Annotated in this window: 53 protein-coding genes and 3 pseudogenes (1 of these 56 cut by a window edge); 35 read left to right on the top strand and 21 right to left on the bottom strand. The window is 59.9% G+C overall.

Translation table 11 applies throughout. The features are described 5' to 3' along the window. On the top strand, window positions 1-315 hold the end of the coding sequence (locus LB532_RS27415; protein WP_224557477.1) for an alpha/beta hydrolase. It extends 1,296 nt beyond the left edge of the window; only the last 315 of its 1,611 coding nucleotides appear in the window; its start codon lies off the left edge, out of view; its stop codon occupies window positions 313-315. Window positions 316-323: 8 nt separating this feature from the next. On the opposite strand, the gene LB532_RS27410 is transcribed toward LB532_RS27415, so the two are convergent. Beyond that, window positions 324-449 carry a hypothetical protein gene (locus LB532_RS27410; RefSeq protein WP_411908903.1) on the bottom strand — a complete coding sequence of 42 codons (126 nt, stop codon included), beginning with the start codon at window positions 447-449 and terminating at the stop codon, window positions 324-326. A 255-nt stretch (window positions 450-704) separates the two neighbouring features. Beyond that, window positions 705-992, bottom strand: a pseudogene (locus tag LB532_RS27405) (PDZ domain-containing protein); the annotation flags it as partial. A 230-nt stretch (window positions 993-1,222) separates the two neighbouring features. Between LB532_RS27405 and LB532_RS30280 the strand changes: the two are divergent. The 5 genes from LB532_RS30280 to LB532_RS27380 all read left to right on the top strand — a co-directional run bounded on the left by LB532_RS30280 (window position 1,223) and on the right by LB532_RS27380 (window position 4,800). Continuing rightward, complete coding sequence (locus LB532_RS30280; RefSeq protein ID WP_140641846.1) at window positions 1,223-1,645, top strand: BA14K family protein; 423 nt, start codon at window positions 1,223-1,225, stop codon at window positions 1,643-1,645. 127 nt (window positions 1,646-1,772) lie between these two features. After that, window positions 1,773-2,195 carry a hypothetical protein gene (locus LB532_RS27395; RefSeq protein WP_224557475.1) on the top strand — a complete coding sequence of 141 codons (423 nt, stop codon included), beginning with the start codon at window positions 1,773-1,775 and terminating at the stop codon, window positions 2,193-2,195. 702 nt (window positions 2,196-2,897) lie between these two features. Further along, entirely contained in the window at window positions 2,898-3,443 is a 546-nt protein-coding gene (locus tag LB532_RS27390; RefSeq protein WP_181169442.1) for an HdeD family acid-resistance protein, read from the top strand. A gap of 416 nt (window positions 3,444-3,859) precedes the next feature. Then, window positions 3,860-4,381 (top strand): DUF1269 domain-containing protein, encoded by a 522-nt coding sequence (locus LB532_RS27385; RefSeq protein ID WP_140641841.1) that lies wholly within the window; start codon window positions 3,860-3,862, stop codon window positions 4,379-4,381. A gap of 44 nt (window positions 4,382-4,425) precedes the next feature. Next, window positions 4,426-4,800, top strand: a complete 375-nt coding sequence (locus LB532_RS27380; RefSeq protein ID WP_140641839.1) for a hypothetical protein — start codon at window positions 4,426-4,428, stop codon at window positions 4,798-4,800. 31 nt (window positions 4,801-4,831) lie between these two features. On the opposite strand, the gene LB532_RS27375 is transcribed toward LB532_RS27380, so the two are convergent. From LB532_RS27375 to LB532_RS27365, 4 genes are all read right to left on the bottom strand, one after another. Beyond that, window positions 4,832-5,860 (bottom strand): AI-2E family transporter, encoded by a 1,029-nt coding sequence (locus LB532_RS27375; protein WP_140642098.1) that lies wholly within the window; start codon window positions 5,858-5,860, stop codon window positions 4,832-4,834. 141 nt (window positions 5,861-6,001) lie between these two features. Continuing rightward, on the bottom strand, window positions 6,002-6,259 hold the full coding sequence (locus tag LB532_RS30440) for a YMGG-like glycine zipper-containing protein (RefSeq protein ID WP_348640292.1): 258 nt from the start codon (window positions 6,257-6,259) through the stop codon (window positions 6,002-6,004). Window positions 6,260-6,515: 256 nt separating this feature from the next. Beyond that, window positions 6,516-7,760 carry an arginine deiminase gene (gene arcA / locus LB532_RS27370; RefSeq protein ID WP_140641837.1) on the bottom strand — a complete coding sequence of 415 codons (1,245 nt, stop codon included), beginning with the start codon at window positions 7,758-7,760 and terminating at the stop codon, window positions 6,516-6,518. Window positions 7,761-7,778: 18 nt separating this feature from the next. Then, window positions 7,779-9,212, bottom strand: a complete 1,434-nt coding sequence (locus LB532_RS27365) for a basic amino acid/polyamine antiporter (protein WP_140641835.1) — start codon at window positions 9,210-9,212, stop codon at window positions 7,779-7,781. A 266-nt stretch (window positions 9,213-9,478) separates the two neighbouring features. Between LB532_RS27365 and LB532_RS27360 the strand changes: the two genes are divergently transcribed. Further along, window positions 9,479-10,909 carry a basic amino acid/polyamine antiporter gene (locus LB532_RS27360; protein ID WP_140642096.1) on the top strand — a complete coding sequence of 477 codons (1,431 nt, stop codon included), beginning with the start codon at window positions 9,479-9,481 and terminating at the stop codon, window positions 10,907-10,909. On the opposite strand, the gene LB532_RS27355 is transcribed toward LB532_RS27360, so the two are convergent. Beyond that, a complete protein-coding gene (locus LB532_RS27355) occupies window positions 10,906-11,961 on the bottom strand; it encodes a helix-turn-helix domain-containing protein (RefSeq protein ID WP_140641833.1) in 1,056 nt (351 codons plus the stop codon). The two genes, LB532_RS27360 and LB532_RS27355, sit on opposite strands and share 4 nt — an antisense overlap. Before the next feature lie 467 nt (window positions 11,962-12,428). Here LB532_RS27355 and LB532_RS27350 point away from each other — a divergent pair, with 467 nt between their 5' ends. From LB532_RS27350 to LB532_RS27295, 12 genes are all read left to right on the top strand, one after another. Next, window positions 12,429-13,622, top strand: a complete 1,194-nt coding sequence (locus LB532_RS27350; RefSeq protein WP_140641831.1) for a succinylglutamate desuccinylase/aspartoacylase family protein — start codon at window positions 12,429-12,431, stop codon at window positions 13,620-13,622. Between the two features lie 79 nt (window positions 13,623-13,701). Next, on the top strand, window positions 13,702-15,144 hold the full coding sequence (locus LB532_RS27345; RefSeq protein WP_140641829.1) for a metal-dependent hydrolase family protein: 1,443 nt from the start codon (window positions 13,702-13,704) through the stop codon (window positions 15,142-15,144). A 263-nt stretch (window positions 15,145-15,407) separates the two neighbouring features. Next, window positions 15,408-16,028, top strand: coding sequence for an HdeD family acid-resistance protein (locus LB532_RS27340; RefSeq protein ID WP_140641827.1), 621 nt, complete (start codon window positions 15,408-15,410; stop codon window positions 16,026-16,028). Beyond that, window positions 16,012-17,148 carry an efflux RND transporter periplasmic adaptor subunit gene (locus tag LB532_RS27335; protein ID WP_224557474.1) on the top strand — a complete coding sequence of 379 codons (1,137 nt, stop codon included), beginning with the start codon at window positions 16,012-16,014 and terminating at the stop codon, window positions 17,146-17,148. Before LB532_RS27340 ends, LB532_RS27335 begins: the two co-directional genes overlap by 17 nt. Beyond that, window positions 17,145-20,306 carry an efflux RND transporter permease subunit gene (locus LB532_RS27330; RefSeq protein WP_140641823.1) on the top strand — a complete coding sequence of 1,054 codons (3,162 nt, stop codon included), beginning with the start codon at window positions 17,145-17,147 and terminating at the stop codon, window positions 20,304-20,306. The genes LB532_RS27335 and LB532_RS27330 overlap by 4 nt, the downstream gene beginning before the upstream one ends. Window positions 20,307-20,547: 241 nt before the next feature. Further along, window positions 20,548-21,255 carry an META domain-containing protein gene (locus LB532_RS30275; RefSeq protein ID WP_140641821.1) on the top strand — a complete coding sequence of 236 codons (708 nt, stop codon included), beginning with the start codon at window positions 20,548-20,550 and terminating at the stop codon, window positions 21,253-21,255. Between the two features lie 18 nt (window positions 21,256-21,273). Then, window positions 21,274-21,720: a hypothetical protein gene (locus tag LB532_RS27320; protein ID WP_140641819.1), complete on the top strand. Its 447-nt coding sequence runs from the start codon at window positions 21,274-21,276 to the stop codon at window positions 21,718-21,720. 62 nt (window positions 21,721-21,782) lie between these two features. Then, window positions 21,783-21,983: a hypothetical protein gene (locus LB532_RS27315; RefSeq protein WP_140499417.1), complete on the top strand. Its 201-nt coding sequence runs from the start codon at window positions 21,783-21,785 to the stop codon at window positions 21,981-21,983. A gap of 68 nt (window positions 21,984-22,051) precedes the next feature. Then, window positions 22,052-23,089, top strand: a complete 1,038-nt coding sequence (locus LB532_RS27310; protein WP_140641817.1) for a helix-turn-helix domain-containing protein — start codon at window positions 22,052-22,054, stop codon at window positions 23,087-23,089. A gap of 594 nt (window positions 23,090-23,683) precedes the next feature. Next, window positions 23,684-24,754, top strand: a complete 1,071-nt coding sequence (locus LB532_RS27305; protein ID WP_140641815.1) for an AraC family transcriptional regulator — start codon at window positions 23,684-23,686, stop codon at window positions 24,752-24,754. Between the two features lie 533 nt (window positions 24,755-25,287). Then, on the top strand, window positions 25,288-26,355 hold the full coding sequence (locus tag LB532_RS27300) for a helix-turn-helix domain-containing protein (protein ID WP_140641813.1): 1,068 nt from the start codon (window positions 25,288-25,290) through the stop codon (window positions 26,353-26,355). A gap of 252 nt (window positions 26,356-26,607) precedes the next feature. Then, complete coding sequence (locus tag LB532_RS27295; RefSeq protein WP_140641811.1) at window positions 26,608-27,213, top strand: L,D-transpeptidase; 606 nt, start codon at window positions 26,608-26,610, stop codon at window positions 27,211-27,213. Window positions 27,214-27,348: 135 nt separating this feature from the next. On the opposite strand, the gene LB532_RS27290 is transcribed toward LB532_RS27295, so the two are convergent. The 4 genes from LB532_RS27290 to LB532_RS27275 form a co-directional block, all read right to left on the bottom strand. Further along, window positions 27,349-27,801: a universal stress protein gene (locus LB532_RS27290; RefSeq protein WP_140641809.1), complete on the bottom strand. Its 453-nt coding sequence runs from the start codon at window positions 27,799-27,801 to the stop codon at window positions 27,349-27,351. Between the two features lie 1,004 nt (window positions 27,802-28,805). Next, on the bottom strand, window positions 28,806-29,801 hold the full coding sequence (locus tag LB532_RS27285) for a YihY/virulence factor BrkB family protein (protein WP_140641807.1): 996 nt from the start codon (window positions 29,799-29,801) through the stop codon (window positions 28,806-28,808). A 5-nt stretch (window positions 29,802-29,806) separates the two neighbouring features. Continuing rightward, window positions 29,807-30,046, bottom strand: a complete 240-nt coding sequence (locus tag LB532_RS27280) for a hypothetical protein (protein WP_140641805.1) — start codon at window positions 30,044-30,046, stop codon at window positions 29,807-29,809. Window positions 30,047-30,147: 101 nt separating this feature from the next. Further along, a complete protein-coding gene (locus LB532_RS27275) occupies window positions 30,148-30,453 on the bottom strand; it encodes a preprotein translocase subunit YajC (RefSeq protein WP_140641803.1) in 306 nt (101 codons plus the stop codon). 594 nt (window positions 30,454-31,047) lie between these two features. Here LB532_RS27275 and cyoA point away from each other — a divergent pair. From cyoA to LB532_RS30165, 14 genes and pseudogenes are all read left to right on the top strand, one after another. Beyond that, the gene (cyoA, locus tag LB532_RS27270; RefSeq protein ID WP_140641801.1) at window positions 31,048-31,995 is read left to right on the top strand and encodes a ubiquinol oxidase subunit II; all 948 of its coding nucleotides are present in this window, start codon (window positions 31,048-31,050) and stop codon (window positions 31,993-31,995) included. Window positions 31,996-32,098: 103 nt separating this feature from the next. After that, a pseudogene (gene cyoC / locus LB532_RS27265) lies at window positions 32,099-32,774 on the top strand (cytochrome o ubiquinol oxidase subunit III). Window positions 32,775-32,779: 5 nt separating this feature from the next. After that, window positions 32,780-33,180: pseudogene (cyoD, locus tag LB532_RS27260) on the top strand (cytochrome o ubiquinol oxidase subunit IV). Between the two features lie 263 nt (window positions 33,181-33,443). Continuing rightward, window positions 33,444-34,322: a GlcG/HbpS family heme-binding protein gene (locus LB532_RS27255; protein WP_224557473.1), complete on the top strand. Its 879-nt coding sequence runs from the start codon at window positions 33,444-33,446 to the stop codon at window positions 34,320-34,322. Window positions 34,323-34,444: 122 nt separating this feature from the next. Beyond that, complete coding sequence (locus tag LB532_RS27250; RefSeq protein ID WP_224557472.1) at window positions 34,445-36,205, top strand: methanol/ethanol family PQQ-dependent dehydrogenase; 1,761 nt, start codon at window positions 34,445-34,447, stop codon at window positions 36,203-36,205. Between the two features lie 58 nt (window positions 36,206-36,263). After that, a complete protein-coding gene (locus LB532_RS27245; protein WP_224557471.1) occupies window positions 36,264-37,055 on the top strand; it encodes a substrate-binding domain-containing protein in 792 nt (263 codons plus the stop codon). Next, on the top strand, window positions 37,052-37,585 hold the full coding sequence (locus tag LB532_RS27240; RefSeq protein WP_140641797.1) for a c-type cytochrome: 534 nt from the start codon (window positions 37,052-37,054) through the stop codon (window positions 37,583-37,585). Before LB532_RS27245 ends, LB532_RS27240 begins: the two co-directional genes overlap by 4 nt. Then, the gene (gene coxB, locus LB532_RS27235; RefSeq protein ID WP_140641795.1) at window positions 37,582-38,595 is read left to right on the top strand and encodes a cytochrome c oxidase subunit II; all 1,014 of its coding nucleotides are present in this window, start codon (window positions 37,582-37,584) and stop codon (window positions 38,593-38,595) included. Before LB532_RS27240 ends, coxB begins: the two co-directional genes overlap by 4 nt. Next, a complete protein-coding gene (ctaD, locus tag LB532_RS27230; RefSeq protein WP_140641793.1) occupies window positions 38,592-40,562 on the top strand; it encodes a cytochrome c oxidase subunit I in 1,971 nt (656 codons plus the stop codon). The genes coxB and ctaD overlap by 4 nt, the downstream gene beginning before the upstream one ends. Beyond that, a complete protein-coding gene (locus tag LB532_RS27225; protein WP_140641791.1) occupies window positions 40,559-41,164 on the top strand; it encodes a heme-copper oxidase subunit III in 606 nt (201 codons plus the stop codon). The genes ctaD and LB532_RS27225 overlap by 4 nt, the downstream gene beginning before the upstream one ends. Before the next feature lies 1 nt (window position 41,165). Then, complete coding sequence (locus LB532_RS27220; protein WP_140641789.1) at window positions 41,166-41,507, top strand: hypothetical protein; 342 nt, start codon at window positions 41,166-41,168, stop codon at window positions 41,505-41,507. Next, window positions 41,504-42,382: a cytochrome c oxidase assembly protein gene (locus LB532_RS27215; protein ID WP_140641787.1), complete on the top strand. Its 879-nt coding sequence runs from the start codon at window positions 41,504-41,506 to the stop codon at window positions 42,380-42,382. Before LB532_RS27220 ends, LB532_RS27215 begins: the two co-directional genes overlap by 4 nt. Beyond that, a complete protein-coding gene (locus LB532_RS27210) occupies window positions 42,363-42,770 on the top strand; it encodes a c-type cytochrome (protein WP_140641785.1) in 408 nt (135 codons plus the stop codon). Before LB532_RS27215 ends, LB532_RS27210 begins: the two co-directional genes overlap by 20 nt. Before the next feature lie 228 nt (window positions 42,771-42,998). After that, complete coding sequence (locus LB532_RS30165) at window positions 42,999-43,124, top strand: hypothetical protein (RefSeq protein ID WP_263487607.1); 126 nt, start codon at window positions 42,999-43,001, stop codon at window positions 43,122-43,124. A 246-nt stretch (window positions 43,125-43,370) separates the two neighbouring features. Here the strand turns inward: LB532_RS30165 and LB532_RS27205 are convergent, their stop codons facing one another. Beyond that, window positions 43,371-44,360: an NAD-dependent epimerase/dehydratase family protein gene (locus LB532_RS27205; protein WP_140641783.1), complete on the bottom strand. Its 990-nt coding sequence runs from the start codon at window positions 44,358-44,360 to the stop codon at window positions 43,371-43,373. 552 nt (window positions 44,361-44,912) lie between these two features. Here LB532_RS27205 and LB532_RS27200 point away from each other — a divergent pair. Together LB532_RS27200 and LB532_RS27195 are read left to right on the top strand one after the other, a co-directional pair. After that, window positions 44,913-45,788, top strand: a complete 876-nt coding sequence (locus tag LB532_RS27200; protein ID WP_140517471.1) for an ABC transporter permease — start codon at window positions 44,913-44,915, stop codon at window positions 45,786-45,788. Window positions 45,789-45,791: 3 nt separating this feature from the next. Further along, the gene (locus LB532_RS27195) at window positions 45,792-47,021 is read left to right on the top strand and encodes an ABC transporter ATP-binding protein (protein ID WP_140641781.1); all 1,230 of its coding nucleotides are present in this window, start codon (window positions 45,792-45,794) and stop codon (window positions 47,019-47,021) included. 4 nt (window positions 47,022-47,025) lie between these two features. On the opposite strand, the gene LB532_RS27190 is transcribed toward LB532_RS27195, so the two are convergent. Genes LB532_RS27190 through LB532_RS27150 form a run of 9 tightly spaced genes read right to left on the bottom strand, consistent with a single transcriptional unit; the run spans window position 47,026 to window position 56,711 of the window. Continuing rightward, window positions 47,026-47,964 carry a glycosyltransferase family 2 protein gene (locus tag LB532_RS27190; RefSeq protein ID WP_181169440.1) on the bottom strand — a complete coding sequence of 313 codons (939 nt, stop codon included), beginning with the start codon at window positions 47,962-47,964 and terminating at the stop codon, window positions 47,026-47,028. Beyond that, complete coding sequence (locus tag LB532_RS27185; protein ID WP_140641777.1) at window positions 47,961-48,839, bottom strand: glycosyltransferase family 2 protein; 879 nt, start codon at window positions 48,837-48,839, stop codon at window positions 47,961-47,963. Before LB532_RS27185 ends, LB532_RS27190 begins: the two co-directional genes overlap by 4 nt. After that, the gene (locus tag LB532_RS27180) at window positions 48,832-49,830 is read right to left on the bottom strand and encodes a polysaccharide deacetylase family protein (protein WP_140641775.1); all 999 of its coding nucleotides are present in this window, start codon (window positions 49,828-49,830) and stop codon (window positions 48,832-48,834) included. Before LB532_RS27180 ends, LB532_RS27185 begins: the two co-directional genes overlap by 8 nt. After that, window positions 49,827-51,389, bottom strand: a complete 1,563-nt coding sequence (locus LB532_RS27175) for a glycosyltransferase (RefSeq protein ID WP_140641773.1) — start codon at window positions 51,387-51,389, stop codon at window positions 49,827-49,829. Before LB532_RS27175 ends, LB532_RS27180 begins: the two co-directional genes overlap by 4 nt. Then, window positions 51,386-52,480, bottom strand: coding sequence for an NAD-dependent epimerase/dehydratase family protein (locus tag LB532_RS27170; RefSeq protein ID WP_181169439.1), 1,095 nt, complete (start codon window positions 52,478-52,480; stop codon window positions 51,386-51,388). The genes LB532_RS27175 and LB532_RS27170 overlap by 4 nt, the downstream gene beginning before the upstream one ends. Further along, window positions 52,477-53,580 carry a Gfo/Idh/MocA family protein gene (locus tag LB532_RS27165; RefSeq protein ID WP_181169438.1) on the bottom strand — a complete coding sequence of 368 codons (1,104 nt, stop codon included), beginning with the start codon at window positions 53,578-53,580 and terminating at the stop codon, window positions 52,477-52,479. Before LB532_RS27165 ends, LB532_RS27170 begins: the two co-directional genes overlap by 4 nt. Further along, entirely contained in the window at window positions 53,564-54,556 is a 993-nt protein-coding gene (locus LB532_RS27160) for a glycosyltransferase family 2 protein (protein ID WP_140641768.1), read from the bottom strand. Before LB532_RS27160 ends, LB532_RS27165 begins: the two co-directional genes overlap by 17 nt. Then, window positions 54,553-55,569, bottom strand: coding sequence for a glycosyltransferase family 2 protein (locus LB532_RS27155; protein WP_140641766.1), 1,017 nt, complete (start codon window positions 55,567-55,569; stop codon window positions 54,553-54,555). Before LB532_RS27155 ends, LB532_RS27160 begins: the two co-directional genes overlap by 4 nt. Beyond that, complete coding sequence (locus tag LB532_RS27150) at window positions 55,566-56,711, bottom strand: glycosyltransferase family 2 protein (RefSeq protein WP_181169437.1); 1,146 nt, start codon at window positions 56,709-56,711, stop codon at window positions 55,566-55,568. The genes LB532_RS27155 and LB532_RS27150 overlap by 4 nt, the downstream gene beginning before the upstream one ends. Between the last annotated feature and the right edge of the window lie 842 nt (window positions 56,712-57,553).

Here is a 57,553-nt window from a genome sequence, read left to right as displayed (position 1 = left end):
TATGCCAGCGACCCGATCGTGTTCTTCGACTATCGCGACGCCTACCGGCAGCCGGATTGGATGAAGGCGCCGCGCGGGCCGGACGTCTCGCCGCAATTGAGCTGGTACCCGGTGGTGACCATGCTGCAGCTCGGTCTCGATATGGCCGTGGCGACAACCACGCCGATCGGCTACGGCCATGTCTACGCGCCGCAGGACTATGTGGAAGCCTGGAGCGCGGTGTTGGGCGTGAAGGACTGGTCGCGACAGGACCTCGCCGCCCTCAAAACCCATCTTGCCACCAAAGTTGCAGCACAGGCCGACAGAGGCGGCTAGCTGAGGCTTCAGGGCACGGCCGAAATCAGCAGGAACATAGCGAATATGCCAAGATGGACCACTCCCTGAAGTCTCGTCGTGCGGCCCGTGCCGAGCGTGAGCGTGCTGACGAACACGGTGAGCAGAAGAATCACCGCGAGCCCCGACATCCGTTTAGGCTCACGATGCAGTCGATTTGCCACTGACGTAAATGGCGGAAACGGCAGCGGGCGTAGGGAGCCCGCTGCCGCCAGGAGCGAGGCACGACGACTGATTGACGTGCGAGGCTCCTTGTTCCCGCAGCGGCTTGGCGACAGACATCGCCGCGGGAAATTGCTGGATGTTCCACGGCTATCGCGGCGGCAGCATTTGGGGCGGGCGCCTCGAAACAGGCTCCAGACCGCCTTCTGTCAGGCCTTGCCCACGGGCAGCGCGACGAACCGGCTCGAGTCGTCGCGGGTGATCTGCATCAGTACGGCCTTGCGGCCGGCCTTGGCTGCATCGGCAATGGCCTTGGAGACGTCATCAGTGGTGTTCACCTTGGCAGAACTGACGGCGGTGATGACATCGCCCGGCTGGATGCCACGATCGGCCGCATCGCTGTTGGGATCCACATCGGTGACGACCAGGCCGTTGCCATCGTCTGACTTGGCGATGGTCAGGCCAAGATCGGCCAATGCGTCGGCCTTGGCAGGCGCCGGCATTCAAGGAACATTGGTGGCGCCCGTCGCGACAGGCGTCCTCGGCGGAAAGACATACTGTTCGACTGGTCTCATTCCTTCCGGAAGCAAGAAATAAACGCTCGATCCACGTTTGGGATTTACAGCATATTCCAAGAAAACGAGGTGCTGGCCTAGAGTTACCTGGATTTGATCTTATCCGCAGCGGCGGGGCGTACGGCGGGAGATGAAGTTTACGGGAGAAGCATATGAAGCGCATCATCGTCGCCGCGATCATCGCAAGCTTGGCAGCCCCCACCTGGGCAATGCCCGTCGGAGCGCTAAGGCCGTCGGTTGCCGATACGGTCACGAACATTGACCTAAGGAGGCCTTCCCGCCATCGACCGGGACATGGAGTACGGCCACCGCACCACAGGCGACCCCATTATCGGCCCTCCCGTCCGCCACGCCATCACCGGCATTCGAGGAACAATAATGGCGCCGTCGCCGCGGGCCTCATTGGCGGAATGCTGCTCGGCGGAATGGCGGTTTCGGCTGCCCGCCAGCACAATCACAGCGCTTGGAATAACCATGTGAACTGGTGCTCACAGCGCTACCGCTCTTTTCGGGTCTCGGACAACAGCTGGCAGCCGTATAATGGTCCACGCCGACAGTGCATATCGCCCTTCTAAGCGTCCTCTGGACTCCTTGGTCTGACGAGCCCACGGGATTTGCTGCAACGGCTGAATTCAAGCTTGCACGAGAGTGCAGGCCGCCCTGGCAGAGGCCGGCAAAGCCACTGGCGTGAGCTAGCCGGAAATGTCCCGCCCCTTCGAAGCGCATTTCCCGAAGGCGCTTGCCGATCAGTTGATACAGCTTCTCTGTTTGATCCACGCCGATGCACCAGTTGGGAGGACTATTGTGCAAAAAAATCTATCGGTCGCGGCAATTGGCGCGGTGATGATTGTGAGCTTCACTTATTCCGCGTTCGCCACGTCGATCGGGGTAGGCAATCCCTATCCCGTCAGCAACTACAAGTGCGAGGACGGCACGCGTCTGGCAGTGCGTCTTCTGGGGGATCGCGCTTCTGTATCCGTCAACGACGCGGCCGAGGTCGACCTGCCCTCCAAAGGACCGGAAGGAACGACGTACTCGAACGGTCAGTGGACGCTGACCATCGTACAGGGACGCCTGTCGTGGGGCGTTGGTCGAGCTGTGCCGTCTTTATGCGTCGGCGGATGAGCGTCTCACCTCCGGAAAACTGACGAAGATTATTCAGTTCGGTCGCGCACTTCATCAGCTTTCGAGATCTCCCACACCCGTCGGCTCCTCGTGCATTTCAGTGTTTCTGAACGCCTGCTGCCTCGGCGCGGCCGGTCACAAGAACAATGCCACCCGCGGCGATCTCTGTCCGTCAAACCAACGGTTAATCGCAAGACATACACCTTCGCAATAAAACCGAAAACAGAGGCGCTCAGCCAAAAGTGCTAAATGCAAAGAATCCAAAAAATAGGCATTGTGTCTCCAAATATCCAAGCCACCATGCAGAATTATTGACAACGTGTTCGCATGCGCGTGATGTCGGCTTAATTCACCAAAGAGGACGAAAGATATGCGGAGATATGCACTAGCTGCCCTGTTAAGTGCCGCACTCGGCTTTGGTATTCCTCTTGCCGCTGTGTCCCCAGCGGGAGCTGTGACCGTAAATATAAATATCGGATCAAACCTTAATAACGGCCGCGCGATTACTTGCGTCCAAGGCCAGCGATTGATTCAGAGCAGAGGCTTCAGGGACGTGCGTCGCGTGGACTGCCGGGGACGCAATTTTGTTTATCACGCGCGTCGTATTGGCGGCAGCACTTTCGAGATAGTCCTGAATGCCCGTACTGGCCGCGTGGTGGATTTCCATCGCATTCGTAGATGACTCCGGGAGGAGGTACGGGAATGGCACAGTTGTCGGAGGCTCAGCAACCGAGACGGTCTGCATGGGCGAACTCGGCGATCGGAATCGTCTTTATTCTCGCCGGCGTCTTCGTGTTGGGCGATCTGGCGCTGGCCACGACCATCAGCGCGCTTGTCCTGGGCATTGCGATCGTATTCGCCGGTTTTGTCGAGATCGTCCTCGCCATCTGGACCGGTGGGTGGCGTGGTTTTCTCTGGCAGACGATGCTCGGCATCCTCTACGTCGTTTTTGGCTGCCTGCTCATCAGCTTGCCGGTGCTGGGATCTATCATCCTCACCTGGGTGCTCGGTGTCGTGCTCGTGATATCCGGGTTCGGAAGAATGTCTTTGAGCCTGCGCTATCTGTCCACCGACCGATGGATGATGCTTGTTTCCGGCCTGTTCGGTCTCGCGGCTGGCTTCTTGATACTCATCGGATGGCCATCGACCGGGGTTTGGGTGATTGGGGCGTTCGTGGGTATCGACCTGGTCCTCCACGGCCTGGGCTGGCTCGTTACAGGCTTGCGGCCAACGGATACGACCCGATGATCCAACCATTTCACCGTGACCGTTACCCACTTGCGGCATTGGCTCCTGTCCTGCCGCGACGGTTCTCAAGAGCGGCAAGCTTTTTGCGTGGGGTTTCATTTTGTCCTGGACCCGTCGCGAACGGCCTATCGATCCGCACGATGCCGCATGACCGGGATCAGCCACCCCTCGAGACCAGCAGCGCGGCCTCTCTGACCACATAGGAGAAGTTCGGGCGGCCCGGACGAGAATTCGTCGCGACGAAGCCGAGCGCAACGGACGAAGCGGCCGACGACCAATGTCGAGACCGCAGGTTTGCCAGTCGGACAGGCAAGCAAAATGAGACGTGCTGCACACTATTCGGATTTCCGGCTCAATCTTTCACCTTCTAGGATGTGTATTACAGCCCTTGAAAAGTCTTAGCCTAGGAGGGCCCCATGTCCGATCTGATCGTCATCGTCTATCCAAACGAGGCCAAGGCTGAAGAGGTACGTCAACGGCTCATAGGACTTCAAAAGGAATACGTTATTAAACTTGGCGACGCGGTTATTGCTACCAAGACCGAGGCGGGCGCGATAAAGCTCAATCAACTTGTGAATATGACGGCGGCAGGCGCCGTATCCGGTAGCTTCTGGGGCTTGCTTATCGGTGTTCTCTTCCTGAATCCGCTGATCGGACTTGCGGTCGGCGCCACCTCCGGAGCCCTTGGCGGCGCTTTGACGGACGTGGGTATCAACGATGCGTTCATGCGCGATCTGTCAGCCAGCATCCAGCCTGGGGACGCTGCCCTATTCGTGCTCGCGCACGAGATGACAGCGGACAAGGTGCTTAAGGAGATCCAGGCCTTTGGCGGTGTGGTGCTTAAGACGTCGCTGGATGAGACGAAGGAGCAGGTTCTGCGCGATGCGCTTCAACGCGCTTCTGCGACGGCCGGCCAAGGCGCGGCCGCGACCGCCTGACCACGGTCGCGGAGCCGGAACTCTGCTGGTCGGCAAGGCGATGGATGGCCGGACAGCAAGTGGGCGATGCAAGCATGTCCGGCCTTGAGACAGCGGCCCTGCTTTTGATTGAAGCTATCTGCGGCGCGGGCGGAGCTTTCGCTACGGCCTGGTTTTGGCGCATGGCTGCACTGGGTCGGAAATCTGTCGCGGCGGCTGGCGTCGTGGGAGGACTGGCCCTGACAGGGCTGGCCGGTCGGATTCCCGCCTTGGCAAACTTCGTCGGCAACGTCGAAAATGCTGTCGATGCCACCGCTCGCGGTGTCGGCACCCTCACGCCCGGCGTGCTGATTGGGGTCGGCATTGCCGGCCTTCTTGGCGGCATCCTGTCGGTCTGTATCATCGGCCTCGTCCGGGGCGCGGGATCCGGTTGTCGCTAGGGGCGCGGCCAATCGAATTTCCCGGCGGCTATCACGCGTTCCGCCGATCGGCGGACCCAAGCAATTGAGCGATCCAAAGGGTCGCCGACGATTGCGAGCAAAAAGTAACCAGCGCGATGGTGATGGGCACACCTATGAACGCGCCGAACACCCCCCAAAGAAACGACCAGAAGAAGACCGAAAACAGCACCACAAAAGGCGACATCGCCAACACGTAGCCGGCAACCCGCGGTTCTATGTAGCTGCCGATGACGAACTGAATGATGTTGAGGCCGGCAAAAATCGAGACGGCGGCCTGTGGCGATCCGAACTGCGCGAGCGCGTAGAGCGTCGGCAAGAATGTCGCGACGAACGGCCCGATAAACGGAATATAGTTCAAGGTGAAGGCGATAACGCCCCACTCGGCGGCAAACCGCAGTCCGAAAGCCGCCGAAAGCGCCCAGACCATCGAACCGGTCGCAAGGCTCATCAATGTCCGAACCAGCATGTAACGTCGCCATTTCGATGCTGTCTGACTGCTGCCATCGATCAGGGCGGCCGCCGCCTGGGCGCTCAGCGCTACACGAGCATTGCGAGCCGCCGCTTCAGCGTCGAGAAGACCCAGAAGCACGTAAACGACGACAACGATCCAGAACGAGATCACGGTATTCAGCCTTGCGGTCACGCCCTGAGCTATCCGCACGAACCAGCCGACATTGAAATGCTCAGCCCAGGCGCCGGCCATCACGACACCGTGCCCTTCCAACCACTCGGCGAGTTGACTGTAGAGTCCTTGAAAGCGGGCGCTGTCGGCGAGGACCGATCGGCCAATGCGGCCAAAACCCCAACTGGCGATCGATGCAAAGGCGAAGAATGCCAGGACGACGACACAGACGACTATCGCCAGTGCGATCAGCTTTGGAAGACGCCGCTGCAGGTTGCGCTGCAATGGCCACACCAGCGCGATGAGGAAAAGAGCGCACACGACTGGCGCAAAAATTGAGGCAGCGGCCTGCAGCGCCCATATGACGGCGATAACCGCCAGAATATACGTAGGCGCAAAGAGCGTGCGCTTTGCCATGGTATAGTCTGTTCCCGGCCGGCTGGATGGCGTTACCCCGAAAATTGGTCCGGAAGCTTGCTCAGCGCCCAGACCAATGTTCATCGATATCGCTCAACCAGCTCGATTCATGCTGAATAAAGCTGATCTTACGCATCGCGCCTAGCAACGTTTTGTGATGGGTCGACCCTGACGATCGCGAACCGTGTGGCCCCAGCGATCACGAACCCAGCATTCGCGATGATGCGCGCGCGGTGCCGTCGCAGCGCCGACCACAGCCCCTGTGCCGCCACCGACCGCCGCGCCTACAAGGGCACCTCGACTGCCGTTTGCAAGGCCGCCGATGACCGCACCCGTTCCGGCTCCTGCCAACGCCGTGCCTGCTGTTCGCTGTTCCGTGGCAGTACAACCCGCAGCCATCAGAGCCAAAGCAGAAACAAATATGATACTTCTCATGGTTTCATCTCCTGGGTACATTTACATCCGCTCGCCAACAACGAATATTCCGTCCAAACAATGCGCCGATTGTTCCTAAAGGATTGGGAGCGACTCCAACACTCTATGAGCAATTCTGGGGCAAATGGTCTTTATGTGCTGGAGGCCGTCCGGCAGCGTATGGCCTTCAGACTATTTGTGGGCCGACCGGCCGTCTGTACCGAGCCTGGCCGGATTGCTATCAATAGTCGACCGCATCACGCATGATGGGGCAGGTCATGCAATGGCCCCCGCCTCGGCCGCGGCCGAGCTCCGCGCCTGAGATAGTGATGACTTCTATGCCTTCCTTGCGCAGCAGCGTATTTGTGTACGTGTTGCGATCGTAGGCAAAAACGACACCAGGCGAGGCGCAAACCAGGTTGGCGCCGCTGTCCCACTGGGTGCGCTCGCGCATGTAGTCGTTGCCGCCGGTTTCAACGACGCGCATCTTCTTGAGACCAAGCGAGTCACGCACCGTCTCAATGAAACTGCCTTTGTCCTTGTGGAGTTCGACGCCGCCCTTGCCGTCAGGGCGATAGGAGAATGCGTCAATGCCGTTGACGATGTCCGGATACATCAGCACGCAGTCACGATCGGCAAACGTGAATACCGTGTCGAGATGCATCGCCGCGCGCAGCTTAGGCATTGCGGCGACGATCACACGTTCGGCAGCTCCTTTCTCAAACAGGGCCGCCGCCACTTGGCTGATAGCCTGGCGCGAAGTGCGCTCGCTCATGCCGATAAGCACATTGCCCTTGCCGATAGGCATGACGTCCCCACCCTCGAATGTGGCAAGCCCCCAATCCCTGGTCGGGTCACCCCACCAGACATTGACCTTGCCGGCGAAGTCCGGGTGGAACTTGTATATCGACGTGGTGAGGATGGTCTCCTCGTGGCGCGCGGGCCAATAAAGGGCGTTCAGCGTCACGCCGCCATAGATCCAGCAGGTGGTGTCCCGGGTGTAGAGCGTGTTGGGCAAAGGCGGCAGCAGATATTCGTTGACGCCGGCCGCGTCACGGATCAGCGCCAGTTGTTCGCCGCCAATGCTTTCCGGGAATTCGAAGGTCGACAGCCCGCCGATCAGTGTCTCAGCGAGGTCGCGATTAGAGAGGCCGTCGAGATAGGAGCGGACCTCGTCGATGAGGCCGAGGCCGACCTGGTTCGGCACGATCTGCTGGTCGAGGATCCACTTCTTGGCTTCCGGAATGGCGACCGTCTCGGCGAGCAGATTGTGCATCTCAACCACCTCGACGCCCCTGTCGCGCATCTTGGTCATGAAGTCGAAATGATCGCGCTTGGCATTGTCTACCCAGAGCACGTCGTCGAAGAGGAGTGCGTCACAATTGCTGGGTGTCAGCCGCTGGTGGGCGCGGCCGGGAGCGCACACCATGACCTTGCGCAACTGACCAACTTCTGAATGAACGCCGAATGAAGTATTGTTTGTCATGACCTTCCTTCTTTCTGTTCAAGGTGCGATGGCGCCCGTCAGCAGCCCGTAGGCTCCGATCAGGCCAGCGATGAGCGTGACGGCGAACACGAAGAGTTCGGCGAGCGTGAACAGCTGCAATTTCTGCTCGCGCCGCGCCCAGACGTAGAGGATAGTTCCGGGCGCGAAGAGGACGGCAACAAGCAGCACGTATTTGAGCCCGGCGGCGACGAACATGAAGATCGTGTAAATCGCCGCGATCCAGGCGAAGATTTGGTCGCGGCCGCGCTGATCCGGCGTTTTTTCATAGCCAACGCCGCTACGGGCGAGCAGGACGCCGTAGCCAGCCACGAGCAGGTAGGGCAGCAACGCGGTGACGCTCGTCATGTCGAGCATGAAGTTGAACGCGTCCCGCGACCAGTAGGTGGAGATCACGAAGAGCGACACCACGATGTTGGTGAGCCAGAGTGCGTTGGCGGGAACCTTGTTGCCATTCTGCGCTGCGAAGAGCCTTGGCATGTCCTCCGACTTCGCCGCCGCGAACAGCACCTCGGCGCAGATCAGGGACCAGGCGAGATAGGCGCCGAGCACCGAGATCAGAACGCCGATCGAGATGAAGACCGCACCCCAGTGACCGACGACCGCTTCGAGAACGCCGGCCATCGACGGCTGCTGGACACCGGCGACAGCCGATTGCGGCAGAGCCGCGTAGGGCAGCAGCGTGACCGCTACCATCAGGCCTGTGACGCCGACGAAACCGAGAATCGTCGCCGTACCGACGTCGGAACGCACCTTGGCAAAGCGGGAATAAACGCTGGCGCCCTCAATGCCGAGGAAGACGAAGACCGTGATCAGCATTGTGTCGCGCACCTGGGCGATCAGGGACTTTGGCGGCATGTCCAAGCCGCCGAAGAAATTCTCGCGGAACTGCCCGAAATGGAAGAAGAAGATCAGGAGCAGTATGAAGACCAGGATCGGCACGATCTTGGCGATCGTCACGACAGTATTGATGAAGGTCGCCTGCTCGACGCCGCGCAGGATCATGAAGTGGAAAGCCCAGATGCCGATCAACGAGACGATGATGGCGATGGCGCTGCTGCCGTCCCCAAAGATCCCCGGAAAGAACCGCCCCAGCGTCGAGCCGATGAGCACCCAATAGAAGACGTTGCCCAGGCAACTACCCAGCCAGTAGCCGAAGGCGGACAGGAAGCCCATGTAGTTGCCGAAGCCGGCCTTGGCATAGGCGAAGACGCCCGAGTCGATGTCTGGCCTCTTCTCGGCCAACGCCTGGAACACCCGCGCCAGCATGTACATGCCGGTTCCCGCAATTGCCCAGGCGATGATCGCGCCGAACGGACCTGTCGCAGTCGCGAACCGGCCAGGCAGATTGAAGATGCCCGCGCCGACCATCGATCCCACAACCATGCTGGTTAGCGCAAACAGCGAAAGCTTCTGATTTTCGTTTGAAGTCATAAACCGCTCTCCTGGCTGCGCGAACCAGAGTTCGCGATCAGACGCCTCGCCGACACGTCTCGGTCCAGCAAGGTTAGGTCTGATCAGAAGCAGTAAATGCGAATGTCGGCAACCGGTTAAACGAGCCAAGGCAAAGGTTTTGGACGTCAGGTATACTAGTGGGATTTTATGCCAATCACGTGCGCGCCAGATTCGAGCTAGGTTGCAGGCGTAACAAAGAGGCCGCTGGACCGTCGTCCGCCAAAGGAATTGTTGATCCAAATCCAATGAACTCGACCGTTCAGCAAAAATTCTCGATATGGACCCTGACGGCTATGGTCGTCGGTTCGATGGTCGGCGCGGGCATCTTCTCGTTGCCGCAGGCCTTTGGTCGCGAAACCGGTCCGTTCGGGGCCATGATCGCTTGGGCCATCGCCGGCGTCGGAATGCTGATGTTGGCCTTCGTCTTCCAGACTTTGTCAGTTCGCAAGCCGGAGCTCGATGCGGGCGTGTATGCCTATGCCAAGGCCGGCTTTGGCAACTATCTCGGCTTCCTCTCGGCCCTCGGTTACTGGTCTGCCGCCGTTCTCGGCAACGTTTCCTATTTCGTGCTGATAAAGTCGACGCTGGGGCTTTTCTTTCCTGTGTTTGGCGATGGCAATACCATCACGGCGATCGTCATTTCCTCGATGCTTCTGTGGATCGTACATTCGCTGATCCTGCGGGGCGTCAAGGAAGCGGCGGCGATCAACACCATTGTCACTTACGCCAAGATCATTCCGATCTTTCTCTTTATCGTTTTCGTTATCTACGGCTTCAGCGCCGATATCTTCACGGCCAATTTCTGGGGCGGGGAAGAAGTCAGCGTTGGCAGCATCGCGAGCCAGGTTCGCGGGACCATGTTGGTGACCGTATTCGTCTTTGTCGGAATCGAAGGTGCGAGCGTCTATTCGCGTTACGCACGCAACCGCGGGGATGTCGGGGTCGCGACGCTCCTTGGTTTTCTCGGCGTGCTCTGTCTGCTTGTGCTGGTCACCATTCCCTCCTACGGGATCATGCTTCGTCCTGAACTGACAGCGCTGCGCAATCCCTCCATGGCCGGCGTATTGGAAGCGGTGGTCGGGCCATGGGGCGCCAAGTTCGTCAGCTTCGGCCTGCTGATCTCCGTTGCCGGTGCCTATCTGTCCTGGGTGCTGCTGGCAGCTGAAATCCTGTTCACCGCATCACATCACCAGACAATGCCCCGTTTTCTTGCGTATAAAAACAAGCATGGCGTCCCGTCGCGGGCGCTCTGGCTGACCAATACGGTCGTGCAGGTTTTTCTAGTCCTGACGCTCTTTGCTCAACAGGCCTTCAGGCTCGCTCTCGAGCTGACCAGTTCCATGATCCTCATCCCATATCTTCTTGTCGCCGCTTACGGGTTCAAGCTCGCATGGAGCGGTGAGAGCTACGAGAACGATCCCGCAGCTCGGCGTGTCGATTTCGCAAGGGCAGCGACAGCATTGATCTATACGGCCGGTCTCATCTACGCCGCCAGCGCCAAGCACCTGCTGCTCTCGGCCGTCATCTACGGACCGGGCACGATCCTCTTCGTCATGGCTCGGAAGGAGCGGGGGCAGAGGGTGTTTACTCCCGCGGAGATGGGGATGTTCGTCGTCGCCGCACTTGGCGCGGTCGCGGCAATCTACGGCATCCTTGCCGGCGCCATCGCAGTCTAGGGCCCAAAGCTGTTTCGCAGCAGAAGGCCACTCAGCGTGTTCGCCCTGCTGTCAGGCTGACTGATCTGCTGCGAGCTCGTGGCCTGGGCGCCTTGCCAGCCTTCCACGCGTGCCTCCTTTGGCGAAATGCCGAATTCCTTCCTGAACATCCGGCTATACGCCGATGGATCCGTGAAGCCCCAATCCCCGGCAATGGCGGAGATCGGGCGCCCATCCAAGCTGTCGGAAAGTATATCACGTGTCTTGAGCAGGCGTTTGTGGCGAATATAATTCGAAACACCTCCAGCCGGTTCGAATATCCGGTAGAGGCGAGAGCGGGACACACCGAGTTCGCGGCAAAGCCTTTCGGATGCCAAGGACTGGTCATTCAAACTTTGTGCGATGATTTTAGCAGCGCGCTCCGCGATCACGGCGTCGATCACACGCTTCGCCTCGGTGATGCGGTCATGCGATGGTGACACGCAAGCAGCCAGCAGATTGGTGGTGGCAGTGGCAATGTGCGATACATCCACGGCCCTCAGATCGGAAAAAGAACGGTGCAGCAGAAGCATATAGTCTGCCAGGAGTCTTTTCGACTCCTCACGTATTTCAATCCTGGACGATTGGATGAAAGGCAGGTCGCGTGGCAGGAAAACGGCAAGGAGGGCGTCGTTCTCCATCACGCATTCGTAGGGCTCTGCAAAAGATTGCAGGGTCGTTCTCACGACCTGCCAACTTCCAGGAAGCCTGCCCTTGGACAAGGGCAGGCTCAAATACCAATTATCCACCGAAGGGTTTTTCAAATGCCGCCAGCGACAGCGGTAGCCACTGCCAGGCAATTCGAGGAACATGACAGCCAACGTTCCCAGATCCCACACTGTTTCATGCGCTGGAAACGAATGGCTCTGTTCTTGCATAAGTTCAGTGTCGGCAACGCCTTGATACCAGGTTCGAAACAGGTCGAATTGCTTAGCAGGTGGTGCCGTGGAGGTATCGATGTCGACGGCGCATTGCAGGGACTTCTCGGCACCTGCTCCTCCAGATAGCCCGGCGGCATGAACTATAGCATCCATAGCAACTATCCGTCTTTGTTGGTGCAACACGGGTTATTGCAAGCACATTAGTTCATTCTAATATATACAATTCCGGCAAGCAATGTTGAAGGTGGATATAATACCCTGTCTACTACCAGCATAGAAGCATGTTAATCAATCGTTAACATGTCATCTGGCCCATTTGAGGTATCGCTAGGAATTCGCGAACGGGGCTTAATTGTACCCGACGAAGTTGTGGAGGTGACTGCGTCATATCCGAGGCTTCTCACACCGGTTGTGGTGGCTCTCAACCCAGTATGCAAAGCATCCCAATCTTAGACCACCAGTCCATTTTTCTTGTTGGAGGCTGTACTCCCTGAAATGTCTTGTGGGACTAATGCCCGGATACCACGCGCACAACGGGAATCGGTAAGGACGATCTAGCCGCCGTCACAGGCGTCACCGCGAGATCTGCAGCATGATCCTCATCGGCAGGGACCACAGCCATGGCGCATGAAACCAGCGAGGGCCTCGGACGTCGCGACTTCATGATCGCGTCAGTCGCCACGATCGGCGCTGCCGCTGCGCTCATCGCCGGGCCGGCGCAGGCACAAACTGGCTCGGCAGCTGCAAGCGCGTCTCCCGCAGGGACGTCGGGGACCGTCTATACCGGCGATGTCATCGACGAAAAGAAGGTCATCAGTTCGCTTGACATCTCGGATCTGGAACCAGGCAAGCACAGCTTTTATTTCCAGGGCGTACAGATGCCGACGGGCCAGCACTGGTACGTCTCGGTGATGGTCGCCAAGGGGGCAGCCCCGGGCAAACGGCTGGGGCTGACGAGCGGGGTGCATGGCGACGAAATGAGCCCCATTCACACGGTGCAATCCGTAATGCGTGAGCTCGATCCGGCCGCGATGTCCGGATCCGTGATGGCGGTATTCGACATTTCACGCCCCGCAATGGAGGGCATGGAACGGCGATGGCCGAATTCTGGGCGCGGGATCGACCTGATCGACATCAATCGGTTGTTCCCTGGCAATGAGGGCGCTCCCGACGCGCCGACGCGCCACGCCGGCCTGATATTCAACCGGCTTCTGCGGTCAAACCTCGACTATGCAATCGATTTTCATACAGCCGCCACAGGTATGGACGCGACTGCGTTTCACCTTGCGCGCATGGATATCCCCGAAGTGCGCGCGATGGCGGAACTCTATCCGGTCGATCAGATTTTCGACAACTTTGGCGAGCCGGGCCTTCTTGCCAATGCCCTCATCGATGCCGGCATTCCAGCCTTCACGCCCGAGATCGGCAAGCCGCGGATCTTCGATCACGACATGATCGCCCTGTTCGTCGAAGGAACGATGAACGTCATCAAGCACCACGGAATAATTTCAGGCCCTATCGGCAGAACCAGCAAGGATTCGAGCGTTTTCGTCGCGGACGGCATGTTTCCCGTCACCGCGACGCATGGCGGTTTCGTCGAATTGTTGGTCGAACTCAATGAGACCGTTCGGCCCGGACAGAAAGTTGCAGTCCAGAGGAACACCTTCGGCGAAATCGTCGCGGAATATTCCGTGCCTCTCGGCGGCGAAGTCGGCGCCAGGCGGACCGATGCAACAGCCGAGTCGGGGACTCCGATCGTATTCCTCATCTTTGACAGCGCCAATCCTGTCGGCGGCGATGTGCTGGTCGAATAACGGGACCTGAAACGACAAGAACCGCGACACGAAGCGCCGTCCGACAGGTGTCAGTGTCGCTCAACCGAAAGCAAAAGACATGCTGCGGCTAGGCTCGAAGTACGGTCACCTCGTTCACAGTTCCGGTTGCGGTTGTCTCAATCCCGATCTTCAACGAGTCTCTCGTCGTCTGGAGGCCTTTTCCAGGCGCAGTTTTCTCTCCGGTTTCGGGGCTGCCGCCATCGCCGGGGTGCTGGCAAAGCCGTCCTTCGCGCAGACGGCCGCGCCCCCTTCCAAGATCCTGTTTCGCGAGGTCCGGCTATTCGACGGCAAGTCGGGTGCGGTGAAGGACGGAGCGCAAATCCTGGTGGAGGGCGGCAGGATTTCCGGAATCGATATGACGAACGCCCCTCCCCCGGAGAACGCCACCGTCATCAAATGCCGCAATGGCGTCCTCATGCCAGGGCTCATCGACGCGCATTGGCATGCTATCTTCGCGGCGGTTCCGGTCAACATCCTGCTTAACGGCGACCCGGGGATTATCTTCGCCGCGTCCACCGCCGAGGCGGATCGCACACTCAGTCGCGGCTTCACCACCATACGCGATCTGGGAGGTCCCTCCTTCTCCTTCAAGCAGGCCATCGACACCGGGCTGATCCCTGGCCCGCGCATCTATCCCTCCGGCGCGATGATCACGACCTCCGGGGGCCACGCCGATCTTCGCCTGCCAAGCGAGATTCCACGCGACGGCGGCAAGCTCAGCGAAGGTGAACTCCTGGGGGGAGCGGCCATCGTCGACAATATCGGCGACCTGAAGATGCGGATCCGGGAGCAGCTCCTCCAAGGCGCGTCACAGATAAAGCTGGTGGGCGGCGGTGGCGTATCGTCGCCCCGCAGTCCGCTGGACATAGTCACCTTCAGCGAAGAAGAGTTGCGGGCAGGCGTCGAGGTCGCACAGGATTGGAACACCTACGTTACCGTGCACGCCTATACGTCTCGCGCGATACGGCGCGCGCTGGCAGCCGGGGTGCAGTCGATCGAGCACGCGCACCTGATGGACGAGGACACGGCGGCCATGATCGCCGAGAAGGGCGCATGGCTCAGCACCCAGCCTTTCCTGACAGCGGAGGACACCGGCCCGCTGACCGGACCTAGCGCCGACCGCGCCCAGCAGCTTTTCTCAGGCACGCCGAGGATATATGCCTTCGCTCGCAAGCACGGCATCAAGACGGCCTGGGGCTCCGACGTGCTGTTCTCGCCCGCGTTGGGTCCGCGCCAGAGCATGATGCTCACGCATTTAGCCAACTGGTACAAGAACGCCGAAGTCCTGCAGATGGCTACCTCCGGCAATGCCGAACTGCTCGCGCTCTCCAATCTGCGCAACCCTTATCCTGGCAAGCTCGGCGTCATCGAGGAAGGAGCTTTCGCGGACCTCTTGGTCGTGGACGGCAATCCGCTCGACGACATCCGGCTGATCGAGGATCCGCATAAGAACTTCGTCGTCATCATGAAGGACGGCCGGCTTCACAAGAGCACCCTTTGAGAGTCAGCGGAAAGCCGTATGCCGCCTTCACTTCCCAGCGATCAGTTAATCCGACACGGCCTCATGGTCCTGACGAAGCAAGGCCGCGAGAAAATCTCGACTAGGCAGCCGTCGTCATCTGGAAATCTCGCCGCGAGGCAACCAAACAGGCTCCTGACGCTCCGTCCGGCAGACTTCCTGATACTTTCCGTTGAGCGCTCTCGGTTCTCTTCCCTGCCCGCAGGGTGCGAGATCGATATTTAGAACCTGCATGGAACGGGGACATGCCAGAAACATCGGATCACCCACCTGCAACGCCATATGAACGGGCCGAAATCGAGCAGGGCAAGTGGCGCAGGTTTCTGCTCTTTGGGCTCCTCCTGCTTGCGGGCGGCGTGTTTTCAGTCGCAGTTCCCAGCGTTTCCAATTTCGCATCCAACGTCGTGTTCGCCGTGGCCCTGACGGCAGTCGGCGTCATCAAGGTCATCCAATCTCTCTGGATCAAAAGTTGGGCGGGCTTCGTGTGGCAGGAACTGACCGGCTTCTTCGAGCTCATCGGCGGCATCATGATTTACTTCAACCCTATAAAAGCATCGGCCGCAATATCACTGTTCATAGCGTTTGTACTATTCGTCCACGGTATTCTTCAACTAATCATTGCCACGGAAGTCAGGAAAGTCGGCGGCTGGTATTGGTTCGCCGTTTCCGGAATCGTCGCCATATTTGCTGCCTTCTCCATACTGTTGAAGTGGCCGATAGTCAGAGAGATGCCGACTGGCTTGGTGGCCGGATTTTCCATGATGATTGCCGGACTGGCGTATCTCGTCATTGCGCTAAGCGTGCGCAGGACGAAGGTTTTGGCCTTAGAGCGGGATGCGAGGGCCCATGATGAAAAGCAATTTTGATTTTCGAGCCAAGATCGTGGCGGCTGCAATGCTGGTCGGCGTGGCCGGCTTCGCGGGCGCGGCACGTACGCAGACCGCGCAGCCGGCGCCGGTGCCGGTGGTCGTGCAGAAAGTCCAGTCCGGTCCAGCAAACGCGCCGCTGACATACAACGCGCAGGTCGAGGCCATCGACGCGGTCGACATTCAGGCGCGCGTGTCCGGCCTGTTGAAGGAGATCCGGTTTTCGGAAGGCCAGCGCGTGAAGGAGGGCGATCTGCTTTTCGAAATCGAGCCGGATCAACTGTCGGCGGCGGTGATGTCGGCCCAAGCACAAGTGGCGCGATCCGAAGCCACCCGCAATGCCGCGCAACAAAGCCTGTCGCGCGCCAGGGACCTGCTCAATCGCAGGACCATTGCTCAGGCCACGCTGGACGATGCGCAGGCTGCATTCGATGTCGCCGCGGCGGATGTCCAAAGCGCCAACGCAGCGCTCCATACGGCCGAACTCAATCTTTCCTATGCTCAGATCAGGTCTCCCATCGATGGCACCATCGGCCGCTCCCTGGCGACGCGCGGCAATCTCGTGGGCCCCGGCTCCGCGCCATTGGCGCGCATCGTGCAACTCGACCCTATTCGCGTCGCATTTTCGATCGCCGACAGCACCTTGGTCGACATCAGGCAGAAACTGGCCGGCGGCCAGAAAATCGATCCGAACGGGTTCCGCCTGAGCCTGTTGCTCGCCAACGGCACCGAATTCGCTTCACCGGGGCGGGTGCAGTTCATCGACAATGAGGTCAACCAGCAGACCGGCACCGTCGCCGTACGCGCGCTGTTCCCCAACCCCGACCATATATTGGCGCCAGGCCAATTCGTCCGGCTGACAGTCGTCGATGAAGACGCCAGAAAATTGCCGATGGTGCCGATGGCGTCCGTTCTTCAGGACCGCCAGGGCAAGTTCGTCTTCGTGCTCAACGACAACAATACCGTGACCAGGCAGGCGATCACGACCGGTGCGCGCATCGACACTCGCTGGGCAGCGACGAGCGGATTGAAAGGCGGCGAGACGATCGTCGTCGAAGGACTGCAGCGCGTTTCCGATGGTCAGCAGGTCACCCCGCGCGAAAGCGAGGGCACGCAATGATCTCGGACCTGTTCATCACCCGCACCCGGCTCGCGATCGTTATCTCGATCATCATTTCGATCGCCGGTGCGATCGCGGTGTTTTCTCTTCCCATACAGCAATACCCGCAGATCAGCCCTCCAACGGTGACAGTGTCGGCCTCCTATCCGGGAGCAAGCGCGGAAGTCATCGCCGACGTCGTCGGTGGCCCGCTGGAGACGGCCATAAATGGCGTGGATCACATGATGTACATGTCGTCCACCAGCTCCAACGCCGGCCAATACACGCTGTCGGTGACCTTCGAAGTCGGAACCGACCCCGAGACGGCGCAGATCAACGTACAGAACCGTGCCCAACTGGCGATCTCGCGGCTGCCGGCGGCGGTTGCGCAGCAAGGCGTGTCCGTGCGCGCTCGCTCGCCGGATTTCATTCTTGGCATCGCTTTCTATTCACCGGACGACAGCCTCGATGCGCTGGCGATCACGAATTTCATCACCACGACCATCGCCGACACGATATCGCGTGTGCGGGGCGTCGGTGAGGCTTCGGTCGCGGGGGCCTCGGAATACTCGATGAGGGTATGGCTCAACCCACAGCGCATGGGTGCGCTTGGGCTGACGCCCGACGATGTCTCAGCCGCCATCCAACGCCAGAACATCCAGGCGACACTCGGGCAGGCGGGCGCGCCGCCGCAGGCGCAAGGCTCGGAGCTGCAGTACACGCTGGTCGCGCAGGGGCGGCTGAGGAGCGTCGAGGAGTTCGGCGACATCGTCGTGCGCACGGGCTCGTCGGGGGCCAAGGTCTACCTGCGCGACATCGCGCGACTCGAGCTCGGCGCGCGAAGCTATGCTTCGAGCGCCAGCTTTGCCGGACACGCATCGGCGATGATGCAGATCAACCAGTCGCCCGGCGCCAACGCCATCCAGACCGCGGCCTCGGTACGCGCCGAACTGGAGCGCCTTTCGTCACGCTTTCCCAAAGGCATGCAGTATCACATCGTCTACGACGCGACCCGCTTCGTGAATGCCAGCATCTCGCTGACGACTCGAACCTTGCTTGAAGCGTTCCTGATCGTTCTCGCGGTCACCTATGTCTTCCTGCAGGATTGGCGCGCCACGTTCATATCCGCGCTTGCCATCCCGGTTTCCATGCTCGGCGCCTTGGCGGTGCTGTTTGCCGCCGGCTATTCGCTGAACATGGTTTCTCTTCTGGCGCTGGTGCTGGCAATCGGCCTGGTGGTGGACGATGCCATCCTTGTCGTTGAGAACGTCAAGCATGTGCTGGAGGATACGCCGGACATCGGGGTCGCCGACGCCACGCGCAAGGCGATGCACCAGATCACCGGGCCGATCATATCCACGACCCTGGTGCTGCTGGCCGTGGTGACGCCGACAGCGTTTCTCGGCGGCATAGGTGGCCAGCTCTACCGGCAGTTCGCCGTGACGCTGTCTTCGGCGCTGGTGATTTCCTCGTTTGTTGGATTGACCCTGAGCCCGGCGCTGGCCGCACTGCTTCTGCGGCGCCATGCGGGTCATTTCAAGCGCGGCCCCTTGGCCTGGTTCACGGCATTCATGAACAGGACGCGCGACGGCTATGGACGCCTCGTCGGGTTTCTGGTGCGGCATTGGTACGTGCCTTTGGCGGGATTGCTTGCCTGTTTTGCCGCCGCCTATCTGATCTTCACCGGGCTGCCGTCGACCTTCCTGCCCGACGAGGACCAGGGCGCGCTGTTCGTCGACATCCAGTTGCCCAATGCCGCTTCACTCGATCGCACGAAAGCCATCGTGGAGGACGTGCGCAAGATTCTGGCCGACACCGGCGGCGTGCAAGACGTCATCACGGTTGCGGGATTCAGCATCCTTCAGTCGACGAGTTCGCCCAGCGGCGCAATGGCGGTCGCGGCGCTGAAGCCCTGGGACGAGCGCACGTCCAGGGAACTGCAGCTCGCCGGCATCCTGCAGGCGCTGCGGATGAAATTTTCCCAGATCCCTGGCGCGAATGTCGCCGTGTTCGCTCCGCCGGCGATCGCCGGCATCGGCTCGGTCGGTGGCCTGGACTTCCGCCTGCAGGCGCTAGAAGGGCAACCGCCGCAGGAGATCGCGCAGGTCGTCAGCGCCCTGCTTGGCGCCTTCAATCACCTGCCCGAACTCGGCGGGGCCGCCACCACCTTCAGCGCCAATGTCCCGCAAGTCTATGTCGACGTGGACAGAACGCGTGCCGAGGCGCTCGGGGTAAGCGTGTCGGACGTCTACTCCACGATCGGCGCGGCTTTCGGATCGCGCTACGTAAATGATTTTACGCTCAACGGCCGCGTGTTCCAGGTCAATCTGCAGGCCGATGCCGATTTCCGTGCCCATGCGGAAGACATCTTGGACCTGCACGTGCGCAGCCGGAACGGCACCATGGTGCCCTTGAACACTCTGACGTCGCTGACGACGATCCTGTCGCCGTTCGCCATTCAGCGCTACAACCTGTCGGTCGCCGCTCCTATAAACGCCATTACCGCACCTGGAAGCTCGAGCGGCGGCGCCATGGACGCAATGGAGAAGACAGCGGCCCAGGTTTTGCCGAACGGCTATGGTTTCGAATGGTCGGGCCTGTCGTTTCAAGAACGTCGCGGCAGCGGCCAGGAGGGTCTGGTCTTCGCGCTGGCGTTCCTCTTTGCCTATCTCTTTCTTGTCGCCCAATACGAGAGCTGGTCGCTTCCGTTGGTCGTTATCCTTTCGCTCGGAGCGGCTCTCTTCGGCGCCATCGCGGCATTGAAGGTCTTCGGGTTGCAGAACAGCCTCTACGTGCAGATCGCCATGGTGCTGCTGATCGGGCTGGCGGCAAAGAATGCCATCCTGATCGTGGAATTCGCCAAGGAGCGGCGCGACGAAGGACAGAGCATAGTGGAGGCCGCGCGGACCGGGGCCGAGCAGCGCTTCAGGGCGGTCATGATGACCGCGGTTTCCTTCATCCTCGGGATCATTCCTCTTGTCGTGTCGACCGGCGCGGGCGCAGGCGCGCGGCGGGCTGTTGGCGTCACAATTTTCGGGGGCATGGCCGCGGCTACGACGATCGGCCTGCTGATCATCCCCTCCGTCTATTTTGTCGTCCAAAAAGCAACCGAGTATCTGTCGTTCCGGCGTCCGGGAGACCGTGCGGAACGCCTCGATACGATCGAACCATCCCGTTGAGGTTCGTCCTCGCCAAAGGGCGGCCGAGATGGTCCGCGGCCATCATCCATATTCTTGGAATCTCAATTCTTGGCTTTGCGTCCATTTTTCGCCGAATGGACTCGTTCTCCGAACCGCGACGATAGACTGACGGCCGGATGTCAGTACATTCGGCGCAATATTTTTGGCGAAGCTGCCCCGCCAGAGGCCGGTTTCCGGGCGGCCTTCGAATTCAGTGACGCTTCGTCTGGAGGCTGCAACCGTGAGCCCAGATTCCTGCTCGTCTCCGTCATTAGCCGCTTCACTTGCGGTGTTGTCGGTGTTCGCCACCGCGACGGGCAATGCGGAGGCCGCGGCGCTGACCGCACGCGGCAACGAGCCGGGCTGGCAGATCAGTATCTCGGACACCGCGCTCAGCTTCAACGCCTTAGGGGGCGAGACCTTCACGGTTAAGCCGGCTCCGAACCCTACAAGGCAAGGCGACGCCGACACCTATTTGGCAACGGTCGGCGGCCGGCAACTCGCGGTGACCGTCGCTGCCAAAATATGCGTCGATACCATGAGCGGAATGCCATACCCCCAAACCGCGACCGTCATCCTTGGCGATCGGAAATTTGAGGGCTGCGCCGGAGAGCCGGGCGACCTCCTTCACGGAGATTGGCTCGTGGACGAGATTCGAGAAGTAACCACGGTCGCGGGTTCGAAACCCACCCTTGCCTTCGAGCCGGATGGACGCATCCATGGGAATGGTTCGTGCAATCGGTTCTTTGGCGGCTTCGCCTTGACCGGGGAAGCGCTGACGGTCTCGGAAACCGGCTCGTCCAGGATGATCTGCGATCAGCCACTCATGGATCAAGAGCGCAATCTTCTGAAGGCACTCGGGTCCGTCCATCGCTTTGAAGCCCCACAGACAGGACGAGTGCAACTGTTGGACAAGGATGGCCAAAGGCTGGTGAGTTTACGAAGATAAGCCGGCGCGGCCAGCAGCATGCAAAACCCCGCAGGACGATTTGTGTTGGTTATCTCGCTGGCGTTGCTGGTGCAAAGCTGCGCCGGTCCAAGAACCGTGACGGGCCTTGCCTCGCCTGTACAAATTAGCAACGAAATGTCGGCTATTCCCTTCCTGATCGCCACCACGCGCACAAGATCCCCTATCTCCGAACCGCCCTATTCGCGGGATCGTTCCCCGACACTGGGTTTTTCGCAGCTGACTGTCGTTGTGCCGGCCACACACCGGCCGGGCGTCGTCGAGACGTCATCGGCATCACCCGATCCGAACAGCCAACCCATCAATGAGGGCGACGCCATGAGAATAGAAGCAACGTTGTTCAGCAACCGTGATGATGCGCAATCAGTCGAACGCGTCGTCGCTCACCTCGCGCTCGACTCGAATGTTCAGTCGGCTTCCTGGAAGCCGGAAGAAAAGACCGAATAGAGCGAAAGCCAGAAAGACCCTCGACACCACCTCGAAACGTCAAATTTTAAGGAGCTGCGACAATGGAAGGAAACACCAAGGCCCTGTTGGCAAACAAATTGATAGCTATCGGCCTCTTGCTCATAGGCTTTCTCATTTTTGCATCGGGCTATCGCTATGGCTCTCCATCGAGCATCATGGTTGGCTGTCTTCTCTTTGCCATCGGAATCATTCTTCTGATTATAAAGATCGCCCGCAGAAACAAGCCGGACTCGGTTGCTTGACTTACCGAGTTGGACGAAAGCGATCGCGTCCAACCCCAGTCCGGACAAAAGACTTGGAGAGGCCCTCGTTGTTGGAGGCTCCTAACTGGTACGCCCGCCAATATAATTCCGTGGTCGCGCGCACCCGCGAGTCTGATCCCGACGCGGAATTCCATATCCAGCAGATTGGCGAGCAGCGCCATGCATCGAGCCTTGCAACGATAGACTATGGCGACACGTTCGTCCTCGATTTGCGGGACAAGGGTGGCATCGCCATGTCTGGGGCGATCAATGACGATGCGTTGACGGCGGTGTTCCTCTGGGGCGAAGCCACGACCTTCAACGGACAACGGAGTGAAGTACCGCAGTTGCGGATCATCGGCCCGGGAACGGAATTCAAGCTGGAGATGCCAGGAAGCTATCGCCTCATGCGGATCGGTCTGCGTGGGTCCGCGCTCGAGTCTCTGCGCACGGCATCAGCCTCCCACCTGGGCCAGAGGAGCTCGTTGACGCCAGGGATACATGAGCAACGCCTCACGGCAGGAGCCGAGCTGGAGCTTCAGCAGAAGCTGCTGCGAACCGTAGGGTTCGCCGCAGCTGCAGCACAGCGTGGCTATGACCTAAGTGCCGGCCTGGCCGTTGCGGCGAGCGAAGCGGGCGCCGCGCTCGCGCGGGTGCTTTCCCTCCCGGAGCAACCGTCCCCCCGCGCCCCCGGCTCCAGCGATCGGCGCGAGATCGTTGACGCTACCCTGGCCATTCTGGAGGCAAAGCCTCATAGCCCTGTTTCCGTCAGTGCCGTCTGCGAGGTACTGGGCATTGGCGAGCGAATGTTGGAGCGCGCCTTTCAGGAACGTCTGGGAGTCAGCCCTCGAGCTTACGAGCGGGAGCGGCGGCTTCGGGCCGCGCACGGCCTTATCCTGACGCAGGGCGATCGCCTCTCGATCACCGATATCGCCATGAGCTTTGGTTTCTGGCACCTGGGCCGTTTCGCTGGAGCCTATACGTCAATCTTCGGATGCTCCCCCAGTGAGGCGCGTCGGCGCTTCTGGAGACACGCAGCACCAGACCGATGGGATGCCCAACCTGCCGATCCGAGGCTGGTTAACGCGGGGCCCCAGGCATTTTGATCAGGGTGGAAAACGATGGAGCCGTCGGCTCCTGTTGGACGGAGGCAGTCGGCAGAAATGCCGGATCCCCCGCGGTCGGCGAATCCTAAAGCCAAGAACATACCTACGCGTAGAGCCTCATCACAGTTATGTGCAGCCCGCATTCGGCCTATTTGCCTACTGAACCACCCCAATCCCGAGAGCTTTCAGGCACTCCGTCGGAAAGTGGATAGAAATTGGTTGGCCGTCAGGAGATTCTCATGGCGCGACCTCAGTGGGCCGCAACAGACCTTCCGACCGGTGGGTCGCAAGCAAGAGAAATGCAAGTCACTCCACAAGGTGCGCTCGGCGCCGACGAGAATGGCCATGGTCGCAAGGGTAAATACGATGGGAAAAACGCTGTCCCAGTTTCCACGAGAAATAAACGCATTGCCTACGTTTGGGATTCCTAGCCCACTCTAGGGGCGTATCTCCGGCTTAAGATTGTCTCAAATCAATCTCATCCGCGGCGGCAGGTTGAGGCGTGTTTTATTGTCGGTTTTCCTTGCGGGATACGGCCTGCCGACCCCTTGAGTTGCCTATACTTCGGCGTCTCTTGTACGACAGGAGTTTGTTATGGACGCGAGAGTAACCGCTGCCGGCGTTCCCACCGACCCTTTTGCGGGTGAACCTCTAAGATGCGCCATCGACGTAAGCAGCTTGCTGGCCCCCCCAGCCGAACAGTTTGATTTCTATCGATCATGGTTTACCGGGGCTGCCGAAATACAGCTTCTTCGAGCTGAGCACTCCGCCTTCCCGGCTCGTCATCAGGTATGGCAGTTGGGCGATCTGGCGTTGAGTTCCATCGAAATTCCAGGCTCCGGCTACGAGATACAATGGGAACATCGCAGACGACCGCTGTTGGATCACTGGATGCTGTCGGTGCCGTTCTCGCGGTGTGCTGGGGGCGAGATGATATCTCGTCGGCCCCGCATGAGGTGTCTGGCCCTGCCCGATGTTGGAGTGAGCAACGACGACCTGTTCATCACACTTTTTCTGCCGCGCACATGGCCGGCAACCAGATCATCGAAAATCGAAGCCAGCGACGCAGCGCTTGATTTTCTTGCCCACTACGCGGTTCTCCTGCATCGCTCACTTCCTCACTTGAGAGAAGCGGATCTACCCCATATCGTTACCGCGACCGCCAATATTTCCGCGGCGGCTCTTATGCCGACAAAAGATCATCTGGCAGAGGCACAAGGGCCTGTGAACGCGGTGTCTGCCGCTCGGATCGCCAAGCGTATCGCGGAGAGGTTGAGCGATCCCGACTTGACGCCCAACAAACTCTGCCGTGCGGTCGGTGTCTCGCGCTCCCGTCTCTACCGGATTTTCGAGCCGGTAGGCGGTGTGTCCAACTATGTGCGACGCAAGCGGCTGCTCAAAACGCGCGACGCCCTGGCGGATAGTTCGGACAAGCGAACGATCTCCAGCATAGCCGAAGCATGGGGCTTCCACGATCCGTCTACCTGCAGCCGGATGTTCAAAACAGAGTTCGGCATCTCTCCAAGAGAAGCGCGCGAACTCGGGTGGCAGGGCGTCAAGCATTCGACCTGGCTGACTGTGGATGAGCCAGTCGCGGATGCTGGCATCCTGAGCAACCTCCTGATCAACAATTCATTGGGATTGTCCCTTTCGTCAAGACAGTGACGGATTCCTGGCAGAGGTCGGGGGCGCCTGGAGATCATCCCACAAGCTACAAGAAATATACGTCAAACCCATATTATGGATTCCTCGCATATTTTTCAAAAATCGCTGACCGTTTAAGCTCGGCCTTGTCCTCGTCTTTAGCATCATGATTTTCGATAACTCCACTCTGGATTTTTAATTGTCAGGACCGTCTCCTTGCGAAAGGCACATCGTTCATTGTTGATCTGCTAGCGCGATAGGAGCTTGTGATGGAGGTAACAGTACGAAGCGATACTCTTGGCGAGCCGATCGCTGGAGCAGTTGCCATACACGCGGCCGACATCCGCACATCATCGATTCTGCTGGCTGGGCGAGATGTTCTTGTCGACTGGTTCTATACCACCCAAGCAGGTGCGGGTGTCGGGATTTCAAGTCGCATAACCTCGATCTCGCCGCGGCTACATCCGCCGGGGCTGAGCCCGACACGTCTGGTCTCTTGATCGAGAATTCCATGGGGTTGCCGTCACCCTCTTTCAAGCAATGAGTTTGCCTCAATGCAAGACAAGCCATCAATTGTCAGCGAAAGCGAAGCGATCGGGACCGCAGAACCTCTAAGATGCGTCGTAGACGTTGATACCTCGCAGGCGCCACCGGCCGAGCAATTCGACCTTTTCCGGAGTTGGCACTCAAATATTGCCGACGTCGAATTGCTGCGAGACGAGTTCGGCTCGTTCTCGGCGCGCGAGCGGGCGTGGCGATTGGAGAGCCTCGTGCTGGCTTTCATCGAATATCCCGGGATGGGGTACCGTCGGCGGTGGCGCAGCAGAAGGAGTCCGGTGTTCGACCACTGGGCTCTCTCGGTGCCCCAGACAATCCCCGCGGGCGGCGGCCCGCCAAGAATGGGACAGCTACGCTGGCAATGCCTAGGTGCACCCCATGAAGACCAGGGTGAGGATGACGGTGTCCTTGCGCTATTCCTTCCGCGGGATTTCGCCTTCTCGCAACCCTTCACGCTCGATATCCGGCCCGAGATGGCTGCGTTCGTCGCCGACTATGTTCTGCTGCTCTATCATTCCTTCCCCGATCGCACCGAAAACGACGTCCCGTATATCGCATCGGCGACCACCAGCCTGCTTGCCGCATGCATTTCCCCGTCCCGGGATCACTTTTTCGAAGCACAGGAGCCGATCGACGCGGTCATCATGGCCCGCGCAAACAAGATCATAATAGCCAATCTGGCCGACCGGAATCTGACACCGGGAAAGCTCTCGCAAGACCTCGGCATTTCACGCTCCCGACTTTATCGGATTTTCGAACCAGCCGGAGGAATCTCGCACTATATCCGGCGACAGCGGCTGCTGAAAACGAGGGACGCGCTCGGGAACATCGCGGACGGACGCCCGATTTCGAGCATTGCGGAGGAGTGGGGCTTCATGGATCCCTCGACATATAGCCGGACATTCAAGCGCGAGTTCGGAATCTCGCCCAAAGAGGCGCGGGAGGCGGGCTGGCTGGGCCTCAAGCACCCTCCTTTGGCGGAGCGGTCGAACAACGGCAAACTTTCCCTGAACAGCCTCCTGGCCAACAATTGCCTTCTCAGCCATCAGCTTTCGAGTACGTGATTGGAGTCTTCGGCTGAGGTAATCTTGTCGAAGACAAGAGTGAGCCCATTCCTTGGCGAAGCTGGAGATTGGACGCCGGTTCGAACTGACCGCCGGGAACACCACGCAGCCTGACGAGGCGCTCGTATGGCATAAGAGATTGCACCCTCAAGCGGAGAGGCCGATGTCAGAAATGTTGGTCCCGATAGCGCAGGCTCATCGAAGCTCATAAAATACCAGCCAACAAGTCATCATATTTCGGAGGTTCATTTGGTGAATTCTTTGAGCAGACGATCCGTGATCGTTGGGGGAATATCATTTCTGGCGCTGTCCGGGCGTGCGGAAGCTTCCCAAAAAAGTTGGTATATTGGAACAATTCCAGATAAGCCGTTTGACATCCCTCTCGTAGACAAAACGCGCATCCCCCAGCAATTCCGTCGGCAAACGGTGCCTTACTTAGGTAGGGAAACCGCCGGAACAATCCTAATCAACAAGCAGGAGCGCTTCCTGTACTATGTCGAAGACGCCGGCAGGGCGATCCGCTTCGGCATCGCAGTCGGTCGGGACGGACAGAGATGGGATGGAGAGGCAATCGTCGGACGACGAGCCCAATGGCCGACCTGGACCCCCACCGCCAACATGCGACGCCGTAACCCGAGCTTGCCGCAGCGCGTTCCGGGAGGCCCAAACAATCCTCTCGGCGCGCGGGCGCTGTATCTGTATCGCAATGGCCAGGACACGCTGTATCGCATTCATGGGACGAATGAGCCCTGGACCATTGGAAAAGCTGCATCATCCGGCTGCATCCGGATGTTGAACGAGCATGTTTTTGAACTCTTCGGGACAGTGCGCAACGGCGCCCGCGTTATCGTTGTCTAGCCTGCGCCAGTCATGGATGCCATTGCGCGGCACCTCTAAATGCCGAGGCCGACTGGAGACATCGTCGTCACAGGATACCGTCTCTTTCGGAAGGTTGAGCGCAAAGGAAGCCAGCACTTCTCCGGTTTCGTTTGGCTACCGCACGACCAATACAGGCACACTTCCATCCGCGAGAACCTCCGATGTCTGGCTTCCCAGCAAAAGCTTTCTGATGCCACGACGGCCATGGGAAGCCATCACAATCAGGTCGCAGCCTCGTGACTTGGCGGTGTCGATAATCGCCTTGGCCGGGTAGGCATCCGGGACATGTAGAAATTCTGCGGATACCCCCATCCGGTCAGCTTCCTCCCTGACTTGATCGAGGACTTGCCCTGCGAATTCCTTGCTCGCGGCCTCAAAACTATCAACCTCCTCCTGCGAAGGAATAGACCCGGAGGTAAATCCGGTTCCATAGTCAATCAGCATGGGCTCCGTGACAGTGACAACTGTCGCCTTGGCAGCCAAGGCTTTCGCCAAGGCTATCCCCTGCTCAACGCCCTTCCTGGCGACGTCGGAGCCATCCGTGCTCACGAGGATATTGGTGTACATCTGAGTTCTCCCTGCCTGGTCGATCACGGTTCCGGCAACACCAACACTAGTCGAGATATGCACGTTGGTGCACTGCAAGCCCTCTCTTGCATATCCAACTCACGCCGCCTGTATCGCGACGCCGGGCACATTCGGGAGCGGACGCACCGTCTCCAAACCGCGGAGGAATAGCGCTTGCCCGGCCCGACGATCACCAATTGCCTTCTCGTGTACCAGCTATGGTTAAATCACAGACAAGACGACAGATGTTCGCAATACCTTTGTTGCCCGCTCAACCTACAATTCATCGGGTCATTGCGTTATGTGCAATTTATCCCAATGAATTGCATCTCGTCCAATTCTTCTTATCGATGGCAGATGTTGGCGATCCCCCTTTCGACCCCGAAATCGAACAATATGATTTGATCAATGTATCTTTCGATGAGGATCTCCACATGAAAAGAAGCCCATTTCTGACTGAAGGGGTGGCCGCCGTCACCGCCTGTCTGCAAAGCCCGCATTTTCGCAGTCGACCTCGGAGACGGCCAGCCGCTAACGGTCACCGATTTGGAGAACTCGACCGCTCAGCTTCGACCCGCTTTTTCTCGGGGTTTCGATCCCGCCTGGTGAGTATCTATCAGGGTGAACGCGCGATGCTACCGATGATCGACACAGCCCCGAGCCAAGGCCCCGATTTGCAGGTCCGAGGGTAACGAAACAGTGCCTTCGCACCGCCTAAGTCCTCCCCACGGGACCTGAATGCCGGAGTACAGCGCGGGCCCGCGCTATGTGCCGAACCGCCCGCTGTGGCAGACCGACTCCTTCTGCCAAAGCCACAGGCGTCAAGCGTCCAAACGCGCGGCACGACCGCGCCACGCTCCACGGATCAAGGCTGCCGGACAGCACGGATAACCTTCGCCTTGCTCCTGCGCAGCGGCCGGGACCCTGTTATCTTCAATGGTGCTGCGCCCATACGGGGCTGAATCAAGATGCTACGGCTTTTTGCAATCGTGCCCCGCGCGACGTCAATCCTGCTTTCGCCGCCACAATTGCGAGACCAGCGCGGTGATCAGGCTGCTTACGACAATCCATGCGGCGATCTCGCCGTGATGCACTTCAGGCCGGCGCGGCGCTTCTATCTTGTTGCCGCTCAACGCCACTACCGGCGCAAGGTCTGGCCGGCTTCCACGCCTGACCGAGTAAGCGCGCGTAATTTCTGCACCGAAGAGGAAGATCTGCGCTGAATAATAGACCCAAAGCAGCACCACTATCAGCGCGCCTGCCGCTCCGTAGGAAGTCGCTATCGCGCTGGTGCCGATATACCAGCCGATCAGCGACTTGCCGATGGTGAACAGCAACGCAGTGACCACCGACCCGACGGCAACATCGCGCCATTTGAGCGTGCGATCCGGCAAGACCTTGTAGATCGCTGCGAAGAGCAGCCCAATTAGCAAGAAAGAGACAACCGTGTTGACCGTGCTGAGCACCAGTTCGCCGAACGGCAAATGGTGATTGATGACTTCGCTCAGCGCTGTGATCGCTGCGCTTGCCGCCAGCGATACCATCAGCATGAAGCCCAGTGCGGCAACCAGGCCGAGACTTGCCGCACGCGCCCGCACTAGGCGCGAAAGCGACAGGCCGTCGGCTTTTACCTTCCATATCTCGTTCAGCGACTGTTGCATCTCACCGAAAACACCGGAGGCAGTGACGAAGAGCGTCACCAATCCGATGAGCGTGGCAAGCGTCCCGGACCATCTGTGCGAAGCCGTCTCGATCGTCGCCTTGAGCAGATCGGCACTCTGCGCGCCCATCGCGCCGGATATCTCCGCTGACAGGGCGAACTGGGCCGCATCCTTGCCCACCGCCAGACCAGCGACCGCCACGACGATCAGAAGGATCGGCGCCAGCGATGTCGTGGCGTAGAAAGCCACCGCTGCCCCGTGGCTCAACGCATTGTCGTTGATGAAGCCGGTGACTGCATCCTTCAAGAGAATCCAGGCACCGCGAACCCAGTGTGGCATCTCCCTCATCCGTCACGCCATATCGAACGCGGAGCGTCGTGGCCTGTCCCGATTGATGTCCCGATCGGTGGAAACTGCCCTGCACGCCGTTCTTCGACCGCTTCCGCCAGTGCCAACACAGCGTTGCGGACCCCGGTCTGCATCGCACGGTTGGCGTCAAGCCCTTCATGGCTCGTCGCATAGGGCTTCCAGTAGCCGATATAGCGCGCGAGTTCGGCCACCTCGCCGATGAGGTCAAGCTTCATCGAGCGCAGCCCGTCGGTAAGGCCGGCGCGGCGAGATGGCGTGGATATCCCATCCCGCGAGCTCGGCCTCGTTGGCGAGCTTTGCGTCGCGGGGTGATGCGTCAGCCATTTCGGACCGCGCAATTTTTCTTGAGCCTTATGATTGCCGATTTGTGGACGGTAACCACCCCGCCACAATCAATCCGTACGCTCAGCTTGTTGGTTTCAGGATCGACCCGAGTGACGTCCCCAACAAGAACGACTTTGTCTCCGACGTGAGTTCTGGGGGGCGCATCGATCGCATAAGGACGATCATAAGAGGGGATGCTCACCCTGGCGCGTCCACTGGGAAGCATGTCCATGACCGTGCTCGTCAGGGCAACTTCATCACCGATTGCAACTTCTCGAGGCAGGTTGAATTGCAGCATGGCATTTCTCCCGAGACTATCCCAAATCAATGCTGGCAGCTCGAGTTGGTTGCCTGAAATCGCACCTACATAGCAGGCAATCGGAGACCCGCCGACGCAGATCGCGAACCGGGAGATCAACAGCTCGTCGGGGAGGAACACACGGGGCCGAACCTTTAAGAGCCAAGCCAACCGATATTGTGTGATCGCGAAACGTCCCAGCGCGCAACCGCGTCTCGCCCGAGGTTGGGTTGCATCTTGTAGGGCTCGCGTTCGCCGTAGCACCGGCGGTACCGCCGAGTTGGACATTTGCTGACCGTTTCCGCAAGGAGAAGCATCCAGCCTGCAGCACGTTAGGCGCAGTCTCTTTCGCGAAATGTCGAGGCGAATTGCGTGGCCGACAAGGCAGGCCGACCACACGGCCCCCAGCTTGCCGTAACGCTGACGTAGAACAAGTTAAAAGCGGAGCGTGGGGCGCGCGAGACGCTCCGTCATCATCTCGATGCAGCGCTCTTCGCCGTTGGAGACAAAAGCGCGCCTTTGCGGAACAGCAGCCCGCGCCTCAGTTATGCAGGTACTCATCCCGGGGACGGCGGCTGGCTATGATGTTTTCCAGTGTCACACCGTTGTAATCGAGGCCTATCGTTTCTCTGGATTTTCGCAGCGGTAACCCTGTCGGGTTGCGCCGGAGGCGTGCTCGACCCGCAGGGACCGGTCGGCGCGGGGAACCGTACGATCCTCCTGAACTCACTGGCCGTGATGCTGGTCATCGTCATTCCGACGCTGGTCGCGTTGCTTGCCTTCGCCTGGATATTCCGTGCCTCGAACCGCAGGGCTCAGTACGATCCAGAGTTCACCTATTCCGGCCGGATCGAGCTCATCGTCTGGTCGATTCCGACGCTGACCATCCTCTTCCTCGGTGGCTTGATCTATTATGGATCGTACCATCTTGATCCTCGCAAGCCGATCGACTCCAGCCGGCCGCCACTCGAAATCCAGGTGGTGGCGCTAGACTGGAAGTGGCTGTTCCTCTATCCCGATCAAGGTGTCGGAACGGTCAACCAGCTGGTTATTCCAACCGGCATGCCGGTGCGTTTCAGACTGACCTCGGCCAGCGTCATGAACACCTTCTTCGTGCCCCAGCTCGGCAGCATGGTCTATGCCATGAACGGCATGCAGACCGGGGTCAACCTGCAGGCTGATCGCGAGGGCGAGTACTTCGGCCTGTCGGCGCATTTCAGTGGCGATGGCTTTTCGGACATGAATTTCCGTGTCAGGGCAGTTTCGGCTGACGCCTTCGCCAGTTGGGCCTCCTCCTTGCATGGCGGAGGCGGCGTGCTCAACGCCAGCGCCTATCGCCAGCTTGCCAGGCAAAGCATCAACGCGCCGGCATCCTCGTTCGGCCATGTGCAGCCGGGCTTGTTCGATGCGGTCGTGCGCCAGACGCTGCCTCCAGGGCCGGGACCTGCTGCAACCGCCGCCGGAGAGCCGCAGGTGAGGCCAAAAGCTGAACCCAAGGCGGGAGCGCCGCCCATGGTTCACCAGCACGATGAAGGAGGATGACGATGCTCGGCAAGCTCGACTGGTCGGCCGTTCCCTTTGACCAGCCTATTCCGCTCGGCGCGGCCCTGATCGTCTTCCTGGCCGCCGCCGCCGAGCGTGTGGCATGAGCGACATCCCCGCCGGCACCGCAACGCGCGATCCCTACCGGCTGGGTCGCACCGCAGGGCAAGGCCACCATCTGTTCTCGGCGACCGGCCACGGCGAGGGTGGCCCGGCCTCGAAGTTCGTCACGGTTGCCTACGGCTTTTGGATCTTCCTGTTGTCGGACATCATAATGTTCTCGGCTTTCTTCGCCGCGTATGCCGTCCTGTCCAATTCGGCGGCGGGCGGGCCAACCGGCAAGGAGCTGTTTGAGTTGACGCGCGTCGCCGCACAGACGGCGCTGCTGCTCACCTCGAGCTTCACCGGCGGCCTTGCGATGCTCGCGACCCACCGCCGGTCAATGGCCGCCACCCAGTTCTGGTTGCTGGTGACCGGCCTGCTTGGTGCAGCCTTCCTGTTCCTGGAGGTGCAGGAATTCGCGGCCATGGTGAATGAGCAGGCGGGCCCATCACGTAGCGCCTTCCTGTCCGCGTTCTTCGCCCTTGTGGGCTGCCACGGAACTCATGTTGGACTTGGCCTGCTTTGGCTCGGCACCATGATGGCGCAGCTCTGGATAAAAGGCTTTCGTCCCGACATATTGCGCCGGCTTCACTGCTTCAGCCTGTTCTGGCACGCGCTCGACATCATCTGGATCGCCATCTTCACCCCTGGTCTATCTGCTGGGAGCGTCATCATGAGCGAAATGGACAGCCGGAACGAGGACATGCTTGACCGCCGCGATTCCGCGCCAGGCGAAGAACGCAGCGAGGAACACGAGGTGGCGGGAGGCCTTTCCGGCTATCTGCTGGGCTTTGGCCTGGCAATCCTGTTGTCAGTGGCGTCCTTCATTGCGGCACAAACCGATCTAATTTACCAGCCAGCCGTGATCTCGGCCCTGACGGTGCTTGCCATCGCACAAATGGGGTCCATCTCGTCTTCTTCCTGCACCTGACGACAGGACCTGACAACACCAACAACGTGCTCGCGCTCGCTTTCGGTGTGCTGATCGTGACCTTGGTCGTTTTGGGCTCGGTGTGGATCATGAACCATCTCAGCCAGAACATGGGAACGATGGATGCGCATCAGGCTCACATGATGCCATGATGTGGTTCCAGGTCTGTGGCCTGGGCGCAAAACCGCCTGTCCATCGGTTCGGTTATCTTGCGCATAGCGTCCGCACTTTCAGGCGTCGAAAATCCATAGGTGCGGAGAGCCGTGAGGAACTGGTCGAGCTGTTTGGCCCGGCAATGTCTGTATCGGCCCGCTGACGGTCGGCGGCAGCCTGAGCTGCTGCCCGTGGTCGCAACGTCTGTGCCTTCCATCATAATTTCAGGAACTAGGAACATAGGGGCCTCGTCCGAGTTCCATTGAAAGTGTGGGAACATAGCTCAGTTTGCCAGGGGATTCCTTGCTCTGTGAGCGCTCCCACTTTCCACATTGTGTTTCAACGAATGCTCCGGATCATGGGTCGCCCACAGCTTTCCTCCCTGGCTTTCAGCCTCCTGGTACTCGTTAATTGTGCATTGCTGCAAAGCAGGGCCTGGGCACAGCTACCCTGCCCCGCCGACCACGCCAAGCTCCTGGCTGCCCTCAAGGCAAACGTCAAAGCAAGCGGAGGCCCTGCCAATGGCGGCTTCGAGACCAATGAATGGGCGGCGATCGTTACGCGTGACGGGACAGTTTGCGCCGTTGCTTTCAGCGGCCCCACCAGCGACGCGCAGTGGCCCGGCAGCCGGCTGATCGCAGCCGAAAAGGCAAGCACGGCCAACGGGCTCAGCGTTGCCCAGATGGCTCTCTCGACGGCGAACCTATATGCTTCTGTTCAGCCGGGTGGCCCCTTGTTCGGCTTGCAGCTTACCAATCCTGTCAACCAGGCAGCCGCTTATGCCGGCGACAGCAAGACCTTTGGAAGTGCGAGCGATCCGCTGATTGGCAAGCCGATCGGCGGCGTCGTGGCATTTGGCGGCGGCCTCGCTCTCTACGACGGCAAAACGATTGTCGGCGGGCTTGGCATCAGCGGCGACTCCTCCTGCGCCGATCACAATGTCGCTTGGCGCCTGCGTGCAGACCTGGGCCTGGACAAGGTTCCGGCGGGCGTCAACCCCAACGCCAAGGACGCCATTGTCTACGATCTCGATCCTGGCGGAAAGAGCGCCTCCGGCTGGGGTCATCCGTTGTGCGCGGGAACCGAGGCGGACGTCGCAGCGGAACTCGGCGCCGGAGTGGGAGGTTCGATCCGCAAATGAGGGGACCTCTGAAAGTGGCGGGGGAATACGCATCTACGACACCAGACGGTCGAGGAGCGGAAAAGGGCCGCAGTTTCGACTTTAGGCCGTTGAAGTGGCTGGTACTGGCCGCAGGCTGCTCATTGCTGAACGCCACGGCCGCGCAGTCCGCGGCGACACCCGCCATCGCACCGCCCGCCGCGGCCGCGCCACCCGATGACGGCCAATGGACAATGCCGGCTAAGAATTATGCCTCGACGCGCTACAGCGAATTGGCGGACATCAACGAGGACAATGTCAAGAACCTTCAAGTTGCCTTCACTTTTTCGACCGGAGTGAACAAGGGTCAGGAAGCGGCGCCACTCGTCGTCGGGAACACGATGTATATCGTGACGCCTTTTCCAAACATCGTCTACGCGCTCGATCTTTCCAAGCCGGGCGCGCCGATGAAATGGAAATATGAGCCAAATCCTGAACCTGCCGCGCAGGGCGTTGCCTGCTGCGACGTCGTCAACCGCGGCGCGGTCTTCGCCGACGGGCGCCTCTTCTTCAACACGCTGGATGGTCACACGATCGCGCTGGATGCCGCCACTGGCCAACCGGTGTGGAACGCACATGTCGGCAACATCAACATCGGCGAGACCATAACCATGGCGCCGCTTGTGGTGAAGGGCAAAGTGCTGGTCGGCAATTCCGGTGGCGAGATGGGTGTGCGCGGCTGGGTCAAGGCGCTGGACGCGGGCGACGGACATGTCGTCTGGACGGCGTACGGCACCGGACCGGACAAGGACGTGCTGATCGGGCCGGATTTCAAGCCGCATTACGACATGGACAAGGGCAAGGACCTTGGCGTGACCACATGGCCGCCGGAAGCCTGGAAGATCGGCGGCGGCAACATGTGGGGCTGGATCTCTTACGATCCGGACCTCAACTTGATCTATCACGGGACCGGCAATCCAGGGCCGTGGAATCCGGACCTTCGGCCCGGCGACAACAAATGGACCTCCGGGATTTTCGCGCGCGATCCCGATACCGGAGCCGCGAAATGGTTCTACCAATGGAGCCCGCACGACCTGCACGACTACGACGGCATCAACGAGCAGATCCTGCTCGATATGAATTGGCAGGGTAAGCCGCGCAAAGTGCTCGTCCGCCCGGAGCGCAACGGCTATCTCTACATTCTGGATCGGACCACCGGGGAAGTCCTGTCGGCGACACCCTATGGGGCCGTCAATTCCAGCAAGGGCGTCGATCTGAAAACCGGGCGCCTGATCGAAAACCCGGACAAGAAAACCGGCACCGGCAGGGTGATCCGGGATATCTGCCCGACAGCATCCGGGCTCAAGGATTGGCAGCCATCTGCGTTCTCGCCGAAGACAGGACTGCTCTACATCCCACACAACAATCTGTGCATGGACGAAGAGGGCCTCGAGGTGAACTACATCGCCGGCACCCCCTATGTCGGCATGAATGTGCGCATGATCCCGGGCCCGGGTGGCAACCGCGGTGCCTTCACCGCCTGGGACATCGCGGCCGCAAAGCCAGCTTGGAGCCTGAAAGAAAATTTTCCGGTGTGGAGTGGCGCGGTCGCCACCGCCGGCAATGTCGTGTTCTACGGCACAATGGAGGGCTGGTTCAAAGCTGTGAGTGCGAGGACGGGAGAATTGCTTTGGCAGTTCAAGACATCGTCCGGGATCATCGGCCAGCCGGTCACCTATCGCGGCCCCGACGGTCACCAATATGTCGCGATCCTTTCGGGCGTCGGCGGTTGGGCCGGCGCGATCGTATCGGGCGACCTCGACTCGCGCGACGCTACCGCCGCGCTCGGCTTCGTCAACGCGATGAAAGACCTGAAGAACGCGACCACGGCGGGAGGCACGCTCTATGTGTTCCGGCTCCCCTGATGCTTTCGAGTTGAAGGCAGTTCGAAGACGCGAGGCGAACGGAGGTCTGGTAGCCGCGGTGGTAGCGTTTGCCTCGCTGCTCTTCGCGGTTGCCGCCGACGCCCGCGAACTCAAGGTGTGTGCCGACCCTAACAACATGCCGTTTTCCAACGCCGCTGGACAGGGCTTCGAAAACAAGATTGCCCAGATCATCGCCAAAGAACTGGATGCAAGACTTTCCTATACCTGGTGGGCCCAACGCCGCGGTTTCGTTCGCAACACGCTCAAGGCAGGCCTGTGCGATCTCATACCTGGCACCCCCGCCAATCTCGAAATGCTCCGCGCCACCACTCCCTATTACCGCTCGACCTATGTCTTCGTGACGCGGCGGGACAGTCCCGAGATCACGTCTTTCAACGATCCACGCCTGCGCACTCTGCGCATCGGCGTGCAGCTCATCGGCGATGACGGCGCTAATTCCCCACCGGTCCAGGCACTCGGCCGCCGCGGCATTGTCGGTCATCTCGTCGGCTATCCAGTCTATGGCGACTATTCGGCTCCCAACCCGCCCGCGCGCATTGTCGAGGCGGTGGCCAGCGGCGAGATCGATGTTGCCGTCGTCTGGGGCCCGCTCGCTGGTTATTTCGCCGCCAAGCAGAAGACACCGCTGCGCATCACGCCCGTGACACCTCGAATCGACGGGCCTCAATTGCCAATGGTCTACGACATCTCCATGGGCGTCCGACGCGGGGACGACGCGCTACACGACGAAGTGGATGCAGCCCTTGCCAAGCACAAGGCTGAGATCGACGCGACCCTGGCCCGATACGGTGTGCCGCGCCTTGATACCGGCGGGAGCGCGGCGCGATGAAGCGGAGCCTCACCGTGCTATTGTCGACGATGCTCGCCCTTGCCGCTTGCCAGCGGGAAGAGCGCGACACACGTCCGCAATCGGCCCTTGGGTCCGGCCAACAGCCAACGCCGGTGACTGCGCTGGAGCCAGGCGGCCAAAGGCCGCTCCCGAGCGACAACAAGGCGGCCAGCTTCGAGGCCAACGCCTTTCATCTCAGCGAGGGCAAGCGCCTGTTCAGCTGGTTCAATTGCTCGGGGTGCCATGCCAATGGCGGCGGCGGCATGGGACCGGCGCTGATGGATGAGAAGTGGATTTACGGCAGCTCGATCGAGAGTATCCACGCAACGATCCGGGACGGGCGGCCTAACGGCATGCCGAGCTTCCGAAACAAGATACCCGATGATCAGATTTGGGAGCTTGCAGCCTTCGTACGTTCGCTGAGCGGCAACGCGCCCTCCTCCGCCGCACCGCAGCGTAACGACGACATGATGGTCCATCCGTCGGAAAATCGCCTCCCCGATGCCGCGACGCTGGGGAAATCACCGTGAAACGCTTTTTTCCCAAAGCGTGTTGCGCAGCCGCTCTCCTGGCGCTTTCAGGTTGCAGCGGCTGGCAGTCCGCTCTCGATCCGAAAGGCCCCGCCGCGGGCGAGCTCGCCTGGCTGATCTGGTTTTTCACTGCATTATGCGCGGCCGTGTGGATGCTGGTGATGGTCGTGTTGGTCGCCACCCTGTTCCGGCGAGTTCGAACAGGAAACGATCCGCTCGTGCTCGACCTCGCTTCCGAACATCGCAAAATGCGCGTGGTCTTGACTGCGGTTGGGGTGACTGCGGCGATCCTAATTGGGCTGACCCTGTTGAGCTTCTTCGCCAACAGAACCCTTGCCGGGGTCGGCTCGGACGAGGCGCTGACGGTCCGCGTGACCGGCCACCAATGGTGGTGGGAAGTGCGCTACGAGAATGCTCAGCCAAGCCGCATCCTGACGACGGCGAACGAGATCCACATTCCAGCCGGCGAGCCGGTTCGGCTTCTTTTGACTTCGACAGACGTAATCCACTCCTTCTGGGTGCCGAGCCTTGCGGGCAAGCTCGACCTCATCCCCGGATATGTGAATGTGCTGGACATCAGGGCTGACAAGCCAGGCGTGTATCGTGGTCAATGTGCTGAGTTCTGCGGCGCGCAGCACGCCAATATGGGCACCTTCATCATCGCCGAGCCGCGGCCGCAGTTCGATGCCTGGCTGGACGACCAGTTGCGGCCTGCCGCCGCTCCGACCAATGCCGAAGCCAAGGCCGGCGCGGACCTTTTCCTCCAGCGGCCCTGCGTGATGTGCCACAGGATCGGCGGCACACCCGCAGGCGGCACGGTAGCGCCCGATCTCACCCACATAGCCAGCCGGCAAACTCTTGCAGCCGGAACGCTGATGATGAGCCGCGGCAATCTCGCCGCTTGGATCGCAGACCCGCAAGGCATCAAGCCCGGCTCCCACATGCCTGTGACGGCTCTAAACGGCGACGAGCTCAATGCCATTATTGTCTACCTCGAGGGGCTGAAATGACCAGCGCCGACCTGACGAGCGGACGCGACCTGCGGGCGGAAGCCCAAGCAAAGGGCGATCTCGCTCCCGAGCATGACGGACCGCGCGATACCGGCATGGAGGAAGCCGATCTCCAGCGGTGGCTGGAGCGCACCTGGCGTACGCCGCCCGGCATCATCGGCGCGCTGTCCAGCGTCGATCACAAGGTGATCGCCAGGCGCTATCTGATCACTGCCTTTATCTTTCTGTGTCTGGGCGGGCTCAACGCAGTAGCTATGCGTGTTCAGCTCTCGGGACCACAGCGTGGGCTGATCGGGCCGGACCTCTACAACCAGCTGTTTACCATGCACGGCGTCACGATGATGTTCCTGTTCGCGGTACCGATCGTACAGGCGACCGGCATTTATCTGGTGCCGCTGATGGTCGGCACCCGCAACATCGCGTTTCCGCGGCTGAATGCGTTCAGTTACTGGGTCTATGTCTCGGGCGGCCTGTTCGCCTGGGTGTCTTTCGCTCTCAACATGGCGCCGGACGTCGGCTGGTTCGCCTATGTGCCGCTGTCCGGTCCCGAATTCGCCCCTGGCAAGCGCGCCGACGTCTGGGCGCAGATGATTACCTATACCGAAGTGTCTTCACTGGCTGTGGCGGTGGCGACGATCGTCACGATCCTGAAGCAGCGTGCTCCCGGCATGTCGCTGGACAAGATCCCACTATACGTCTGGGCGATGCTGGTCACCTCCTTTGTCATCGTCTTCGCAATGCCGGCGGTGATGATCACCTCGACATTCCTGATCCTCGACAGGCTGGTCGGCACACACATCTTCAACCCGGCCGAAGGCGGTGATGCCTTGCTGTTCCAGCATCTGTTCTGGTTCTTCGGTCACCCCGAGGTCTACATCATCTTCCTGCCGGCGACCGGCATGGTCTCCTCGATCATCCCGGCTTTCGCCCGGCGACCGGTGTTCGGCCATCTCGGCATGGTTCTGTCGTTGATCGCGGTCGGCTTCCTGTCCTTCGGCCTGTGGGTCCACCATATGTTCGCGACAGGCCTGCCCAAGCTCGGCGCCAGCTTCTTCACCGCTTCCAGCATGATGATCGCTATTCCCAACGGGGTACAGATCTTCTGCTGGCTGGCAACGATGTGGGACGGCAGACCGGTGATCCGCACGCCAATGTTGTTCGTGTTCGGCTTCTTCTTCATCTTCGTCATCGGCGGTCTCACCGGCGTCATGCTGGCCTCCGTACCGCTGGATCTGCAGGTGCACGACACCTACTTCGTCGTCGCGCATTTCCACTACGTGCTGATCGGCGGATCGGTATTCCCGCTGCTGGGTGCGGCCTATTTCTGGTTTCCTAAAATCACCGGCCGCATGATGAGCGAGCGCCTGGGGCGCTTGCATTTCTGGCTGGCCTTCATTGGCTTCAACGCTGCCTTTTTCCCGATGCACCTCGTTGGGCTGTGGGGCATGCCGCGACGGGTCTACACCTATCCGGCCGAGCTTGGCTGGGAGAACATCAACCTGTTCATAACAGCAGGCGCGGTGGTCTTCTTCCTGAGTTTCGTCCTGTTCACCGTCAATCTTGTGCATGGCGCGTCGAACGGCGCGGCGGCAGGCAACAATCCCTGGGATGGCGGCACGCTGGAATGGGCAACGCCCTCGCCGCCGCCGAGCTATAATTTCGCGCGCATTCCGGTCGTCACCAACGCGGAGCCACTCTGGGCCGAGCGCGACGCCCTCCCTGTAGCGACCGGGCTTCGCGTCGACGCGCGCGAGCTGCTGGTCTCGACAGTCGCCGAAGCCCATCCCGACATCCGCGAGAAATCGGCGACACCGTCGATCTGGCCGCTGTTTGCGGCGCTCGCCGTAGGCGGCACGTTTCTCTATTCGATATTCACCCCCTGGGCGATCGTGTGGGGCGCCCTGCCAATCGCGGTCACCTTGATCGGTTGGTTCTGGCCAAAAGGTGATCCGGAGGACGAGGAATGAACGAGCGTCCCGTCACAGATGTTTCCGGCCTCCCCACCTTTGGACATGGTCCGCGCAGCCCGACCTGGTGGGGCACGCTCGCCTTCATGGCTCTGGAGGGCACCGGCTTTGCGCTCACCGCAGCCGCCTATCTCTACCTGGCGCTCTCTTGGCCTGAATGGCCGTTGAGTGCACCGCAGCCGAACCATTGGCCAGGAACGATCGTCACGCTGCTGCTGATCGCCAGCCTGGTGCCGAACCACATCCTCGATCGCTATGCCAAGCAATGCGCCATCGTGCCGGTGCGGATCGGACTGGTTATCATGTCGCTGCTCGGGCTCGCCCCGCTCCTTGTGCGCTGGTTCGAGTTTCCGGCTTTGAACGTTTACTGGGATACGAACGCCTACGGCTCGATGCTTTGGGTGCTGCTCGGGCTCCACACCACGCATCTGATAACAGATGTCGGCGATACGATCGTGCTGACGGTGCTGATGTTCACGCGCCATGGCCATAGCGGGCGACGCTTCGGCGACGTCGGCGACAATGTTTTCTATTGGGATTTCGTGGTCGCAACCTGGCTTCCGATCTATCTGCTGATCTATTGGGTACCGAGGCTCGGCTGACATGCGCGCGGTGCGGTTGGGAACTTCCTGGGGTGGGCTTTTGTCGGGCCCGTTGGCTTGGGCGGTCTCGACGCAACTGAACTACTCGCTGGTTCCCTGGCAATGCAATCACCAGGTGCCGGTCGTGCTTCCCTTAGCGTTGCTGCTCGCCTTGTTCTCGCTTATGGGCGGTGCTCTGTCCTGGCAGGCAAAGCGGCAAGGCGGCGCCGCTTTCAAACCAGAGCGCACGCGCGGCACAGAGCATTTCGTCGCCAGTCTCGGCATGCTGGCGGCTCTGCTGTTTGCACTCGTCATCATCATGCAGGGAAGCGCCGCGCTCATCCTGGACGAGTGTCTGCGATGAACCTGGACGCGTTCTTCTCCACCTCGATCTGTTATGGCTCCGGCGCGCCCGAGTCCGGATGGACACTTGCGCTTCCCATCACGGTCCCGCTGACGGCCGTCGCGCTCATCTACATGGCCGGTGCGATGCGGCTGTGGCGCCGCAGCACTCGCGGCCGTCCGCTACGGATGCGTCAGGCGCTGCTGTTTGCCGCCGGCTGGAGCGTACTGACGGCAGCGTTGGTCAGTCCGATCCATGCTCTCGGCGAGCGGCTGTTTGTCGCGCACATGATCGAGCACGAGTTGCTCATGGCGGTGGCGGCGCCGCTGCTGGTCACTGCCTGCCCCGCCCCTGCTCTGCTGTGGGCATTTCCCGTAACGTTTCGGCGTGCCCTGGGCATGGTTGGGCATGGCAAATCGCTGCGAGCGCTCTGGACCTTTGCGAGCCGGCCTGTCACCGCAACGATTGTTCACGGGATCGCGATATGGGTGTGGCACATTCCGGTCCTGTTTGAGGCAGCGCTCGAGCATGGCGTGCTGCATTATGCGCAACATGCAAGCTTCCTCGGCACCGGCCTGCTCTTCTGGTGGGCGTTGCTGCCGCGCCAAGGCCAACAGCAGGCCTATGGAAGTGCCGTGATGCATCTTTTCTTCACCTCCCTGCACACCGGCCTGCTCGGCGTCCTGCTTCTTCTATCGCCGAAGCTCTGGTACCCGGAGAATGCTGCCGGGGCGGCGGTGTGGAATTTAAGCCCGATCGAGGACCAGCAGCTTGCCGGGCTCGTCATGTGGGTCCCGGCCGGCCTTATCTATGGCGGGGCAGCGCTATTGCTGGCCGGCCTCTGGATAACGACGAGCGGAACCAGGAAGGTCGCGCATGCGCCTTGGCCCATCTAAATTGATCATCGCCGTGTGCATTCTTCTGTTCGTCGCGGGCGGCGCACTCGCATTGTGGGCCGACCGAGCCCGTCGGGTGCAGCAAGAGGCGGACGCCGCTACAGGCGGCGTCGGCGCACGTGCGATACCGATCATGCTGGCGAATGGCTGCGCCGGCTGCCACACCATCACCGGTGTACCCGGGGCGGTAGGCCACGTCGGCCCGCGCCTGGACGCCAGTCTATCTGACAGGATCTATGTTGGCGGCGTGCTGGCTAACAATCCGGAGAACATGATCCGCTGGATACGGTCAGCAAGGGACATCAATCCGCACACCGCCATGCCCTCCACCGGCATCACCGAGCAGCAAGCGCGTGACATCGCCGCCTATCTCTATGCTTTGAGATAGACCGCCGCCTCGGCGGGACCACGGGCTGCGCCCAGGACCATAGCCGACGACGGGGGAACAAAGCTGCCCGATTATGGTTTGGACAGCAGCCGGCGCAGTACAAATTCAAGTCCGCCGTGCTGCTGGGTCATAAGCCCCAGCCAAGAGCTCGCTTCCCCCTCCCTCAAGAGCGGGCTCTTTCCTTGTGGATCGGATGCGGAGCGATCAGGGGGCGTGGACCGAGGCGACATGAAGCAACTTCTGTCAGATCTCGCCGCAATGGCCGAACCCGGCTTCTGGATCGCCTTGGGGCTTTTAGCCCTGCCTTACTTCGTGGGAGTAATCTTCCTGATCAAGGCATGCCACTGCCTCTGATCGCCCAGCCTTCCGGTCGTACGGGCCTTATCACCTGCCAGCGCAAGGTGTGACCATCACGAACTGGGATCGTCGCCGAGGCCATCCGCGCCGCTCGAACACCCATAAGGTTGCCGACCACGCGTTGGAGGAGTTGCTGGGGAAGCATGCATTGCCGCGGGCGGAGCCTTCCGCACTCGAAGGAACCGGATTGCGGCGAGCACATTTCTCCCCTTTTCGGTCACATTTTATCGGGGCGGATCCCACTCACACCGATGCGGCAACCACCGAGTCCGAGGACACACTGGACAAGTCGTTCTGTTGCTGGCGGCGAAACCAATCCAGGGTGAGGCGCACACCCTCTTCAAGAGGTATTTGACAGGCCCAGCCGGGGATGATCCTCCGCGCTAGAGTTAAGTCCGGACAGCGGTTCGTCGGATCTTGGGGGATCGGATCAACATGCACGATTTTGGTGCCTGGCACCAAGCCAGCGACGTAACGGGCAACATCGACAACGGAAATCTCACGATCGTTTCCGATGTTCAGGGGACCAATATAACCATGCTCCTCCCCCCAGAAGAATTGTTCTAGGCCGTCCACGATATCGCTGACGTATCCCCAACTCCGCGACTGCAAGCCGTCGCCAAAAACGATTATAGGTTTGCCGAACAGCGCATTCGTGATGAAATTTGATACTGCGCGTCCATCGTCAGGTCGTGTCCTAGGTCCGTAGACGTTGAACAATCTTGCAACTCGAATGTCGAGCCCGCTCAATCGGTTACTCTCAAAAAGCAGGGCCTCGGCGCAACGCTTACCTTCGTCATACGATGAACGCGGCCCCGTGCAATCAACGGAGCCCCTATAAGTTTCCGGTTGCGGTGTTACCAGCGGATCGCCGTAAACCTCAGACGTGGACGTGAAACAGAAGCGGCCCCCGGCGCGAAGAAGGGTCAGAAGCCGCATAGTTCCTATTACGTTGGCCGAGATGGTTCGTACCGGATCTTGCATATACCAGGGAGGCGAAGCAGGCGAGGCGAGATGATAGATCTCGTCAAAAAGGCTCCCCTGCTGAAAATCTTCAACAGCCACATCTACCACGACCAAGCGAGGGTCGGCGATATGATCCAGATTGGCACGCGTACCAGTCCAGAAATTGTCAACAGCAACAATTCGATTGATTTCTTGCCTTAACAACAGTCGATCAACCAGGTGGGACCCGATGAACCCGGCTGCTCCCGCGACAAGAACACTTTTCATTTCCGACCCAAAGCTTTGCAGCTTGCTCAGGAGCTATGAACGCTGACTCATCAAGCCGTCTGAATTGCCAATGAGATGTCACTCCCTCCACGCAATGATAGTTCGCGCAACGCGCATCGCCCGAACAACCCAAATCCGCGCAAATAGTACCACCCCATTGGACAATGGCACATCTTAAGGACCCTGTCACCAGCGGTGCAGTGCATACACTACACTGTAAAAACGAAAGATTTCTGTAGCCTGACTATCTTCGATGGGCATAACATCACCACAAGTTCAATGGGGAAATGTATCCTCGACAAACCCAGCACAGGTGGGAGAATAGCGGTAGAAACTCAGACGGCCCGGGCAAGTGTTCGTTCGCATCCGGATCGAACGTAAAGTCCGTGTGCGAGAAATGCCTCCTTCCGGTTGGAGCGGCGCGATCTCGCGCCTCCGGAGGATCTGGTCGAGCATCAAGGGCGGCTGCTATGCGCTCTCGAATGGTGAGGTTCGTGGAACGGCAGGCACCATCAAAAGTGCTGATTGCACTGCGCGGAAATGTAGGCCTCAATGGGGCTGTCAAGGGAGGCGGACGCCATCATCGTGTCGGACCGGACAGGCGCACAATCAGCTGTCGTGACAATCATCGATCCGTCCCGCAAGCGAGGACTGTTCGAACCTTCCGAGCTTTGGCGATATCGGGAAGTTGTGTTCTTCCTGGCCTGGCGTGATTTCAAGGTCAAATACCGGCAGACTTATCTGGGCATCCTTTGGGCAATGCTGCAGCCGCTCGTTGCTATGTCGGTCTTCAGCATCTTCTTCGGCAAGCTCGCAGGCATTTCGTCCAACGGCGCGCCATACCCATTATTTGTTCTGTGTGGGCTTGTGCCATGGAGTTTTTTTTCGCGAGCCGTCGCCAGCATGACGGGCAGCCTCGTCAGAAACCAGGAACTGGTGAAACGCGTCTATTTCCCGCGTCTGATCATTCCTATCTCCACGATGGCCTCATGCCTGACCGATATGCTCGTCGGCTTTGCTCTTTTGTTCGCCGCCATGCTGGCATTCGGAAGCTGGCCGGCACCACAAGCAGTCTTCTTGCCGCTGTTCGTGCTCGTGATGGCTGCGTCAGCGACTGGAGTGGGCGTGGCATTGTCGGCGATCAACGTTCGCTTTCGCGATGTGGGCTATCTCTTGCCGTTCAGCCTTCAGATACTTCTGTTCATGACCCCGATCGTCTATCCAGCCAATCTCGTCCCTCAATTGTGGCGGCCGCTCTATAGTCTGAACCCAATGGTTGGGACAGTCGAAGCCATCCGCTGGAGCGTACTGGGCACACCTGCGGACTGGCTCATGATCTCGATATCAACGCTCTCCTCGTTGGCCCTTCTCGTTGCCGGACTGACTATCTTCTCAAAATCCGAACGCGCGTTTCCGGACCTGATCTGAGTGATGACCGACATTGTGATTCAGGCTGCCAATCTCTCCAAGGCGTATAGACTTGGTGTAGCGAACAACAGCTTCCCCACGCTGCGAGACGCGCTCGCCAGCAAAAGGCGGGGCCTTCGCGGGGAGGCCGATACAAGCCACCGCAAAGGTGCGGACGAGCCGTTCTGGGCGTTAAAAAACGTCTCCTTCGAGGTGCACGCAGGCGAAGTCCTTGCCGTGATCGGCCCCAACGGTGCAGGAAAGAGCACCATTCTCAAGATATTGGCGAAGATCGTGGAGCCGACTTCCGGCCGCGCGACGATACGTGGACGGCTGGGAGCTTTGCTGGAGGTCGGCACGGGGTTCCATGCCGAACTGACCGGCCGTGAGAACATTTATCTCAACGGGGCCATACTCGGCATGCGGCGCATTGAGATCAATTCCAAGCTTGACGAGATCGTGGATTTCTCCGGGGTCGAGCCGTTTCTCGATACGCCTGTCAAACGATACTCAAGCGGCATGTACTTGCGTCTGGCCTTCGCGATTGCCGCCCACGTCAATCCCGACATTCTGGTCGTCGATGAGGTCTTGGCCGTCGGGGATGCCACGTTCCAGAAGAAATGCATTGCCAAGGCAGCGAGCATCGCCGGGACAGGCCGCACCGTGCTGATCGTCAGTCACCAGATGCCGGTTCTACAGCGACTTTGCACCCGCGCAATCCTTGTCGACGGCGGGATGATCCAGGCGGACGGCCCGACTCAGGACGTGGTCCGGGGTTATCTCCAGACGCTTGAGGCACGCGCAGGAACCGATCTGAGTGTGCGGTCCACGCGCACCGGGCGCGGCCGCCTCCGTGTGGTCGGCATCGAAGTCTTCAATGAAATGGGTCCCGTCGCGTCCGGGCAGCCGGCAACTTTTCGGCTTCAGGTTGATGGGCCGCGCGAAACATTGCAGTGCCTTGTGACTATCATCGATGATCTCGGGGATCCTGTGACCTCCTTTGATAGCCGGGAGCATTCCCTGCATGACCGTCAGGGCGAAGTCTACACGGTACATGTGGACAGCCTAATGCTGAGACCAGGGCGCTACAGGATTGACGTAGCGCTGGTGGCGGACGACAGGGTGGTCGAAGACCATGTCGAGACGGCCGCTGTGTTCGATGTCATGCCCGGTTTGCTCGACGATCGACCGGTCAGCGCCCAGCCTGGCTTTGGCAATGTCAGCTTCCCGCATCGATGGGTGGTCAGGAAGTGACGCCTCACCTGGCCACGTGCGCAAGCTGTCGCCGAACCCTGCGCCGCTGCTTTGCTGTCCACATCATGATCTTCAGGGCAAGCCGTTCGGCTTTGCTTCCGATCGTTGCAGGCGTGACATAGGGCGCGCGTGCCAGCCGCAGCGCCAATTGGAGGCGGAAATCCCGCGTTCCACTTTCCATCACATGCTCCGCGATCCAGTCCAGAAAAGCGGCGCGGGCGGGGTGTTTCCCCATCCGGTCGTAGAGCCCTCGCTCAGTGGCCCTCGCCGAGGCCGAACTGGAATGCTGCCGGTAACATGCGAGAGTTACAGGAGTAACAAAGGCTGGGAATCGCAGGAATAGCTTCGCCCACAGAGCCTGGTCTTCATAGAGATCAAAGTGCTCCTCAAAGCCCCCAACCGTGCTAATCGCGCTTCTCCGCAAGAGCACGGAACAGGTGCACGGAACGTGGCCGTCCTGCATCAGCAGAAGCCGCCCCAGAAGCCTGGGGGGCTGATGCAAGCGTGCGGCAAGTCCGTCCGTCGGCTCGATCCAGTCGGAGCGCGCTCCATCCGGGTACCACCATTTGGTCGGCCCGAAAATCATTGCGGCATCCGGGTTTGCATCGGCTGCCGCCAGGACCGTCTGCAGCATATGCGGCTCATACAAATCATCTGCATCCAGGAAGGCGAGCAAATCGCCGCAGCCGGCCGCTATTCCGGCGTTTCTCGCTGCCGCGGCGCCACGCTTGGATCCGGGCGGCCTGCGCAGCACCTTAATTCGGGGATCGGTTGCCGCGGCATCATTGGCGATCCTGACACTGTCGTCCGTCGAAGTGTCGTCGACCAGCAAGAGCTCCCAATCCGCAACCGTCTGGGCCCGGACGCTGGCGATCGCTTCGCCCAGATTTGATTCCGCGTTGAGGAAGGGGGTTATGATTGTCACCCGCGGCAGGGAAGTCATCGCGGCAGCCGTCTGCTGATACTTCGCTTGCTCATCTTCCAGGTCTCGCGCGCGAGCACTTTCCAGATTGCGGAACGAATGCGGAGGGAGGCGCCCTGATCCACCATCACCCCATTCAGCCATTTGAGAAACGTGATACGCGCGGCTTCGTCAGTGCCTGCCCTGGCAGAAGCAGCAGAGCAGCTTTCGACGTGCTGGCGGTATCTCGCCCAAGTCTGGCCGGACACGTAGACGGGTGCAAATGCGAGCGCCTTCGCAAAGAATGTCTGGTCTTCGAACATCAGGCGAAAACTGTTCTCGAATCCCCCGAGGGTTGCGAACAAGCTTGAACGCATCAGGGCATTGCAAGTAGTCGGCGTCTGGGCCTGGTTCTGCAGCAGCAGCTCCAGCAGCACGGGCGGATCGTATCGGGCGTTTGGTTCGACTCCGAGCGGGTAATAGTAGTCCGCACGGCCAGCAACCGCTTCCCAGCTATGCCAGATCAGCGTCCGGCCGTAGATCATGCCGAGCGCCGGATCGCTTTCCATGATGGAGACTTGTTCGGACAGCTTTTCGGGCAGCCATGTATCGTCTGCATCAAGAAACGCGACATAGACGCCCCGCGCCTCGGCCAGCCCACGGTTGCGCGACGCGCTAATACCATGATTGCCATTGTCGGGATGAGAGAGTAGTCGCACCTTGCCTGGCAAGCGCTGCTCATAGTCGCGCACGATGACAGATGAACGGTCCCTCGAGCCATCGTCGACCACGAGGAGTTCCCAGTCGGTGAAGCTTTGACCGACAACGCTGTCAATAGCTTCCCGGAGATATCTCTCACCGTTGAACACGACGATGACTGCCGTGACGCGCGGTTCTCCGCATGCATGGTCAGCCATGGCATAGCACCGTACGCCGGAACTCTATCTCACCCCAATCAGCGACCGTGACCCGCGGCAGTCGGAAGGGGTCGACCCTGGGCCCAGCTTCACGCGGCAGGGTGGTTACTGCATAGTCCATGCCAGCAGATCTTACCGCTTTGGCGGTGCTGTCGTCGAAGTCTCCGAAGGGGTATGCGAATCCCGCCACCCTCCGCCCTGTGATCTCTTCGCATTGTTGGCGGCTAGCGGAGATCTCGCGTTCAAGATTGTCCCGTTTCAGCAACGGCAGGGACGGATGCGTGCAGGTGTGGGCACCGATCGAAACGCCATCGGTGTCGGCGAGATGCCGCAGCTCCGAATGAGTCATGGCGCGATCACGCGTTCGGGGGCTGGCGTCGGTTCCTGCCCATCTTGCCAGCTGCTGCAGCGCCCTCTTCCGTTCGTGTACTCTCAACGGCTTCAGCAGTGCGTGTAAGCCGAAATGGAGCGCCGTGCGACTGATGGCGAGATTCGATTTCGCGCGCGTGGCGTCCTCCGTCACGAGCCAATCATAGTTTCGGCCTGCGATCTGGATCGCCAGCCTCTCCGGGAGAGCAGGCGTCTCCAAAGTAATGCGCGACAGAATATCCCACCAGAACACTGAGGGATCGGTGAGCGCGTGGGTGGTGACGAAGACAGTCACAGGAGCGTTCATGCGTAGCATGATCGGCACGGCATTTTGCACGACATCCGCATAACCGTCGTCAAAGGTGACTGCCGCGGCATTTCTCGGTGGCTTTCCGTCCCGAAGCCGTTGTGCCAGCCATTGCAGGGGAACGATATCGCGCGCCTTTGCCAGGGTTTCGATTTGGCGCGCGAAATTTTGTGGCGAGACCGAGAGTTCCCAAGGATCGACGAGCGGTTCTCCGACGCGGTGATACATCAGCACGAGCGGCCGATTGTAACCAGCAAGCAATCGGCCCCGTCGCAGGAGCTTGCTGAGAGTTTGACGCACCGTCACGCCGCTCATCGCCTGAAAGCGCGCGCGGCGACAATCACCGGACAACAGGGGTCATGCACATCGAGCATTGCCGAATTCAGCTCATGTTCTGCCAAGCCATAGAGAAATCCGGTAGCCGAATAGGCGTTTCCATAGTGGCAGACTTCGACATTCTCCACCCCGAACCTCTCTGAGAGAAGCCGGCCCAGCGCCGCCGGGGTTATCGACCAGAACCAGCTCTCGCCCCATTCACCTCGGTCAATCGGGCTTACCCAAGGCACCGTGACCAGGAGCACGCCTCCCGGTTTCAGCATCCGCCATAGGGTTGCAACCGCAGCAGGGAGATCGAAAAGGAGGTGCAGGGTCTGGGTGAGCACGATGCAGTCAAATGTTTCGGACGGCAGATCGTCGCCGTTGGCCAGATCGCCCACCAAGGTCGTCAACGGGTGACCTTCATATCGGTTTAGAACGTCGCTCGTGGCAACCCGACTGCCTCCGAAGCGGGTCGTATAGGCGTTGTCCCCGATCTCCAGAACCCTGCCGGATATGTTCAGCGAACATGATGCGAGGAAAGTCTCGACATAGCGGCGGTCCACTGGCTTCCCGCGATCAAAACCGAAATTTGTACTGAAGGGCAGCGGGCGGCTGAGGTCACCGAACCGGACGCCCGAGCGGCGCCGACTCGACCAGCCCTTGAAACGCTGCAGCAGCATCATGGTGGTCTGCAAGGGCGCTGCGAGCGAAACGGCAATGGTGTTCAGCAGCTGACCGCCGAGCGAGGAACGGGATCGAACCGCTGTACTAAGCTGTCCCAGTTGCATATGCGCATAATAGCGTTTCCAATTTTCGACGCCCTGATGGTAGGCGGCCGTCCAGTCTGGATTGGTGTGCGCAAGGTTCCTCTGCCGGCCAAGGACTTTTAGCGCCGCGCGCAACATCATCGGATTGCTGTTGGACATATTCGTTGCGTGCCTGCGGTAATCTGCGAGACACTCCGGGGTGCATGCGGCCTTGTTTGCCCGGGACAGGCGAAGGTAGACGTCGTAATCCTCGCAAGCCCGTAGGGATCGATCAAATCCGCCAGCGGCCTCCAATGTGCTACGGCGATAGAGCACCGTCGCATGCATTCCAATCAGGTTGCCGGTCAAGAATCCGGCATACGGGTCCTCTCCCACTGGCCTCAGCGGAACTGAATTCCTGACTGCGCCGGTCTCATCGATGTAGCAATAGGCTCCATAGACCAAGGCGCAATCGGGACTGTCATGGAACAAAGCAAGATTGGTGGCGAGCGCCGTCGGGCGCAGCCTGTCATCGGCATCCAGGAACGCGATGAAATCGCCACGTGCTGCCTTCATTCCCGTATTCCGGGCAGCGGCTAAACCCTGGTTTTTTTGGCGGATGTAGTGGACGTCGACATACCGGCGAACGACGTTCTCGGGATTGTCCAACGAACCATCGTCCACAACGATGATTTCATCGGGCCGCACGCTCTGGTTCCGGACACTGTCGATCGCTTCCGCGAGAAATCGAGCATGGTTATAGGTCGTAATGACAACCGAGACACGGGCTACGGCGGGTCTGGCGGTCATCTCTCGCCCACTTGGCTCCGCGCAGTCGGGTAGCCGGCAAAGGTTAGCCATGCGACTGATCGCCGACATGCCTCCTCGAAGCCGACCACCGGTTGGTATCCGAGCTCGCGCTCGGCCTTGGCCGACGGGAGTTTCACCCGACACCGGTGCAACAGCGCACGTTCTTCAGATATCTTGATCTTTGGAGCCGTAGGCGGCCTCTGATTGAGCCCTGACTTCCGCCACTCGGCATAGCCTACCTTTAGTCCGCTGCGAACGGGTCTCGGGAGGCTTCGGACAAGCCGCCGGTATAGGTCGCCATCTCTCAGCCATTGTGTCCAGTTCGGTGCGAATGACAATGGCGCGGAAACCGAAATCGCAGCCAGGTCGAAGCCCAATGCCTCGGCGATCGGGCGGCAAAGATCTGCCCAACTTATCCTTTCGCGGTCCCCGACCAGATAGGTTCGCCCAGCCGCCTCGGGCACTTCGATGGCAAGCTTGATCGCATGAACGACATTGTCGACATAAGCGCTGTTGCAGATGCCATGGCCGCCATCCACCAGATAGGCAGAGCCTTCGAGGAGATCGTTGGCAAAGCCGCCCGTCCAGCTGGAGCGCGGGCCAAAGACAATTCCGGGCCGCAGCACCACCACCTGGATTGCACCGTCCCGTGACAATTCCCCGAGACGACGTTCAGCACGAACCTTGGCATTGTTGTACTCGACCGTCTGGCCGTCGTGCAGCGCGCTCGTTTCGTCCGTTCCGGGCGGCGGCGATTGGCCGTGAACGGATGCGCTACTGAGGTAGACCAGGCGAACGACGCCCGCGGCGGCGGCGGCACGATAGACAGGCTCGACGGCATCGACGATCGTGCGAGTATCACCGGCCACTGCATGAACAACGGACTGACAGCCAACAAGGGCCGCAGTAAGAGCAGGAACGTCATGCGCGTCCGCCACCCTTCCATCGATCGCAAAGCGGGACAGGCTGGCGAAGGCACTCGGCCTGCGAACGATCGGCCTCACCTCTGCCCAGCCGGAAAGATGCAGCAACTCCACGGTACGGCAACCTATGAAGCCGTTGGCGCCAAGCACGGCAACAGTGCCGGTCATTGTCTGGTCTCGGCGGAAGCAATGACGTGGCGAAAGTCTTCTGCTCCGAGCCAAGGCATGTCCAGCCGTTTCCGTCTGGCATAGCATTCCTCGATTTGCTTGAGCACGTTGCGCCCCGCTGTGGCGGACCCGGAAAGGGGGATTCCATTTCGGACCGTGTCGACCAAGTCCGAAATCTGATCGCAGAACGCGTCGACGAAATCGCGCGACCGGTCGTCGGTGTTGGTGAAGGAGGCGGTGGCTGTCGTGCGGCATCCTTTCAAGGCGATCTCTACAAGCTCAGTCTCATTGACTGCCCAAGAAATCGAGCCACGTTCGCCCTCAAGACGGTAAAGGTTCGGACGAGCCCAATCACGGCTCAACCGGACCGTTGCCTCGAAGCCGCCAAAACCTAACCGGACAAGGCAGTTCGCCTCGACGCCGCCCATTGCGTCATCGGCGTAGTGGATTTCATGGGGCTCTCCGAACCACCAGGTCAGGAGGTCGAGGCAGTGCGTGCCTATGTCCTGAAGCACTCCACCGCCGGATTCCGCGCGGCTGAAATAGCTCGTCGAAGCGACAGGCCACTGGAAGGGGCCACCCTCAAAACAACAAACACTTTGGATTTTTCCGATCAATCCGCCCTCGACCATGGCCTTTATCGATCGGGTGGCAGGGAACTGCCTTCTGACGAGGCCTGTTGCCACATGCAGGTTGTTGGCTGCCGCTACCGCGAGGATAAGATCTGCGTCGGAGCTGCTCGTGGCCATCGGCTTCTCGCATAGAACATGCATGCCGGCCCGCAACGCCTGCATCGACTGATCAAGATGGTATCGAGGCGGGGAAGCGATGATCGCCACATCGGCGCCCACAGCCAAAAGGCCGTCGAAACTGGCTGCAACCTTCGCTCCGGGCAGCCTCGCCTGTACGACCGCGGCGGATTTCGCTTCGGGATCAAAGATGCCTGCGACTGCGATCTGGCCTCTGCCTTGAAGGCGCGACAGCGCTTCCGCATAGTAGAGCTTCGTGACGGCGCCACATCCGGCCAAAACGAGACGGACAGGCTCACCTTGCCGCAGGCGTGCCGGCTGCCGTTGCACAGTTTCAATTTGGGCGGACAATCTCGCCTCCCTGCTTCGCAACGAGTCGCAGCATACGTCCAATTGTCTTGAGCGACGGATCGAGTTGGAAGGCTTCACTCATTTGCGCGAGGCATCCAGCCCAATCACCAGAGCCAAGCAGCCGCCGCCCGGTTTCGAGAGCGCTTTGCGAATAGGTCCGCCGAGCCGATGCGGCGACATCGTCCGCGAGTTCGCTTGGAAGATAGCTCTTGAAAATATCAATCGCCATTCGCGTGTAGGCCATGTCCCCGGCAGTCCGGATATGGCGTCCTGTGTTCGATTGCGGGTGCATCCGATAAAGTGCAAGGGCTCGCGGTTCGTACCAGACGGGAAAACGAGAAGCGATGCGTATCCACATCTCCCAGTCTTCGCTGCATTTCAGCCGCCGGTCGAAGCCGCCGAGTTCTTCGTAGACCGCGCGTCGGACCGCGATGGACGGCGTCATGATGCGCTGTTCGAGCGCCAGTCGGACCACCGCATTCTCAAGCCGTCCGGAGATTGACTGCATTGCAGGTTCGATCGACAACTCCTGTCCATGGGCGTCCATGAAGACCGTCCGGCAGAACGCCGCTCCTACTCTCGGGTCCGCATCGAAGCCCCGACCGAGCCATTCGTAGAATTCTGGTCGGACGGCATCGTCGCCGTGCAGGAGATGGACAAGTTCCCCCTGGGCTCGGTTCAGGCAGGTGTGGAAGTTGCCGATATGGCCGAGGTTTTGCGGCTGGCGGAAAAAGCCGACACGCCTTCCCCCGATTTCGTTCACGACTTTTTGCGGATCGTCGGACGAACAATCGTCAACCACTTCGATCTGCATATGAGCCGGGTCAGGGGCTTGCGCGAGCACGCTTTGCAGCGTTGAGGCAAGAAAGCGGGCGCTATTATAGACGGGGATCATCACCGACCACTTCGGACGAACAGCCGCCTGTGGCAAGGACGGGACCGGATCGCGATTCTCGAAGTTGCGGAAAGCCGTCATCTCCCGAGCACCGAGGATTTCAGCAGGAGCAGTGCCAACCGCGCGATATCGCGTTTCGGTACGTTGTTTCCGCCCCTGCCGCTTCGCAGCAATCGCAGGAAGCACGATCTGGCCGACGGCAAGTCACCTTCGTTCAGATACTGCTTCGACCATTCGTAAAAGTAACGGGAACAGCCGCCAAGGGCAAACTGTGCCCCACGGGCATCCATGACATTCGCCATTCGCCGGTAGAATCCCTCGATCGCATCAAACCTGAGCGGGCTTGGCAGCGCCGATACAAGCCCACCCGGGTGCAGACGATAGATACCTGCCACCTCGTCGACAAAAGCGAGGTCTGCTGTCTTTGCGCAATGCACATACAGCGGCCAGTCAGTAATCGGAAAGAAATCTGCATACCACGATGGTACGTCCCGAACGCACGCCGTTCGCATCATACCGCCGCAAGTGGCGAAGGGATTGCCTTCCCAGATCTCCCTTTGCGTGATTAACGGCTTCTGATCCGGTGGCGTCCACCGCCACGACGTGATCTCGTCGCCGTGCGCCACGAGCGCATTGTAAAATATGGCCGAGAGCTCAGGATGCGCGTCAAGATGGGCCACCTGATCTCGCAGCTTGGTCCTGGATGTCCACAGGTCGTCGCCGTCAAGGATCGAGACATAGCGCCCGCGCGCAACCCGGAGTCCTCTCGCAACGACCTCGTTGGATCTCAAATTGCTGCCAGAATAGATCGCCGATAGTCTTTCGGGATAATCGGATACATAGCGCTCAACGATCTCCCGGGTACCGTCCGTCGAAGAATCTTCGCTGATCAGGATCTCAACACCGAATTCCGCGTCTTGCATGAGAACGCTGTCGATCGCTGCCGCTATGTAGCGTGCGTGATTGTAGGTGACAATGAGGACGGTCACACTGACCGTCGGTTCATTCACTGTCCGCTCCAAAGTGCATTCTGCCCCCTGGGCCAAGTTGCCGCCCGATGACGACTGCTCTTTCGACAGCAGCAGCTTCTTCATTCCAAGCCTCGAAGCAGAAACAGGCTGTCTGAGTCGCCGCCCTCCTGGGGCATTGCAAAGGTTCCTCGTTCGGGATGCTGCGCCAAATAGCCTCCGCAGGGTCCAAGTTTGCTGTCCATTACAGCCAGATTGTTGAGCAAGGCGCGGTAATCGGTATTCTCGCCTCGATCGAAAAACTCATCGACAGTGTAGTCCCAGAACGGTTTCCCGATCCCCGAGCTGCGGCCTTCGCGTTCCAGTTTGGTTCCTTGCTTCGCCTTGCGCCGGAAAATGGCAAGCGTCGCACCGGCGACTTTCGCGAACTGCGAGGGCGATCGCCAGAGCACCCTGGCGAAGTTCATGGCGACGGCAGCAAAGCGGCGCCTTTTAAGCCCGAGCCTGGCGATCTCGACATCGTTACGGAACATCACATCCGATAGGATCGGGCTCACCACCTCGGTGCAGCGAGCAAAGAGGCTCTCGAGCACCATCCGACGCGAGATGAGCATTCGGACGAAGTCTTGCGACATAGCCCCTGGCGTTCGGCGGTATCCGACCAAGTGCTCCATGACGACATCGAATCGGTATTTCGAGGCGATACTCAATTGGAGGAAGAAGTCCTCACAACCCTCCGCACCGTTTTCGCGCAGTCGCGAGGAATAGCCACCCATTTCGAGTAAGACATCGCGCCGGAACATTGCCGAACTTCCGTGACCTATAAAGTTCTGTCCGAGATGCTGCATGAATACCCATCCATGCGGGTGCGTGCGCTTAGGCGTAATGATCGCCCTATCATCGGCATCAATCGTCCGGTAAAGCGTATAGACAAGCCCGACATCATTGCCTGCTGCAGCGAAAACACGCAGCTGCTTTTCGAGTTTGGTTGGGTGCCAGAGATCGTCGGCGTCTATGGGCGCTATGTAGATGCCCTTGCTTGCACGTATCCCCGTATTCCGCGCCGACGCGACGCCACTGTTCTTCTGTTGGAGCAACTTGATACGCGGATCGTCATTAGATAGGCGGCGGACGATTGATGCAGTTTCATCGATCGAACCGTCGTCGACGACTATTATTTCGATGTTTCTGTAGGTCTGGTTTATCACGGACGCCAAGGTGCGTTCGATGAATTGTTCTGCGTTGTAGGCGGGGATAATAACGGCCACAAATGCGTGAGTAGGACATTGTGAGTTGCTCGTAGAACAGCTCCCCTTAGTGCGGCCACTTCCCTTCACTGTCACCCGGCCTCTGAGCTCTGCATGTACTGCTAAACGGTCGCTGTCCGGCTCATTAACATTTGGGCCACGCACACTGGACGGCCCCTCGCCCAGCCTTCGGTGGCCGATCCATTCTCTTTGTGCGACAGCCCATAGCGTATTTTCCTTTCGCCCCTGGCGAGCTTGGGGTTCGAAACTCACGCAATAGCCCGCGCCGCCCCCTGACTAAGTGACCCCAAAATGATCGCACCCATGCGTAGAGCCGCCCACGCAGAGTGGCGGATCCGAGAATATCTGCCGTTCCTGCAATCTATGCCCCTGCATGGGTGAGTAGATAGATCGTCAAAAGCGGTATCCGATAAGGAAAATTCGCGACCGTTTCGGGGTGCCCGCGAGAATAAAACGGTCTCTTTGTTGAGCGCGTTCACGAATGTCAGCGAGCCGGGGAACAGAAGCACGAAGGCAAGCAGGGTGACGCCAAGCGGAAGCCGCGGTCCACCCGTGACCATGAAGACGGCGACGAAGGCGGCCGGACCGAACCCGCCAGCTACAAACCCCTGAATTGTCCGCAGCACGATCATTCAACCAAGAAGTCTCTGATTGCTGACAGTCCTTGTTCAGGGGTCCCGCTCCTCGCAGCCAAGCGGTCGTTGCGGTGGATCCGGCTTCGGACCGCTGCCAGTACCAGCCTGCCTTCGCAGCGAATCTACGTCTTACTGCAGCAGCGCCGCCGTCCTGTCGAGCGCGCCGGGAAAGCCCTTCAGCGACAGGGCCAGATTCGTCTCCTTGCC

It is taken from the genome of Mesorhizobium sp. ESP-6-2 (genome assembly GCF_020164675.1).
In the GTDB taxonomy this organism is placed as follows: domain Bacteria; phylum Pseudomonadota; class Alphaproteobacteria; order Rhizobiales; family Rhizobiaceae; genus Mesorhizobium.
Note: the sequence above shows the minus strand (reverse complement) of the source record. Positions and strands in the feature narration are given on the sequence as shown.

Bases quoted from the DNA above. Each gene is read 5' to 3' on its own strand.
- LB532_RS27365 (WP_140641835.1), bottom strand. From the start codon at position 9,212: ATGACTTCAAACGAAAATCAGAAGCTTTCGCTGTTTGCGCTAACCAGC.
- LB532_RS27275 (WP_140641803.1), bottom strand. From the start codon at position 30,453: ATGCTGCAATTCAACCTGCCTCGAGAAGTTGCAATCGGTGATGAAGTT.
- LB532_RS27280 (WP_140641805.1), bottom strand. From the start codon at position 30,046: ATGAAGCTTGACCTCATCGGCGAGGTGGCCGAACTCGCGCGCTATATC.
- LB532_RS27380 (WP_140641839.1), top strand. From the start codon at position 4,426: ATGGCCGGACAGCAAGTGGGCGATGCAAGCATGTCCGGCCTTGAGACA.
- LB532_RS27290 (WP_140641809.1), bottom strand. From the start codon at position 27,801: ATGTACACCAATATCCTCGTGAGCACGGATGGCTCCGACGTCGCCAGG.
- LB532_RS27330 (WP_140641823.1), top strand. From the start codon at position 17,145: ATGATCTCGGACCTGTTCATCACCCGCACCCGGCTCGCGATCGTTATC.
- LB532_RS27225 (WP_140641791.1), top strand. From the start codon at position 40,559: ATGAACGAGCGTCCCGTCACAGATGTTTCCGGCCTCCCCACCTTTGGA.
- LB532_RS27375 (WP_140642098.1), bottom strand. From the start codon at position 5,860: ATGGCAAAGCGCACGCTCTTTGCGCCTACGTATATTCTGGCGGTTATC.
- LB532_RS27190 (WP_181169440.1), bottom strand. From the start codon at position 47,964: ATGACTTCCCTGCCGCGGGTGACAATCATAACCCCCTTCCTCAACGCG.
- LB532_RS27395 (WP_224557475.1), top strand. From the start codon at position 1,773: ATGTCCCGCCCCTTCGAAGCGCATTTCCCGAAGGCGCTTGCCGATCAG.
- LB532_RS27195 (WP_140641781.1), top strand. From the start codon at position 45,792: ATGACCGACATTGTGATTCAGGCTGCCAATCTCTCCAAGGCGTATAGA.
- LB532_RS27300 (WP_140641813.1), top strand. From the start codon at position 25,288: ATGCAAGACAAGCCATCAATTGTCAGCGAAAGCGAAGCGATCGGGACC.
- LB532_RS27385 (WP_140641841.1), top strand. From the start codon at position 3,860: ATGTCCGATCTGATCGTCATCGTCTATCCAAACGAGGCCAAGGCTGAA.
- LB532_RS27355 (WP_140641833.1), bottom strand. From the start codon at position 11,961: ATGGATGCTATAGTTCATGCCGCCGGGCTATCTGGAGGAGCAGGTGCC.
- LB532_RS27335 (WP_224557474.1), top strand. From the start codon at position 16,012: ATGAAAAGCAATTTTGATTTTCGAGCCAAGATCGTGGCGGCTGCAATG.
- arcA (WP_140641837.1), bottom strand. From the start codon at position 7,760: ATGACAAACAATACTTCATTCGGCGTTCATTCAGAAGTTGGTCAGTTG.
- LB532_RS27160 (WP_140641768.1), bottom strand. From the start codon at position 54,556: ATGACGGCTTTCCGCAACTTCGAGAATCGCGATCCGGTCCCGTCCTTG.
- LB532_RS30165 (WP_263487607.1), top strand. From the start codon at position 42,999: ATGAAGCAACTTCTGTCAGATCTCGCCGCAATGGCCGAACCCGGCTTC.
- LB532_RS27240 (WP_140641797.1), top strand. From the start codon at position 37,052: ATGAAGCGGAGCCTCACCGTGCTATTGTCGACGATGCTCGCCCTTGCC.
- LB532_RS27340 (WP_140641827.1), top strand. From the start codon at position 15,408: ATGCCAGAAACATCGGATCACCCACCTGCAACGCCATATGAACGGGCC.
- LB532_RS30440 (WP_348640292.1), bottom strand. From the start codon at position 6,259: ATGGCTGCGGGTTGTACTGCCACGGAACAGCGAACAGCAGGCACGGCG.
- LB532_RS27185 (WP_140641777.1), bottom strand. From the start codon at position 48,839: ATGGCTGACCATGCATGCGGAGAACCGCGCGTCACGGCAGTCATCGTC.
- LB532_RS27170 (WP_181169439.1), bottom strand. From the start codon at position 52,480: ATGACCGGCACTGTTGCCGTGCTTGGCGCCAACGGCTTCATAGGTTGC.
- LB532_RS27350 (WP_140641831.1), top strand. From the start codon at position 12,429: ATGGCGCATGAAACCAGCGAGGGCCTCGGACGTCGCGACTTCATGATC.
- LB532_RS27360 (WP_140642096.1), top strand. From the start codon at position 9,479: ATGAACTCGACCGTTCAGCAAAAATTCTCGATATGGACCCTGACGGCT.
- LB532_RS27175 (WP_140641773.1), bottom strand. From the start codon at position 51,389: ATGACCGCCAGACCCGCCGTAGCCCGTGTCTCGGTTGTCATTACGACC.
- LB532_RS27390 (WP_181169442.1), top strand. From the start codon at position 2,898: ATGGCACAGTTGTCGGAGGCTCAGCAACCGAGACGGTCTGCATGGGCG.
- LB532_RS30280 (WP_140641846.1), top strand. From the start codon at position 1,223: ATGAAGCGCATCATCGTCGCCGCGATCATCGCAAGCTTGGCAGCCCCC.
- LB532_RS27155 (WP_140641766.1), bottom strand. From the start codon at position 55,569: ATGAAGAAGCTGCTGCTGTCGAAAGAGCAGTCGTCATCGGGCGGCAAC.
- LB532_RS27200 (WP_140517471.1), top strand. From the start codon at position 44,913: ATGGGGCTGTCAAGGGAGGCGGACGCCATCATCGTGTCGGACCGGACA.
- LB532_RS27215 (WP_140641787.1), top strand. From the start codon at position 41,504: ATGAACCTGGACGCGTTCTTCTCCACCTCGATCTGTTATGGCTCCGGC.
- LB532_RS27315 (WP_140499417.1), top strand. From the start codon at position 21,783: ATGGAAGGAAACACCAAGGCCCTGTTGGCAAACAAATTGATAGCTATC.
- LB532_RS27345 (WP_140641829.1), top strand. From the start codon at position 13,702: ATGCTGCGGCTAGGCTCGAAGTACGGTCACCTCGTTCACAGTTCCGGT.
- LB532_RS27220 (WP_140641789.1), top strand. From the start codon at position 41,166: ATGCGCGCGGTGCGGTTGGGAACTTCCTGGGGTGGGCTTTTGTCGGGC.
- LB532_RS27180 (WP_140641775.1), bottom strand. From the start codon at position 49,830: ATGAGCGGCGTGACGGTGCGTCAAACTCTCAGCAAGCTCCTGCGACGG.
- ctaD (WP_140641793.1), top strand. From the start codon at position 38,592: ATGACCAGCGCCGACCTGACGAGCGGACGCGACCTGCGGGCGGAAGCC.
- LB532_RS27285 (WP_140641807.1), bottom strand. From the start codon at position 29,801: ATGCCACACTGGGTTCGCGGTGCCTGGATTCTCTTGAAGGATGCAGTC.
- LB532_RS27205 (WP_140641783.1), bottom strand. From the start codon at position 44,360: ATGAAAAGTGTTCTTGTCGCGGGAGCAGCCGGGTTCATCGGGTCCCAC.
- LB532_RS27210 (WP_140641785.1), top strand. From the start codon at position 42,363: ATGCGCCTTGGCCCATCTAAATTGATCATCGCCGTGTGCATTCTTCTG.
- LB532_RS27320 (WP_140641819.1), top strand. From the start codon at position 21,274: ATGCAAAACCCCGCAGGACGATTTGTGTTGGTTATCTCGCTGGCGTTG.
- LB532_RS27305 (WP_140641815.1), top strand. From the start codon at position 23,684: ATGGACGCGAGAGTAACCGCTGCCGGCGTTCCCACCGACCCTTTTGCG.